Annotated in this window: 49 protein-coding genes (1 of these 49 running past the window's edge); 12 read left to right on the plus strand and 37 right to left on the minus strand. The window is 42.5% G+C overall.

Translation table 11 applies throughout. The features are described from left to right. Positions 1-340: 340 nt before the first annotated feature. The gene (locus MUN53_RS10730; protein ID WP_243325417.1) at positions 341-967 is read right to left on the minus strand and encodes a CatA-like O-acetyltransferase, family 2; all 627 of its coding nucleotides are present in this window, start codon (positions 965-967) and stop codon (positions 341-343) included. Positions 968-1,037: 70 nt separating this feature from the next. Beyond that, the gene (locus MUN53_RS10735) at positions 1,038-1,889 is read right to left on the minus strand and encodes a helix-turn-helix domain-containing protein (RefSeq protein ID WP_243325418.1); all 852 of its coding nucleotides are present in this window, start codon (positions 1,887-1,889) and stop codon (positions 1,038-1,040) included. Between the two features lie 144 nt (positions 1,890-2,033). On the opposite strand from MUN53_RS10735, the gene MUN53_RS10740 reads away from it, so the two are divergent. The 3 genes from MUN53_RS10740 to MUN53_RS10750 all read left to right on the plus strand — a co-directional run bounded on the left by MUN53_RS10740 (position 2,034) and on the right by MUN53_RS10750 (position 5,652). After that, a complete protein-coding gene (locus tag MUN53_RS10740) occupies positions 2,034-2,600 on the plus strand; it encodes a YdeI/OmpD-associated family protein (RefSeq protein ID WP_243325419.1) in 567 nt (188 codons plus the stop codon). Positions 2,601-2,866: 266 nt separating this feature from the next. Further along, complete coding sequence (locus MUN53_RS10745) at positions 2,867-4,156, plus strand: MATE family efflux transporter (RefSeq protein WP_243325420.1); 1,290 nt, start codon at positions 2,867-2,869, stop codon at positions 4,154-4,156. Positions 4,157-4,323: 167 nt separating this feature from the next. Next, positions 4,324-5,652: a sigma-54-dependent transcriptional regulator gene (locus MUN53_RS10750; protein WP_243325421.1), complete on the plus strand. Its 1,329-nt coding sequence runs from the start codon at positions 4,324-4,326 to the stop codon at positions 5,650-5,652. Between the two features lie 80 nt (positions 5,653-5,732). Here MUN53_RS10750 and MUN53_RS10755 read toward each other — a convergent pair whose 3' ends face one another. From MUN53_RS10755 to MUN53_RS10780, 7 genes are all read right to left on the minus strand, one after another. Next, positions 5,733-7,187: a HAMP domain-containing sensor histidine kinase gene (locus MUN53_RS10755; RefSeq protein ID WP_022456287.1), complete on the minus strand. Its 1,455-nt coding sequence runs from the start codon at positions 7,185-7,187 to the stop codon at positions 5,733-5,735. Positions 7,188-7,198: 11 nt separating this feature from the next. Further along, positions 7,199-8,326 (minus strand): sensor protein KdpD, encoded by a 1,128-nt coding sequence (locus tag MUN53_RS10760; RefSeq protein ID WP_243325422.1) that lies wholly within the window; start codon positions 8,324-8,326, stop codon positions 7,199-7,201. Positions 8,327-8,367: 41 nt separating this feature from the next. Continuing rightward, positions 8,368-8,952 carry a K(+)-transporting ATPase subunit C gene (locus tag MUN53_RS10765; RefSeq protein WP_243325423.1) on the minus strand — a complete coding sequence of 195 codons (585 nt, stop codon included), beginning with the start codon at positions 8,950-8,952 and terminating at the stop codon, positions 8,368-8,370. Positions 8,953-8,975: 23 nt separating this feature from the next. Then, the gene (gene kdpB, locus MUN53_RS10770) at positions 8,976-11,012 is read right to left on the minus strand and encodes a potassium-transporting ATPase subunit KdpB (protein ID WP_243325424.1); all 2,037 of its coding nucleotides are present in this window, start codon (positions 11,010-11,012) and stop codon (positions 8,976-8,978) included. 19 nt (positions 11,013-11,031) lie between these two features. Next, positions 11,032-12,738 (minus strand): potassium-transporting ATPase subunit KdpA, encoded by a 1,707-nt coding sequence (gene kdpA, locus MUN53_RS10775; protein WP_243325425.1) that lies wholly within the window; start codon positions 12,736-12,738, stop codon positions 11,032-11,034. 51 nt (positions 12,739-12,789) lie between these two features. Then, positions 12,790-12,870 (minus strand): potassium-transporting ATPase subunit F, encoded by an 81-nt coding sequence (locus MUN53_RS18400; RefSeq protein ID WP_394803071.1) that lies wholly within the window; start codon positions 12,868-12,870, stop codon positions 12,790-12,792. 533 nt (positions 12,871-13,403) lie between these two features. After that, on the minus strand, positions 13,404-14,024 hold the full coding sequence (locus MUN53_RS10780) for a PliI family lysozyme inhibitor of I-type lysozyme (protein WP_243325426.1): 621 nt from the start codon (positions 14,022-14,024) through the stop codon (positions 13,404-13,406). 471 nt (positions 14,025-14,495) lie between these two features. Between MUN53_RS10780 and MUN53_RS10785 the strand changes: the two genes are divergently transcribed. Then, positions 14,496-14,795 (plus strand): glutaredoxin-related protein, encoded by a 300-nt coding sequence (locus MUN53_RS10785; protein WP_243325427.1) that lies wholly within the window; start codon positions 14,496-14,498, stop codon positions 14,793-14,795. Between the two features lie 2 nt (positions 14,796-14,797). Continuing rightward, entirely contained in the window at positions 14,798-15,403 is a 606-nt protein-coding gene (locus MUN53_RS10790; RefSeq protein ID WP_317236346.1) for a YqiA/YcfP family alpha/beta fold hydrolase, read from the plus strand. 40 nt (positions 15,404-15,443) lie between these two features. On the opposite strand, the gene MUN53_RS10795 is transcribed toward MUN53_RS10790, so the two are convergent. Then, a complete protein-coding gene (locus MUN53_RS10795) occupies positions 15,444-16,097 on the minus strand; it encodes a YczE/YyaS/YitT family protein (RefSeq protein ID WP_243325429.1) in 654 nt (217 codons plus the stop codon). Positions 16,098-17,041: 944 nt separating this feature from the next. On the opposite strand from MUN53_RS10795, the gene MUN53_RS10800 reads away from it, so the two are divergent. Then, on the plus strand, positions 17,042-19,495 hold the full coding sequence (locus MUN53_RS10800) for an FAD-dependent oxidoreductase (RefSeq protein WP_243325430.1): 2,454 nt from the start codon (positions 17,042-17,044) through the stop codon (positions 19,493-19,495). Between the two features lie 89 nt (positions 19,496-19,584). Here the strand turns inward: MUN53_RS10800 and glmM are convergent, their stop codons facing one another. The 12 genes from glmM to panC form a co-directional block, all read right to left on the minus strand. Next, positions 19,585-20,976, minus strand: coding sequence for a phosphoglucosamine mutase (gene glmM, locus MUN53_RS10805; RefSeq protein ID WP_243325431.1), 1,392 nt, complete (start codon positions 20,974-20,976; stop codon positions 19,585-19,587). A 25-nt stretch (positions 20,977-21,001) separates the two neighbouring features. After that, positions 21,002-21,589, minus strand: a complete 588-nt coding sequence (locus MUN53_RS10810) for a DUF4827 domain-containing protein (protein ID WP_243325432.1) — start codon at positions 21,587-21,589, stop codon at positions 21,002-21,004. Between the two features lie 53 nt (positions 21,590-21,642). Then, positions 21,643-22,695: a DHH family phosphoesterase gene (locus MUN53_RS10815; protein WP_243325433.1), complete on the minus strand. Its 1,053-nt coding sequence runs from the start codon at positions 22,693-22,695 to the stop codon at positions 21,643-21,645. 50 nt (positions 22,696-22,745) lie between these two features. After that, on the minus strand, positions 22,746-24,005 hold the full coding sequence (locus tag MUN53_RS10820) for a ComEC/Rec2 family competence protein (RefSeq protein ID WP_243325434.1): 1,260 nt from the start codon (positions 24,003-24,005) through the stop codon (positions 22,746-22,748). A gap of 67 nt (positions 24,006-24,072) precedes the next feature. After that, positions 24,073-24,729, minus strand: a complete 657-nt coding sequence (rpe, locus tag MUN53_RS10825; protein WP_022456303.1) for a ribulose-phosphate 3-epimerase — start codon at positions 24,727-24,729, stop codon at positions 24,073-24,075. 341 nt (positions 24,730-25,070) lie between these two features. Next, positions 25,071-25,664, minus strand: a complete 594-nt coding sequence (locus MUN53_RS10830) for an RNA polymerase sigma factor (protein WP_022456305.1) — start codon at positions 25,662-25,664, stop codon at positions 25,071-25,073. A gap of 210 nt (positions 25,665-25,874) precedes the next feature. Further along, a complete protein-coding gene (locus MUN53_RS10835) occupies positions 25,875-27,470 on the minus strand; it encodes an OmpP1/FadL family transporter (protein ID WP_243325435.1) in 1,596 nt (531 codons plus the stop codon). A 26-nt stretch (positions 27,471-27,496) separates the two neighbouring features. Further along, complete coding sequence (locus MUN53_RS10840; protein ID WP_243325436.1) at positions 27,497-28,834, minus strand: hypothetical protein; 1,338 nt, start codon at positions 28,832-28,834, stop codon at positions 27,497-27,499. Between the two features lie 350 nt (positions 28,835-29,184). Next, entirely contained in the window at positions 29,185-31,233 is a 2,049-nt protein-coding gene (locus MUN53_RS10845; protein WP_243325437.1) for a M13 family metallopeptidase, read from the minus strand. Between the two features lie 30 nt (positions 31,234-31,263). Beyond that, on the minus strand, positions 31,264-31,773 hold the full coding sequence (locus tag MUN53_RS10850; RefSeq protein ID WP_243325438.1) for an NUDIX hydrolase: 510 nt from the start codon (positions 31,771-31,773) through the stop codon (positions 31,264-31,266). 376 nt (positions 31,774-32,149) lie between these two features. Beyond that, positions 32,150-32,500 (minus strand): aspartate 1-decarboxylase, encoded by a 351-nt coding sequence (gene panD / locus MUN53_RS10855; protein ID WP_022456309.1) that lies wholly within the window; start codon positions 32,498-32,500, stop codon positions 32,150-32,152. A gap of 15 nt (positions 32,501-32,515) precedes the next feature. Continuing rightward, on the minus strand, positions 32,516-33,355 hold the full coding sequence (gene panC / locus MUN53_RS10860; RefSeq protein WP_243325439.1) for a pantoate--beta-alanine ligase: 840 nt from the start codon (positions 33,353-33,355) through the stop codon (positions 32,516-32,518). 99 nt (positions 33,356-33,454) lie between these two features. Between panC and MUN53_RS10865 the strand changes: the two genes are divergently transcribed. Beyond that, the gene (locus MUN53_RS10865; protein ID WP_243325440.1) at positions 33,455-34,273 is read left to right on the plus strand and encodes a glycogen/starch synthase; all 819 of its coding nucleotides are present in this window, start codon (positions 33,455-33,457) and stop codon (positions 34,271-34,273) included. Positions 34,274-34,282: 9 nt separating this feature from the next. Beyond that, complete coding sequence (locus tag MUN53_RS10870) at positions 34,283-35,671, plus strand: DUF4270 domain-containing protein (RefSeq protein WP_243325441.1); 1,389 nt, start codon at positions 34,283-34,285, stop codon at positions 35,669-35,671. A 43-nt stretch (positions 35,672-35,714) separates the two neighbouring features. Here MUN53_RS10870 and fmt read toward each other — a convergent pair whose 3' ends face one another. Genes fmt through MUN53_RS10890 form a run of 4 tightly spaced genes read right to left on the minus strand, consistent with a single transcriptional unit; the run spans position 35,715 to position 40,459 of the window. Continuing rightward, the gene (fmt, locus tag MUN53_RS10875) at positions 35,715-36,689 is read right to left on the minus strand and encodes a methionyl-tRNA formyltransferase (RefSeq protein ID WP_243325442.1); all 975 of its coding nucleotides are present in this window, start codon (positions 36,687-36,689) and stop codon (positions 35,715-35,717) included. A gap of 6 nt (positions 36,690-36,695) precedes the next feature. Beyond that, positions 36,696-38,486, minus strand: a complete 1,791-nt coding sequence (locus tag MUN53_RS10880; protein WP_243325443.1) for a chloride channel protein — start codon at positions 38,484-38,486, stop codon at positions 36,696-36,698. Between the two features lie 3 nt (positions 38,487-38,489). Then, on the minus strand, positions 38,490-39,893 hold the full coding sequence (locus MUN53_RS10885; protein ID WP_243325444.1) for a sugar transferase: 1,404 nt from the start codon (positions 39,891-39,893) through the stop codon (positions 38,490-38,492). Between the two features lie 5 nt (positions 39,894-39,898). Continuing rightward, positions 39,899-40,459, minus strand: a complete 561-nt coding sequence (locus tag MUN53_RS10890) for an L-threonylcarbamoyladenylate synthase (protein ID WP_243325455.1) — start codon at positions 40,457-40,459, stop codon at positions 39,899-39,901. 310 nt (positions 40,460-40,769) lie between these two features. On the opposite strand from MUN53_RS10890, the gene recJ reads away from it, so the two are divergent. Genes recJ through MUN53_RS18305 form a run of 3 tightly spaced genes read left to right on the plus strand, consistent with a single transcriptional unit; the run spans position 40,770 to position 44,546 of the window. Then, complete coding sequence (gene recJ, locus MUN53_RS10895; RefSeq protein ID WP_243325445.1) at positions 40,770-42,497, plus strand: single-stranded-DNA-specific exonuclease RecJ; 1,728 nt, start codon at positions 40,770-40,772, stop codon at positions 42,495-42,497. Between the two features lie 13 nt (positions 42,498-42,510). Further along, a complete protein-coding gene (locus MUN53_RS10900) occupies positions 42,511-44,421 on the plus strand; it encodes a RecQ family ATP-dependent DNA helicase (protein WP_243325446.1) in 1,911 nt (636 codons plus the stop codon). A gap of 2 nt (positions 44,422-44,423) precedes the next feature. After that, entirely contained in the window at positions 44,424-44,546 is a 123-nt protein-coding gene (locus MUN53_RS18305) for a hypothetical protein (RefSeq protein WP_262918226.1), read from the plus strand. Between the two features lie 63 nt (positions 44,547-44,609). Here the strand turns inward: MUN53_RS18305 and MUN53_RS10905 are convergent, their stop codons facing one another. The 6 genes from MUN53_RS10905 to MUN53_RS10930 form a co-directional block, all read right to left on the minus strand. Continuing rightward, positions 44,610-46,910, minus strand: a complete 2,301-nt coding sequence (locus tag MUN53_RS10905; protein ID WP_243325447.1) for an Ig-like domain-containing protein — start codon at positions 46,908-46,910, stop codon at positions 44,610-44,612. Between the two features lie 60 nt (positions 46,911-46,970). Beyond that, on the minus strand, positions 46,971-47,453 hold the full coding sequence (locus tag MUN53_RS10910) for a DUF6169 family protein (protein ID WP_243325448.1): 483 nt from the start codon (positions 47,451-47,453) through the stop codon (positions 46,971-46,973). Then, a complete protein-coding gene (locus MUN53_RS10915) occupies positions 47,425-47,571 on the minus strand; it encodes a hypothetical protein (RefSeq protein ID WP_243325449.1) in 147 nt (48 codons plus the stop codon). Before MUN53_RS10915 ends, MUN53_RS10910 begins: the two co-directional genes overlap by 29 nt. Positions 47,572-47,767: 196 nt before the next feature. Beyond that, positions 47,768-48,547 carry a DUF6261 family protein gene (locus tag MUN53_RS10920; protein ID WP_243325450.1) on the minus strand — a complete coding sequence of 260 codons (780 nt, stop codon included), beginning with the start codon at positions 48,545-48,547 and terminating at the stop codon, positions 47,768-47,770. Positions 48,548-49,586: 1,039 nt separating this feature from the next. Continuing rightward, on the minus strand, positions 49,587-51,317 hold the full coding sequence (locus MUN53_RS10925; RefSeq protein ID WP_243325451.1) for a S1 family peptidase: 1,731 nt from the start codon (positions 51,315-51,317) through the stop codon (positions 49,587-49,589). Between the two features lie 24 nt (positions 51,318-51,341). After that, a complete protein-coding gene (locus MUN53_RS10930; RefSeq protein ID WP_022455043.1) occupies positions 51,342-51,881 on the minus strand; it encodes an FHA domain-containing protein in 540 nt (179 codons plus the stop codon). Between the two features lie 164 nt (positions 51,882-52,045). Between MUN53_RS10930 and MUN53_RS10935 the strand changes: the two genes are divergently transcribed. Continuing rightward, a complete protein-coding gene (locus tag MUN53_RS10935) occupies positions 52,046-53,242 on the plus strand; it encodes a uracil-xanthine permease family protein (protein WP_243325452.1) in 1,197 nt (398 codons plus the stop codon). A 159-nt stretch (positions 53,243-53,401) separates the two neighbouring features. Here MUN53_RS10935 and MUN53_RS10940 read toward each other — a convergent pair whose 3' ends face one another. From MUN53_RS10940 to MUN53_RS10960, 5 genes are all read right to left on the minus strand, one after another. Then, complete coding sequence (locus tag MUN53_RS10940; protein WP_243325453.1) at positions 53,402-54,580, minus strand: DUF418 domain-containing protein; 1,179 nt, start codon at positions 54,578-54,580, stop codon at positions 53,402-53,404. A 42-nt stretch (positions 54,581-54,622) separates the two neighbouring features. Then, positions 54,623-55,510, minus strand: a complete 888-nt coding sequence (locus MUN53_RS10945; RefSeq protein ID WP_243325454.1) for a beta-propeller domain-containing protein — start codon at positions 55,508-55,510, stop codon at positions 54,623-54,625. A gap of 98 nt (positions 55,511-55,608) precedes the next feature. Next, complete coding sequence (lsrF, locus tag MUN53_RS10950; RefSeq protein ID WP_394803072.1) at positions 55,609-56,472, minus strand: 3-hydroxy-5-phosphonooxypentane-2,4-dione thiolase; 864 nt, start codon at positions 56,470-56,472, stop codon at positions 55,609-55,611. Between the two features lie 101 nt (positions 56,473-56,573). Continuing rightward, positions 56,574-57,188 (minus strand): DAK2 domain-containing protein, encoded by a 615-nt coding sequence (locus MUN53_RS10955; protein ID WP_022455048.1) that lies wholly within the window; start codon positions 57,186-57,188, stop codon positions 56,574-56,576. A 5-nt stretch (positions 57,189-57,193) separates the two neighbouring features. Beyond that, positions 57,194-57,671, minus strand: the end of a protein-coding gene (locus MUN53_RS10960) for a dihydroxyacetone kinase subunit DhaK (protein ID WP_022455049.1). 536 nt of this gene lie beyond the right edge of the window; 478 of the gene's 1,014 nt are visible here — the last part of the coding sequence; its start codon lies beyond the right edge, outside the window; its stop codon occupies positions 57,194-57,196.

Genomic DNA, 57,671 nt, shown 5'->3' on the forward strand with positions numbered 1-57,671 from the left:
ATGGCAGGATGGAATTCTGATTTCCTCGTAGAACTACTTGATGCAGACTGGAATCCTCCTTGTAATAAAATAGATTCCAGTAAAAAATGATTGTAATGCGTCAGCCCTGTTTATATCTTATCTATTAATTGATTCACTAATGTGAATTAATTAATTCACAATTATGATTTAATTAATTTACCAATATGAATTGATTGCATCACACTAGTGAATTAAATAATATATAACTATTTTTTCAAGAGTTATATACGAGGTTAACATTAATTCTAATCTGTTTTTCAATAGATTAGACACTTGTATATTTATTCGCAAACCACAAGTGTATAGGCTTATTTTTGTCTCAAAACAAAAAATTTCCTCCTATCACCCGTTGAAGTTCCTCCAAAAACTGTGCGGCATGAGCTCCGTCCATTTGTGTATGATGGAACTGGAAAGAAACAGTCAGGTATTTTCGGAAAAAACGTTGTTTGAATCTTCCCCATATCAGGAACGGATTATTGAATATACCGCTATACATGCCTACTGCTCCATCTATCTCGTAGTGTACGAGTGCTGAGGTGCCGATCACCATGCTCTCCGTCAAATCATGGTTTCGGCAGGTTTCAGCCACTTGCCTGGTCAGCCGGATATAGTCATGATTGAATTGAATCAGATCTGCCGAAAAAGGAATGTCGCAGGAACTTATTTCCCCTATTCTATTGGCCACAATTGTATTCACGGCAATTGTATCATACTGAATCAGCTTGTCGCCGACCGGGAGCTGATAGAATTCTCTGATGCCAGAAGCAGCCTTGCCGATGCACCAGCACATCAGCATATTCAGTTTCAGCCCTTTTCTTTTACTGGTTCTTACAAGGTTTGTCACATCAAGCGTTCTGAAAAACGTGACCATCGGCATAGGAGCCTGCATCCACATTTCGTAGGCATAGGCACGTGTTGTCGTTGCGGGATTTACTTCTTTCTTCATTTCTGTATCTCTTAAATCAAAGAAGCAAAAATAAAGCGAAGCTGTAACGAAAGATAGAACAAATGAGACATTATACGGGTGAAGTAAACAAATCGGAATACGGTTTGCATACGGTAGCCAGCGACAAAGGAGTATATCCGCTGAGTTTCCTGAATTCCCGGATGAAATGCGACTGGTCCGAATAACCGCACTGATAAGCTATCTGGGCCTGACTGATGTTTCCGGCCGAGCACTGCATAAGTCTAAGTGATTTCTGGAAACGCACAAGTCGCGCATACTCTTTCGGATTCATCCCGACAGCTGCAAGGAACAGGCGTTCAAACTGCTTCTTGCCCAGACAGGCGATGGATGCCAGTTCGGAAACCGGCCTATTGGGAGTAACATACATTTGACGGACAACTGCCGCAATCCGATCCATATCCACCTCACGTTTGGAAGCAAAGTTAATCGCTACCTGTGATAGCAGCCACTGTTCGATAAGACTTATACAAGAATCATTCTCTTCACATGCCAGGACACGGGCGGCAAGATCATTCAGAGTTTTATTCTCCAGCCCATAACCAGACACTTCCGTATTGTAGAACAAAGAGATGGGAACATGAAGGAAGGCACTCATGGCATAAGGATGAAACACGACCACGATCATTTCCACGCTCTCTTCTGCCTTGATATGCGACGAAAAATTCACCTGTCCGCTAATAGTCAACCTGTCCTGCCTCGTACCCAACTCCGGAATCAACAGAGCAGCTCGTTTATGGAATATAATCTGAGGGCAACCGATTGGGAAAGTATAAGTCTCAATCGGCTGATCACTCTTAAACACCCAATAATACCTCACATAATCCCGCAACAGTGGGCTGGGCTTATAAAATCTGAATCCGTCTGTCATCGTTCCACAAGAGTTCGCTTTTCGGAAATTCAAAGATACATAGTTTTAGGAGAATCATGCAGAATATAATTGGAGATATTTCGTTACTTTTGAAATCGAAAACAGAAACAGCATGAATCTGCGAATCCATCTTACGGGGAAGCCAACATTGTAAAATGCAAATTGAAACAACAAACAATGGAAATACATAATTTACTAGATGTCAAATCAAGAACCGAACTACGTGAATGGCTAATGCAGAACCATAAAACGGAGAAAGAATGCTGGGTAGTCGTGAAACGTGGAAGACCTACTGATAACAATACTTTCTGGTACATTGACGCAGTAGAAGAGGCCCTGTGTTTCGGCTGGATAGACAGCACCACAAAGAAAATAGCAGCAGACGTAACAGCCCAGAAACTTTGTCCACGAAAGCCGCGAAGCAACTGGTCCGAACTCAACAAAGAGAGATGCCGTAGAATGGAACGGTTAGGACTGATGACAGATGCAGGAAGAGCCGTTCTGCCGGATATGTCGCCTAATGGTTTTATCATAGACAAGGACATATTACAAAGGCTACAATCCGATCCGGTAGTGTGGAACAACTTCTGCCAATTCCCCGATTTATATAAGCGAATCAGAATTGACACCATTCAAATCAAGAAGAATCAGCCCGAACTTTTTGAAAGTCGCCTGAATAAATTCATAGAAAATACCCGAAAAGGGCTCCTTTACGGAGAATGGAACGATAACGGAAGATTATAAAAATACAGAAAGCTTTCATCTATCTCTATTTTTACTACCTTTGCCGTATACAGATTAAAAAAACAAAGATTGTTCAACCCTATGAAATGGCAAGTGTGCATATAGCTACGCATTATAAATAGCATTCTCAATCAACGCTATTATTAATATACAGGCTTATTGAATAGGTCCGTATCTTTTTATTTTGCCATTAAATCAAATTATCACATTGCAAATAAGTTTACGTCATCGGTTACAGAACTTGTTGCATTTAATCATGTTGAACAATGAATTATACATATAAAAGCATATGGCTCATCAACTTTCCGGTTATGATGAGTATCCTGATCGAACAACTTATTAATATAACTGACGCTATCTTCTTAGGTCATGTAGGCGAAATAGAACTAGGGGCTTCTGCGCTAGCCGGAATCTGGTATCTAACCATTTATATGCTCGGCTTCGGATTCAGTCTGGGCTTGCAGGTTGTCATTGCACGGCGTAATGGCGAACAGCATTATCCGGAAACAGGCAAGACATTCTTCCAGGGATTACTTTTCCTGTCAGGACTGGCCATTCTGTTGTGCACTATTTCGAAAGTATTCTCACCTGTGATTCTCATCAAACTAATTGCATCAGAGAAAGTATATTCTGCTGTCATCGACTATTTGGATTGGCGCATTTGGGGATTGATGTTTTCCTTCCCATTTCTTGCCTTACGTTCTTTTCTGGTTGGTATTACACTTACAAAGCCCTTGAACAAAGCTGCGCTTACTGCCGTATTGGTCAATATACCATGCAATTGGCTTCTCATATTTCATTTCGATCTGGGAATAGCCGGTGCCGCAATAGCGTCATCTTTTTCCGAATTATGCTCATTGATAATATTGTCTATCCATGTTTTACGAAAAATGGACAGACAAGTTTATGGCCTGAATTGGCAATTTGATAAAGGCATATTGTACCATGTCTGCCGTGTATCAATCTGGAGCATGTTCAATCAGTTTATTGGTGTAGCCTCATGGTTTGCCTTCTTCGTAGCCATTGAGCATTTGGGCGAGTTGGAACTGGCAGCGACAAATGTCATACGCAGCATATCCACCTTGTTTTTCGTCATTGTCAATTCATTGGCAGCAACTACCGGCTCATTGGTAAGTAATCTGTTGGGAGCAGGACAACAGAATCAGGTTATCCCGTTATGTAACCGGGTTATCCGTCTGGGATATGCTGTGGGATTCCCACTTATTATCCTTTCTATAATCTGTTTCAATCCGCTTTTCAATATTTATTCGGGTAATGAGAGCCTGCTACAAATAGCACAACTGCCATTTACAGTAGCCCTGTTGAATTATGCATTTGCCTTACCGGGTTATGTATATATGAATGCCGTAACCGGAACAGGTAACACACGTACCACTTTCATGTTCCAGGCAGTAACCATTATTGCCTATCTGATTTATTTATGGACGATAAGCAATTTCAGCACATCTCTGTCTGTATATTGGACAGCTGAATACTTATATGTGATATTGCTTGGAGTGCTCTCTGTTATCTATCTCAAAAACAGGAAATATTAAAAGGTTAAATTCAATATATCCAGTCTGCAACCTGTTGAACACTGTATCTTGAATCTGCATATCCAATAATATTGGACAACATCCGGCTACAGTGGGCAGGCTTTGTTGTATTTAATAAAATCGTATCTTTGTATGTAAGAAAACGATATATAAAGATCAATCAACATATGGTGCAAATTCTAGTAATAGACGATGAAGAACCTATTCGTAAATTATTAGCTCGAATAATAGAATTAGAAGGTTATAAAGTATCAACAGCAAGCTGTTGTAGCGAAGCATTGCAACAACTGCGCAAACAACAATATGACGTTATTCTTTGTGATGTGTTTTTGCCCGATGGTAATGGTATAGATTTCATTTTTGATATAAAAAAATATTCCAATGATTCGGCAATCATATTATTAACGGCACATGGAAATATTCAAGATGGCGTACAGGCAATCAAGAATGGAGCATTTGACTACATTACCAAAGGAGATGATAACCGAAAGATTATTCCTACTATAAATCGCGCTGTTGACGAAACGGAGAAAAAGAAAGGGAAAAAGCCAGCCTCTGTTGCCTATTCCTTTGATTCTATTGTTGGAAAGTCAAAAGAGCTAAAACAGGCCATAACACTGGCACAGAAAGTCTCTACGACGGATGCCGCTGTATTACTAACCGGAGAAACAGGTACAGGGAAAGAAGTTTTTGCCCATGCGATCCATCAAGCCAGTCAAAGAGCTGCGCAACCTATTGTAGATATTAACTGCTCGGCTTTCAGTAAAGACTTGCTGGAAAGTGAGTTGTTCGGCTATAAGGCAGGAGCTTTTACTGGTGCATTAAAGGATAAAAAAGGACTATTTGAAGTAGCCAACCATGGAACTATCTTTTTAGACGAAATCGGAGAAATGGCCTATGATTTGCAGGCCCGGCTTTTGCGTGTCCTGGAAACCGGAGAGTATATAAAAATAGGTGACACCAAACCTACTAAAGTGGATGTCAGGATTATATCAGCCACAAACAGGGATTTAAAGAAAGAAATAGAGAATGGTAACTTTCGTGAAGATTTATATTTCCGTTTATCCGTTTTTCAGATAAACTTGCCTCCGTTACGAGACCGAAAAGAAGATATTGAAAGTCTGTCATATATGTTCCTGGATAAATTTGCTGCTCAACTAAAGAAGAAAATTACTGGAATCACTCCGGATGTGCTCAATATATTAAAAAATGCAGAGTGGAAAGGAAATGTTCGGGAACTTAGGAATGTCATAGAAAGATGTTCGATTGTATGCGAAGATCAAATAACATTCGAAGATTTGCCTTTGGATTTGCAAAGACGAAAATCAGAGGTTGCACCGATGAAAGACAGTTTTGAACTGGCTGAAATCGAGCGAATGCATATTATCAAAGTGCTGCAATACACCAATGGCAATAAAACAGAAACGGCACGTCTATTAAAAATAGGATTGGCAACTCTTTATCGCAAGATTGAAACATATAAAATAAGTATATGATACGAAAATAACCGTTTATAAGCACACCTGTTAATTGCTTATAAACGGTTTCATACAGCGATAAGATCAGATAAAGCTGATTATGATTTCAAACGTAATGTAAAACAACTTCCTTTTCCAACTTCACTTTCTACAGTTAAAGTGCCACCATGAGCCTCAACAAAATCCTTCGAAATGGATAATCCCAATCCGCTTCCTTGAACTTTTGTACCGGGTACCCGGAAATAATGATCAAAAATACTCTGATGATAACGAGGATCTATGCCTTTACCGAAATCACGAACATACATTTCAATATAATTATCATCCGTCTGACGGACACCAATAATAATACGGCCATTTTCAGGAGAATAACGGATTGCGTTCGAGAGTAAATTAGTCAAGACCCAAGCAATTTTCTCACTGTCAACAAATAATTTACCTATTTTATTTTCCGGATACTGTACTTCGATTTGTATGTTGAACTTTTCAGCTTGTACCCGATTGGCTTTGATGGCATATTCAATCAATTCGATGGGTTTTGTAATACGGGGTTTAAGCTGCAGCTTACCAGACTCTACTTGTGTCATATTAAGCAGTTCGCCGGTGATATTCAGCAAACGCTCACTATTATCCTGAATACTTTGCGCCAATTCTTTCTGTTCATCATTCAAGTCTCCAATCCGACTGTCCTCGAGTAACTGTAAACTCATCATGATGGCAGAAATAGGTGTTTTCAACTCGTGTGATATGGTCGAAATGAAAGTGGTCTTGGCAGAATCCAGTTCCTTGAACTCCGTGATATTCTTAAGCATAATAACGTATCCCTCGTTCATAGAACCGGAGTTATTATTCCCGGACTTCTTAATCTGCATATATTTCATCTGGAAATAACTTTCCTTATTGTCAGCATATATTTTTAGAGGTTCCGTTTTACTGACTTTATTGTCTTTTTGTGAGTCCATCAGTTCACGTATGAGCCTTCTCAGCAAATCATTTCTCATAGAAATATCCTGAGCTGGTTTTTGTAAGGCCTCTTCGCGCTTTAAATTAAGGACATTCAAAGCTTCATCATTTATAAACAAAATGGTTAACTCATTATCCAAGCCTATAATAGGTTCTTTCACACTATTGATAATGGTTTCCATATAATTCTTCGCTGCCTTTATTTGTGCCAGTGTACTTGAATGATAATCAGACAACCGCTTAGCCATTCTATTGAAGTTTTCAGAAACTTCTGCAAATTCATGGCTTTCCAGATTTAATCTACAATCATAATTATGATTGGCTATATCTTTTATTCCGTCGATAATCTTTTTGATCGGTTTATTAAAATAAGAAGGAAGGATTGTCAGCATGAAAATACCAATCACAATACAAAAGCCTCCAATAGTAGAGATCCAAAGCAGTGCGCGTTGTAATCCAGGACCTGCAGCAGGACTATTAGGTTCTGTTGCTGTCAGAATCTGTAAGTTTACAATAGAAAGTGAGACCAGAAGTACAATCATAGCCACAAGTACTCCTATTGCCAGGGTCAATTTTGTCTTAATATTCATAACACATTTTTTTATTGCGGAAAGATAATCAATTTTATATCCATTGCTGAAAGATTCTTAAGAAAATATCCATAGCGATGTATTTTAAAAATCTTACTCCAATTTAAAGTCGGTTGCCCAATACAAACGGTTGTAATATGCCGTTCATGACATACATCAATAATAGCCTGTATAATATCAGGTGAAGCAACTTGTATCAATTCACCACCCAGTTCAGTCACCAGTTTAAAATGGTTGAGTAAATGCCTCTGGACAGACAAATTGATCCTATCAGGACTTTCAGAAGGCGTCTGAACATATAGAGCCATAAAATCGGTATTATATCGGGAAGCAAGCCGTGCGGTACGGCGTATGATATGTCTCGGGGTTTTCGCGTTACTGCTTATGCAAGCAAGGTATAATTCCCGGTGAACCGCTTTTTCTTCGGGGATTACTTCCGTCTCAACTTTCTTTTCAACCCTAAATGCCACTTCCTTAAGAGCCAATTCCCGTAATTGAAGTATATTTTCCGTCTTGAAGAAATTACTGAGGGCAGTTTGTATTTTCTCCGTTTTATATATTTTCCCGGCTTTCAAGCGATTGATAAGTTCCTCAGCCGTCAGATCAATATTCACAACCTCATCTGCTTCCTCTAACACCTTATCAGGAATGCGTTCCTTCACTTCAATCCCGGCTATGCCTTTAATATCTTCATTCAGACTTTCAATATGTTGAATATTAACAGCCGATATAACATTAATACCGGCCTCTAAAAGATCCATTACATCTTGCCAGCGCTTTTCATTTCGGCAACCGTCAACGTTGGTATGTGCAAGTTCATCAACGATTACCAGCTCTGGATGCAACTGAAGGATGGCGTCCAAATCCATTTCCTCCAGTTCTTTCCCTTTGTAAAATATCTTCTTACGAGGAATAACAGGTAATCCTTTTAGCTGCGCTTCTGTGCCTGCCCGTCCATGCGTCTCAACATAACCAATCTGTACGTCAATACCGTTGTCCAACATTTCATGTGCTTCTTGCAACATCTTGTATGTCTTACCCACACCGGCAATCATTCCGATATAGATCTTAAAAACACCTCGTTGTGAGCGTTTTATCAGATTTAAGAAATGACGTACACTTTCTTCTCTATTTGCCATTATTTATATACATTTATTTCCAGTACTGTCAAGTTCATGAATCAGTCTATAGTCGGATTCGCTTCTTCCAGAGCCACATTCAGTTTTAATACATTAATTTTTGCAGGGCCGAATAAGCCGAACAAAGGTTTTTCTACCATTTTATCGACAATGGCTTTCACATCAGATTCACTCATTCCTCTGGCCTCTGCAACACGTTTTACCTGTATATACGCACATTCAGGTGTTATGTCAGGATCAAGACCAGAAGCACTTGCTGTAACCATTTCGGCAGGAACATCTTCGCGTTTCAAATACGGATGATGAACCAGAAATGTATCAATTCTTGCTTCTACCTCAGCAAGATATTCCTCATTAGTTACTCCCTTATTGCTACCGGCTGAACTTGTACCGTCATAGCCGGAACCGGCACATGAAGGTCTACTCCAGAAGAATACATCTTTAGTGAAGACTTGTCCGACATTTGCTACACCTACAACTTTACCGTTGAGTTTTACCGTTTCAGCATTTCCTCCTTCACCAGGAGCTGCCAATTGTGCGAAAATCCATAATACCAATATATAACATACCGAAAAGAATACACAAAACACCCATGTAATTCGGATTGATCTCATCAAATTTTTCATAACTGTCTTTTTTGTTTTTATTATTAGAAGAATAGTCCTACGAATAAATCTATAAGTTTGATACCCACGAAAGGTACAATAATACCACCCACGCCATAGATCAGCAGATTTCTGCGAAGCAAAGCACTGGCTCCGATCGGTTTGTATTCAACGCCTTTAAGAGCTAACGGTATCAGAACAGGTATGATTATAGCATTGAATATGATTGCCGAAAGAATAGCACTTTCAGGACTATGCAAACCCATAATGTTAAGAGCCGCAAGCTGTGGAACAGAAACCATAAACAATGCAGGGATTATCGCAAAGTATTTGGCAACATCGTTGGCAATAGAGAATGTGGTCAGCGTACCACGAGTCATAAGCAACTGTTTACCTATTTCTACAATCTCGATAAGTTTTGTCGGATCGTTGTCAAGGTCAACCATGTTGCCGGCTTCCTTTGCGGCCTGAGTACCACTATTCATGGCTACACCCACATTAGCCTGTGCTAGAGCCGGTGCATCATTTGTTCCGTCCCCCATCATAGCAACCAGCTTACCGGCTGCCTGTTCCTTCTTAATGTAATTCATCTTATCTTCCGGTTTGGCTTCCGCAATAAAATCATCTACTCCGGCTTTCTCAGCAATATACTTTGCAGTCAATGGATTATCACCCGTAACCATTACTGTCTTTACACCCATCTTACGCAAACGTTCAAAACGTTCCTCTATGCCCGGCTTGATAATATCTTGTAACTCGATCACTCCGGCTATTTCCTTATTGATGCATACTACCAATGGAGTTCCACCGTTGCTGGTAATTCGCCTGATGATTTCCTCAGTTTCTTTGGGAAACTCATTCCCGGCTTCGCTTACTATATTACGAATTGCGTCAAAAGCTCCTTTCCGGATTTGAGTACCATCCTTTAAGTTTATTCCTGAACATTTCGTCTCAGCCGTAAATTTGATCATGTGAGCTCCTTCCGTGTTTAAGTTATGCATGCGCAATCCTTGTTCACGTCCTAACTCTATAATAGATTTTCCCTCCGGTGTATCATCAGAGACAGAAGACAGCATACACGCTTCTATAAAATTACGTTTGTCGAGGCCTGCTACCGGATAAAAATCCGTTGCCTTGCGATTACCGATTGTTATGGTTCCAGTCTTGTCTAAAAGAAGTGTATCTACATCGCCCGCTGTTTCAACAGCTTTACCAGATTTAGTAATTACATTGGCACGTAATGCCCGATCCATTCCGGCTATACCAATGGCAGAAAGCAAACCACCAATCGTAGTGGGAATCAAACACACGAAAAGAGAAAGAAAGGCAGCAATAGTAATGACGGTATTGGAATAGTCGGCCATCGGTTTAAGCGTGATACAAACCACAAGGAACACCAACGTAAATACGGCCAAAAGAATGGTAAGAGCAATCTCATTCGGTGTTTTCTGACGACTTGCCCCTTCTACCAATGCGATCATCTTATCCAGAAAGCTTTCTCCAGGTTGAGTGGTTACAACTACCTTAATATGATCTGAAAGGACTTTAGTACCGCCTGTCACAGAGCTCTTGTCGCCGCCAGCTTCACGAATTACAGGAGCCGATTCGCCCGTGATGGCACTTTCATCAATGGATGCCAGACCTTCTATGATCTCACCGTCAGCAGGAATGACATCACCTGCTTCACATACAAATACGTCTCCTTTTTTAAGCTGTGAACTGCTCACCGTCTTTACTTTATCGTTTACAATAAGTTTTGCGGGAGTCTCCTCACGGGTCTTACGCAAACTGTCAGCCTGAGCTTTGCCTCTGGCTTCAGCTATTGCTTCTGCAAAGTTGGCGAACAACAACGTAAGGAAAAGGATTATAAATACCCACAGGTTATAAACGAACGAACCTTGCGATGTGCTGAATGCTGAATAAACCGTTACAAACAACATAATCCATGTTGAAACTTCAACTGTAAACATGATAGGATTCTTTATCATGATTTTCGGATTCAGCTTTACCAATGACTGTTTCAAGCTTTCTATAACCTGATCCTTTTGAAACAGTGATGTATCTTGATTTTTTGAATTCATATCTTGATTTTTTTATTTATTACAATGAAAAATGTTCTGCTAGTGTACTTAATGCCTGTGCAGGGAAGAATGACAATGCTGCGACGATAAATATAACAGCAAAGGTCATCACTCCGAATGTTACAGTATCTGTTTGAAGAGTTCCGGCGCTTTCCGGTATATATTTCTTTTGTGCCAAAAGTCCTGCGATCGCAACTTGTCCGATGATAGGTATGAAGCGACTTAATATCAATACAATACCACATGATACATTCCAGAACCAGGTGTTGTCACCAAGTCCTTCGAAACCTGAACCATTGTTGGCAGCACATGAAGTAAACTCATATAACATTTCTCCAAGTCCATGAAAACCTGAATTGTTCAGCCATCCACCTTCACTTTCTACAAATGCAGATACATGAACATAGAGATATGTAGCAAGAGCTGTACCGACAAGTATGACAAACGGATGAAGCAGTGCTACTATTGAAGCGATCTTCATTTCTCTGGCTTCGACTTTGTGACACATAAATTCCGGTGTACGTCCAACCATCAATCCACTGATGAAAACAGTTATAATAATGAATGTAAAGTAATTCATCCAACCGACTCCAACACCGCCAAACCATGTATTAATTTGCATATTAAGCATTTCTATCATACCGGAAAGAGGCATTGTGGAATCGTGCATGCCGTTTACAGAACCATTAGATGTAACGGTCGTGACCACACTCCAAAGACCTGTTGCCCCAGCACCAAGGCGCACTTCCTTTCCTTCCATCGCTCCACCATCCTGAGCTATACCCATTGCGTCAATTCGTGGATTACCACCCATTTCCTGAGATACATTGATACATACCCCTATAAGGAAAGCAGCCTGCATAACACCATATATACTATATCCCAATCTCTTACGGTTTACATAGAAACCAAATGCAAATACCATTGCCATAGGGATCATCAGAATGGAGCAGCATTCAGTCATGTTAGACAAATAGGTAGGATTTTCCAACGGATGGGAAGAGTTCACACCATAATATCCACCACCGTTAGTACCTAACTGTTTGATGGGAACAATAGCTGCAGCAGGTCCTTGTGATATACTCTGAGGATTACCTTCAAGAGTAGTTATTTCCATCTTGCCATCAAATCCCATAGGTATTCCTTGTGTAATAAGTATAAAACCAACCACAAGTGATAACGGAAGAAGGATACGTGTACAACTCAGCACAAGATACTTCCAGAAGTTTCCAATAGTTTGAGTTGTTTTTTCGCCAAGAGCTTTCATGATACCAGCCATAGCAGCCATACCAGTAGCTGCTGTAATAAACTGGAACAACATGATGACAAACAATTGTGTGAAATAAGTAAGACCGGTTTCACCGCTATAATGTTGTTCATTACAGTTTACCATAAAAGAAATACAAGTATTGAAAGCCTGATGTACGGTCTGACCGATATTCCCATCCGGATTCAGAGGTAAGTAACCTTGCATAACAAGCAGAATCATACCCCATACAAACCAGAATGCATTTACAACAAGCAAAGCCCTCAGAAACTGTTTCCAGTTCATTTCTTCTTCCGGATTGATTCCTGAAAGTCGGAAGATTAAATTTTCTAGCGGCTTCATAAAATCACTCCAGACCTTTTTCCCTTTATAAACCTTAGCAATATATTTTCCTAACGGATAGCTTAATACCATCATTAGAACGATTTGTGCTATGACACCTAATAGTTCTGTATTCATACTTTAATTATTTTTTAGCAGATAGCCTTAATACATTGTCAACTCACTTACTTAGAACTTTTCCGGCTTAACCAGGACATACATTAAATAGCCAAACATAATCAGGCCTACAATAAATAATACTGTGTACATCGATATTTCCTCCTTTTCATTTTAAATGTTTTCAAACCAATCAATACATCTCTCGAATAATCCAAAGCAGCTCATGCCTATTAGCAGGCAGACTACAAAACCAATTGTAAATAGTTCCATATTTTTATGTTTTAAAATTCATCTTTACTTATACAATTGGTATGCCAGAAAAGGAATAAAGAATATAATCGATTGAATATAAAAGCAATAGAAGTATCCAGTTTACTTCCAATGCTATTTTAACTTTCTCAATTTGATAAACTGATATTATTATTGTGAGATGATCTATCTGAAAACGGTTAAACTCTATCGGAAGGAAATCATTCCATGAAAACAGTATAAATAATGCTAAAAGCAGGAGTAGATAAATATATAAATTTCAATACGGACGGAAATGGCGGAGCAGAGCCAATCATGTGAATGTCACTACTGGGTAAAAAGAAAGCCGACGGAAAGTGTGGTAAGAACTTTCCGACGGCTGTGAATATTGTTGGGAAGCAATCAATGTCTATCAATAAAGAAAAGATCACACCTTAAAACTCCAGGACTTTATCGATCTTCAATATTCGACCGGTTTCTCCATCCACCAGCTTATACTGTATCTGTCGGGTTCCGCCAGTCGGATTGGCATTACTGTCTCCGTCTTTATAGATGGGAAAACGCTGACAAAATGTATTTTCCACAATGGCCATCTCATCATGGCCCATATAACCTTTGTTTACTTCGTTGTTTTCCGAGATTTCGGGCAAATATACTTGGCTCACTGACTTTCCGTTGTTAACAGAGTATCCGATAAATTTCCCGTAACTTCCGCTACCATCCGAAGTCAGATAGACAAACACTTCCGGATAACTGTCTATATTCAAGTCTCCTATTTCGGCATTGACAACTGTATATCCGGTAATATCATGATACAAGGTCTCGTTGGATATACTCAATCCGGAAGGTTGAATCACAAGACTGTCTCCTTTCACACTCACTTTAAAGGAAATCTTACTTCCGGGATATGTCAATTCCGTGTTGAAACCGGTTTCCTGTCTGGTTACACTGCTTTCTTCTTTTGCTGATACTTCAGAAACATCGCTTTTCTCATTCTTGCTGAATGAACAAGACATCAACAAGGCACATAATACAAAAGAACTTATTTTCTTCATGACTTTCTTGTTTATAATTGTAATCTATTTTTATCAAGCTTCTATGTTATTACATATTTGCTGGATTTCATGAATAAGTCTTGATACATGAAACCCGTCACAAACAAACTACATTTTTAGAGAACAAAATATTTCTCCATCATTCCTTTAAGCTGATCCGACGATAGATTGACTATTCCTATTGATTCTATAAGTGAAAACTCCTCCTTGTTTTTACCTATAACAAACTTGCGTTCCTGACCACTTACTTTCTACAAAACAAAACTATGCAAATCCTTTGAATAAAACTAATTTTTCCGGTAAAACTTTGATCAACCAATGATTAGAACTGATTACCGAAAACTTCTATATGTGGTCGTCTCTTTAATTCTGGACTCACTTATGGAGTAAAACTGACAATAGGCAGATTTGCTTTATCAGGTAAAATAAATTATCTTTGGTGGAGTTTGAATGCATTAATTGACTACGGTTATGATAAAAATATATGGAATGGACACATGTCCGGATTGTACGTATGTGGAAGAACAAGTGAAAGATAATAACCAGTACGAAGTAATTGATATCGGTCGGCACGTAAGAGATCTGAAGGCTTTTCTGAAACTCCGGGACCATCATCCGGCTTTTGATGAAGCCAAACGTATCGGAGCTGCCGGCATTCCTTGTTTTGTACTCGATGACGGCACAGTAACACTGAATCCTGAAGACGCGGGGTTGCATTCACGCCCCATCGGCGAAGGAACGACATGCAGTATTGACGGAAGCGGTTGTTGATGATGGCACAAAAGATTCTTTTTCTTCATGGCTTCTTTGCATCGGGTGCCTGCGTTCCGGCTCTTGCCCTGAAAGACTACTTCAACGGTAAAGCTACAGTTCTGACTCCGGACTTACCTCTGCACCCACAGGAAGCTCTCGACTTTATCCGGAGATTATGCGAACAAGAAAAACCGGATATCTTGGTAGGAAACAGCAACGGTTCGTTTCTGGCGCAGATAGTGGCTGCCCAAAACAAGATTCCTGCCTTGCTAGGAAATCCGTATTTCGAGATGACTCGCTTCCTTATCGAACGTATCGGTTCGCATGAATACAAGTCCCCAAGGGCTAATGGAAACCAACAGCTTGTCATCGACCAGGCATTGATTGACGAATTTGCCGGGCTTCAACAGCATCAGTGGGATTATTGCCAAACAGCCAGTCAGGAAAACATTTGGGGTATATTTGGAGAGAATGATCACCTGGCGCACTTTGAGCCTTTATTCCTGAAGCATTACAAATATGCTTATCATTTCCCGGGTGGTCACACACCAACAGCTGAAGAAGTGCGGACGTATTATGCTCCGCTGGCCGAAAAGTTATTGGCGTATAATGGAATTTCCATCTAATCGTTCATGGAGTTAACTTACACATCCGGCTCATTTTGCTTCATTCCTTATGTACATCCAGCCAATTGGTGACGGGTGTTCCAATCAACAGATCGGTCACACCAACGGTTTTCCCAATCAGATAGGCAGATATAATGGTTCCCAGTCCAATGCCAACGACCTTGTGTACAAGAATAAGTCCCGACAATAGGGTAAACAAGACCAAAGAGATATCGAAGCGGATACGTAAATAAGAAAAGGGCTTACGTAATACATGACACAATGTTTCTACAATGGCATTGCCGGGATCTAAAATCAGATTTGCCTTTGTCATGGCATAAACTCCGACACCTGTAAGGATATTGGACAGGATCAACAGGAAAAGACCCGACAAAAACTTCGGATTCATCACCGGAACAAGCAGGTCGTAGATGTCGATAAAAAGTCCGACAAGAAAAGCCATAGGAATCTGTAGCAGTAACTTATAAGATAAAGACTTCAGGAGAATGGCCTGAGCAGTGATAAAGATTATATATAAGATGAAGTTGGCCGTTCCGAATGAGATGTGCAAAAAGGTGGAGTATGAATAGGCTACCGAACTGATCGCTGCCACACCCAGATTGGTTCGGGTACTCAATAAGATTCCAACTGACATGATATTCATTCCCAACAAATATAATATCGCTTGCCTCTCTCCGATCTTTCCACCTAACATAAATCCTCCTTCACTTAAAAGAAAACCGACTGGTACAACCGAAGCTTTCCTCGTTATAACCAATCAGCACGCAAATATATTCAATTATTCGACAAATTAATTGTGTTCTTTACTTTTATTCAAATTCTCCCTATATTTCTTGTCTGCCGTGCCTTAACTCCATATAAATCCATCTCGATCTCAAACTACAACCCAACAGTTGGTATTGACATTTTGTCAAATTACCCCTTTCATTTTTGCGTTATTTGAACCAGACTGCGAGACTGATTACAAATAAGCGACGCACAGAGAGTTAAGGTTTGACAGATCGATATAGGAAACGTTTTTTCAGTGACATTCTGATCAACGGATAAAGCATTCATGCCGGGAATTAGAGTGGGTAGTTCGTATTGAAAGCATTTTCTCCTTCTTTTTGTCACCCGAAAAAAGACTGAATATGCGTATATTCTGGACTCAAAAATGAGAATTGATGGAGCTCTTTTTCCAAAACAAGCCCTTTTAATACATACATTTTAACAAAAAGGAGCCGTTTTTAAAGATTTTCTCCCTGAAAAGGGTCGTTTTTCGAGTAAAACATACTTATTTTGTTTCGATTCTTCGTTACTTTTATCTCAAAACCCTACCAGAAATGACTGAAAACACGCCGGCTTTTGGAAAAAATAAGCCGGCTTTTGCCAAAAAGGCTTTGGAAATCTGATGGAAAGTCTCGTTTTCTCTCCTATTTTATCCGGTTTTCAGGTTTCTCTCGTCAGCAAATAATCAGAATATAAGTCTTTTTGTCACAAAAACAGAGATTTTACTTACACCCCTATTTTTATCTATCAGCTCATCAATTTCATTGATCGGTATTTAAGGAGATAAAAACAAAACATTGTGTACCTTTGTTCTTATAGTAAACAAACGATTTAGCTTACGAACTCAGAAACTAATAACTTATAAATAATATGAAATACCTGATAGTTGGAGGTGTTGCCGGAGGTGCTACTGTTGCCGCCCGCCTCAGAAGGAACGATGAGAAAGCCCAGATCATTTTATTTGAAAGAGGGGAATACGTATCATACGCCAATTGTGGTCTGCCTTATTACATTGGCGGCACCATCAAAGAACGGAACAAGCTGTTTGTACAGACTGTTAAAGGGTTTGTCAGCCGCTTCCGTATTGACATCCGTACCCGTCAGGAAGTAACCCGTATATTACCTGATACGAAACAGGTGGAAGTCAAGAACCTGCAAAGCGGAGAAGTCTACACAGAGAACTACGACAAGTTGGTACTCTCGCCGGGAGCCGAGCCGTTGCGCCCAAGAATCGAAGGCATTGACAGTCCGAAAATCTTTACCCTGCGGAATGTTCCCGATACAGATGCCATCAAAGGTTTCCTACAACAGACGAATCCGAAGAAAGCGGTTGTCGTAGGTGGTGGATTCATCGGACTGGAAATGGCAGAGAACCTACATGAAGCCGGAGTGCAGGTAACGGTCATTGAAATGGCCGATCAGGTCATGGCTCCTCTTGACTTTTCGATGGCAGCCATGGTGCACCAACATCTCACCAGCAAAGGTGTAACATTGCTCCTAGGCAACGGCGTGAAGAAATTTGAGACTCTGGCGGATCAATCCCTGGCTGTTCATCTTTCAAGCGGGAAAACCGTACAGACCGATCTAGTAATCCTGAGCATTGGTGTGCGTCCGGAAAACCAACTGGCGCGCGAAGCCGGTTTGTCGCTGGGCGAACGAGGCGGAATCCAGGTCAATGCCTATCTGCAAACGTCGGATCCGGATATCTATGCCTTGGGTGATGCTGCCGAAATCCAGCATCTGATTACTCACAAGCCAGCCATGATTCCATTGGCAGGACCAGCCAACAAGCAAGGCCGTATTGCCGCCGATAATATCGTTTACGGCAACAAGGAAGTATATAAAGGAGCGATGGGAACATCAATCGCCAAGATATTCGACCTGACGGTTGCCGCAGCCGGAGCCAATGCCAAACTGCTGAAACGGGAAGGCATTCCGTATATATCTTCTTATACACACGGAAGTTCGCATGCGGGTTATTATCCGGGAGCCGTTCCTTTATCCATCAAGATCTTGTTTGCGCCCGAAACAGGTGTGTTGCTGGGTGCACAGGTAGTAGGATTCGGCGGTGTGGACAAACGTATTGAAATGTTGGCCCAGACCATCCAGCACGAAGGTACGATTTATGACCTGATGGAGCTCGAACATGCGTATGCACCTCCATACGCCGCCGCCAAAGATCCGGTTAACATGGCCGGTTTCGTTGCCGACAACATCCTGAAAGACCGCGTTCGGATCATCACCTGGCGCGATATCGACAAGCTCGAAGCCGATGTAGTCAAGATTGATGTCCGTACTAAAGATGAATACAGCTTAGGAACAATTCCGGGCTTTATCAATATCCCGGTGGACGAACTACGCGAACATCTGGACGAACTGCCCAAAGACAAGCCGATTGTGGTTACTTGTGCCGTCGGATTAAGAGGTTATCTTGCCTATCGTATCTTGGTACAGAACGGATTCAAGAATGTACGGAACTTATCGGGTGGATACAAGACCTGGAGTACAGCTACGGCACCCGTCTGCAACGATGCCCATTGCCAAGCCCAAGCCGATACGGAAGAAAAAACAGACGACGGGCAGCCGGCCAATGCATCCAAACCAGTTTTATCGGTCGATGCTTGTGGATTGATGTGCCCTGGTCCTATTCTGCAACTGAAGAAGAACTATGCAGAACTGAAAGAAGGGGAAGCTCTAGTCATCAAAGCTACCGACCAGGCTTTCGGGAAAGACGTAGCATCGTGGTGTAAAATGACCGGAGCCCAGCTCACAAGTCTGGAGAACCGAAACGGGATTGTAGCTGCTACCATCCAAAAAGCAGCGCCTGTCTGTTCTGCCGCCACGAGCCAGCCTGCCGATCACAAGACCATCGTTGTTTTCAGTGACGACCTCGACAAGGCATTAGCCAGCTTTGTGATTGCCAATGGAGCAGCGGCAGCAGGGAAAAAAGTCACCCTTTTCTTCACGTTCTGGGGACTGAACATCATCAAGAAGCAGAACAAACCGGCCGTCGAAAAAGACCTCATGGGAAAAATGTTCGGTTGGATGCTTCCATCCAGCAGTGAAAAGCTCAAACTGTCTAAGATGAATATGGGCGGTATGGGTAGCAAGATGATGCGGATGATCATGAAGCAGAAACGAATTGACAGCTTGGAAAGTCTGATACAACAGGCTATCGACAACGGAGTAGAAATGATTGCCTGCACCATGAGTATGGATGTGATGGGAGTCAAGCAGGAAGAACTACTGAATCACGTCAAATTAGGCGGTGTTGCCACCTACCTGGAAAGAGCCGAAGAAGCAAACCTGAATCTCTTCATCTGATGATTCAGGTCACATAAAAAGGAAATCGCCAATCTGAAGACATTTTCAGATTGGCGATTTCCTTTTATAAGAAGATTAACTGTCGCTGCTTATTTACACATCTCATGGATGATCTGAATCAATTCGCCACCCAGTTCTTCAGCTTCCTGCATGGTATGAGCTTCTGAATAGATACGGATAATCGGTTCCGTATTACTCTTGCGCAGATGAACCCATTTGTCAGGGAAATCGATCTTCACACCATCAATATCCGTGATATCATACTGGGCAAACTTTTCTTTCACCTTTGCCAGAATGGCATCCACATCAATCTCAGGAGTCAGCTGAACCTTTTGCTTGGAGATGAAATAAGGAGGATAAGTAGCACGCAATTCACTTACCGTCATTTGTTTCTTAGCCAGATGAGTCAGGAACAAAGCAATGCCCACCAAGGCATCACGACCATAATGGCTGGCCGGATAAATCACACCGCCATTACCTTCACCACCGATCACGGCATTGGTTTCCTTCATCTTCGTAACCACATTCACTTCCCCTACGGCAGCAGCATTGTATGCACAACCGGCATAACGACGAGTTACGTCTCTCAAAGCACGGCTTGAGCTCAGGTTGCTGACTGTATTACCCGGCGTACGGCTTAAAACATAATCAGCTACGGCTACCAAAGTATATTCTTCAACGAACATTTCGCCGTTCTCGCAAACAATGGCCAAACGATCCACATCCGGATCCACTACAAAACCAACATCTGCCTTTTCTGTACGAATCAGATTAGAAATATCCGTCAGGTGTTCTGGCAGCGGTTCCGGGTTATGCGCAAAGTGACCTGTCGGTTCGCAGTTCAGCTTCAATACCTGCTTTACACCCAAAGCTTCCAGCAAAGCCGGAATGGCAATACCACCCACTGAATTCACACAGTCGATTGCCACCTTGAAGTTCGCAGCCTTGATTGCTTCTACATCGACCAAATCCAACTTCAATACAGAATCAATGTGTTTCTGGATATATGTCGTATCAGTAATTACCTTACCCAAATGATCCACATCCGCAAACTGGAAATCTTCTTTTGCTGCCAAAGCCAACACTTCAGCCCCTTCTGCTGCATTCAGGAATTCACCTTTTTCATTCAGCAGCTTCAAAGCATTCCACTGTTTCGGATTGTGACTTGCTGTCAGAATAATACCTCCACATGCTCCTTCCATAGCCACAGCCAGTTCAGTTGTCGGTGTAGTAGCCAGATCAATGTCCACTACATCAAAACCCATGCCCATTAAAGTTCCTAAAACCACCTGTTTTACCATCGGGCCAGAAATACGGGCATCCCGACCAACAACAATCTTATTAGTCGTCACTTTCGTATTCTTGCGAATAAACGTTGCATACGCAGCTACAAACTTGACTATAGCCAACGGATTCAAGCCGTCTTCCGGATCTCCACCAATCGTACCGCGAATACCGGAAATAGATTTAATTAATGTCATAGTATATTATAGATTAAACAATGATTTACTGCTCAAAAGTATATCTTACTTTCGGGAAATAAAGCGGTTCTCCAGATGACTGGAAAGAACTCGGTCCCACTTTAAACGGAACAATCAGTTTTACCACGGCGCTATCGCCCACATGCTGCAGGCCTGAAGCCAAACCTTCGCAGATGAAGCTACTCATCACCGCATCCACATTGGTATCATTCTGATCATATCCCCAAATATAGTAATCTTCTGTGTATTTCTGATAAGAAAAAGTAACAGGCAGGCGCGAGCTGGCAAAACCATCCAGTTCAAGAGTATCCGACTTGAAGAAACGCACCACAAAACGACAATTGACATTCTGACGTTTCGTACCTATTCTATTTCCATTTCCGGAATCAATGACATTAATATAAACATCATTATCCATCTGATAGAACTCATTTTCCTTAAACACGCCATCAGCTGGATATTCTTTCAAAACCACGATGTCTTCTTCGTCCATCAACCTCTCAACCGCCTTTTCTTCGGCTTTCAACATATCGGCATAAGATTGTGTTTTGTCGCATGAAGTAATCAACAAAACAGCAGTCATCATCAACGAACTTCCTAATATTTTATTCATTTGATTCTATTATAAATGTAATTAAAGGCAAATATAGACATTCTCTGAGAATTTTACGGCTGATTCTCTCTGTTTTCTTTCCTTAAGCTCGGGTTAAACTCTTCTAATGCATTCTCAAAACAGGCGATTGCTTCTTCCAATGTCCCGAAAAATTCTCCACCCGAAGCATTTTTATGCCCGCCACCATGAAAGTATTTGGAAGCAAACTCATTGCAAGGGAAATCACCTACCGAGCGCAACGAAACCTTGATATAATCCTTGTCTTCCCGCAAGAAAACACTGAAACAAACATCCTCGATACTCAATGGCATATTGACAAAGCCTTCCGAGTCGCCCGACACATAATGGAAACGTTCCAGTTCTTCAGCCGACAAAGACATCATTGCCGTATGCTTGCCCGGATAAACTTTCATCTTCTCATACAATACATATCCCTGCAAACGCAAACGGCTCTCTGAATAGACCTGAAATACCTTCCGGTAGATTTCATCCTTATCAATGCCTTTCTTGATCAACTCACCGATGATAGTATAAATTTCCGGCTTGTTCGAATTGTAAGTAAATGATCCGGTATCGGTCATCATTCCGGTATAAATACAAACAGCCGATTCACGAGGTAACAAATCAAACATACCCATCCGACAAATAAATCGGAATACCATTTCGCTGGTTGACGACATCTGCGGATAAGACATGGTAACCCGACAAAAATCAGCCGGATTCAAATGATGATCAATCATGACTTTTCTGCCTTCGGCTGCCAACAAGGCATCAGCTACCTTTTCAACTCGTTTGGGTTCATTAAAGTCCAAACAGAAAATAACATCGGCATCGCGCAATAACTGGTCGGCAAATTCCTGGTACTTGTCATACACAACAACATCTTTGGCTCCAGGCATCCAGCGATAGAACGGCGGAAAATCGTTAGGTACAATAACTGTTACCTGATCTTTACCATAAGTATTCAAGAAATGATATAATCCTAAGGAAGCACCTAAAGCGTCTCCGTCGGGAGAAACATGTGTGACAATAACAAACTTATCACCTTTTTCAACATACTTTTTAGCTTTCTGGATCAGCTCTTCAGCAATGATTTTAGTAATCATGAAATCTACATTTTAATCGGCACAAAGGTACATCTTTTTCTGAATATTCCTCAACTTATTCGTTCAATAAGCATAGACGCTGAAAAGAGAAAAAAGAAAAAAAGTGCAGTCACTAAGTACCTGGGATATTTTTCCCGGATATAAAAACATAAAAACAAAAGAGATAGATATACTTCAAACAGCATAAAGACAGAAAGAGGCTCGGCCGGAGTAACCGGATCTACACGTCCTATCCGGTCGACAAAAGAACAAAATGTATCGGTCAGCCAACTGGTCATTTCATGTAAAGGCATACAAACCCAACCCTGTTTGACAAGAACAATCCATACTAATGCCAACGGAATGATCAAGATAGAAAAAAAGGAAACCGGCAATGCAGCCAGCAACGAAACGGAAGACATTTCTCCAAAATAATACAAACATAAAGGAAACGTTCCGATCTGGGCAGCCAGGCTAATAGCAAACCAGTCCCAAGGAATCCGGATAAACGGATTTCTCAACTGAAACAAAGAAGCAATACGGCGATAGAAAAAGAAGATAGAAAGGACAGCCAGAAAACTCAACTGGAATCCGATATCAAACAGGTAGAACGGGTTATACACCAACATGCAAAAGGCCGTTGCACACCAGGTATTATATGAATCACGTTTCTTCCGAATAGTTACTCCAATCAAATAGAGAGAAAGCATCCAAGCTGCCCGAACAGCCGATGCGGCCAAACCAGTAATGGCTGCAAACAACCAGATAGAAACCAGCAGTAATACGGCCTTTAAATACCGGAGTCTGGACTTATCCGACAAAGGGAATAAACACAACCGGAGGAATGAATACACCACACCCACATGAAAACCACTGACCGCCAGAATATGCGCAGCACCAGCCAGAGAGAATCGCTCTCTCACACTTCCTTCTAACTCCTGACGATAACCGAGAGTCAGTGTTGCCAAAACATTTTTCTTCCATTCAGATAAATCAAGTAAATCGATGGGTTCCAACAGTTCTCTCTGCCATAGCTGACACCATTCCAACCAGTCTGCATAATAAAAAGAATGGTTTGTCTTCAAGCGATAGTAAACATAGCCACAAGATAATGCCAATAAAAGCAACAGATACCAAGTGCCCCATTGCCATCTTTCGCCATACAGAGATTTTTCTCTCTGTACATTACGAGAAAAGAACATAAGAGAAAGACAGATACAGCCTAATCCAATAGCTGCACATTCGAAAGGAACGTACACCGATATACATATTCCACATAACCAAACAAAAAGCGGCCTGGCAAAGGGCCGCTTTCTTAATTCCTTTGTCATAGTTTCAGTTTTGAGAAGATATAGATTATTTTAATGCCACTTCGTTATGTGACTCAACATCTACACATCAACTATTCAGCATCTTCAATTCCTTAATGATCGCATTTGGATCAGGAGCCTTAAATACAAAACTACCGGCCACCAATACATCGGCCCCAGCTTCCAACAAGCGCTTACCAGTTTCCAAGTTTACGCCTCCGTCTATTTCTATCAGCGTATTCAAACCTTTCCGATCAATCATTTCACGTAATTGGCGTGTCTTCTCGACCGTATGTTCAATAAAAGTCTGACCACCATAACCCGGATTAACCGACATCAACATGACGACATCCACATCCTGAACAATATCTTCCAGTAAACTAACCGGCGAATGAGGATTTAATGTAACGCCCGCTTTCATCCCTGCTTCATGAATTCCGGCAATCGTCCGATGTAAATGTGTACATGCTTCATAATGTACATTCATCAAATACGCACCGGTTTCAGCAACCTCACGAATAAACTTATGCGGTTCAACAATCATCAGATGTACGTCCATCGGTTTCCGGCAAATCTTTTTCAATCCTTTCAGAACAGGAAAGCCAAAAGAAATATTAGGGACAAACACGCCGTCCATAATATCTAAATGTAACCAATCTGCCTCACTCTGATTAATCATCTCAACGTCTCGCTGCAAATTCATAAAATCGGCAGCCAATAAGGAAGGAGCAATCAATTGTTTCATAAAGAATCCTTAAATTTTAAGCAAAGGTAAAAAAAAAGAGAATACAAGTCAATGTATCCTCTTTTCTCCTATTCCATGATCAGTTCATCACAAAGCCGCATAAGTCTGAATCTAAAGAAGATTCCACATGATAGGAACGAGCAAACTGATGTAAAAAATCCAGTGTTTGCCGACGAGGCTTAACCTCTGATCCTGCATGTTGCGCTTTAAATGAATGATCAAACTTTGAAAAACATGACGTAGATATTTTCTTCATAGGCATTCTATTTTTTATCATTCTATATAAAAAACGAATCATCTATGAAAATATTGTGTCTATCCAGTATATTTATAGTTTTTTCTTATGCCAATGATAATTCAATATGATGTTCTTCGGCCAAGCGGCGAAGATTTAATATAGCATAACGCATCCGTCCTAAAGCCGTGTTAATACTAACCCCCGTCAAATCGGCGATTTCTTTAAAACTCAAATCGCGATAATAACGCATTTCCAGAACTTCCCGTTGATTATCAGGCAAGGATTTCAACAGTTTCCGAACGTCGGCCAGTATCTGATGCTTCACCAGTTTATCTTCAATAGTACCATCACACAACTTGATATTATTCAGCAAATCTACTTCGACTTCATCATTTGAAACCGTATTCTCATTACGCTCCTGGCGATAATTATCTATAATCAGGTTATGAGCTATCCGTGTGATCCATGCTTTAAACTTACCATTATCAGTATAACGGCCTTGCTTAATAGTCATAATCACTTTAACAAAAGTTTCCTGAAAGATATCTTCAGCCAACTCTTTGTTACGAACGATAAAGAAAATATAGGAATGAATACTACTTTGATATCGGCTTAACAAAACATCAAAAGCAGCGTTATTACCTTTTGCATAAAGGACGACAAGATCTTCGTCTGTCATCATCTCTAATCTATTCATTACTACTATTTTTATGATTTCTACGAGTAATGTTATGCTATAGGCGATAGGATTTTAAGAGTTAAACATATTTTATTTCTATGCAAAGAAACATAAATCATTTTACACAACCAAACTTTTCATAAATAAAAATTCCCTTATTTGTATTATTGTACAAACAAGGGAATATTCAGGACAAAACCCGTATCTCTAACGAACAAAAGAATAAGATCAGAACTTATATCCTAATGTTAACGCAACACGTGTCGAACTGGTATTCAAAGACGCCGGAGAAGATTTCACCATAGTTTCTCCAGAATCGGAATACAGCGTAGAGAAGGTATAGGCATCTTCCTTTACGGTTTTAAGCACACAAGCAAGGTCTACATAAAACTGAGGCGTAAAACGATAACCTAATCCCACCGTATAGTTCGTAATATTATTAGTCAATGTATAATGAGGTAATGTACCCACCGTAATGACTTCCGTATTTCCATCTCTCAAGGTTGAACTCATTCCGCTACCAGACCAAGAAGCTCCAGCACGGACTGCAAACTGAGGTGTAACTTTCACTTCCGCTCCTACTCGAAGCGTATTGGATATACCCAGTTTCTGATCTACCTCGTTATTTGTTTCGATATTGGCATTACCATAATCATCCGACAAATACATCCGGCGATAATTCATAACCTCATAATCTACACTCAATAATGCTGTCTGTCCAAAGATAGCCGCTGCACTGAAGATCCATTTATCAGGTGTGCGGAATTTATATTTACTATAAGCTCCTTGAGGTGAATTAGCCTCATATTTCTTTGGCAAAGATTCTATATCCGATGCTCCATTTGCATCATAATAATCAGTCATTTTATACCACGTAGGAGAGTTATATGCAACACCTACACGCAAGAAATCAATCGGACGACAAATTGCACCGATGTTAATGCCATATCCCGTTCCTTTGGTAGTCAGGCCATTTTCCAGTTCAATATAGCTATTCTTGTTGGAAGCATAGTCTTCAGCATAATATGAATACAAATCATAACGAAGATCCGTTATCGATACGGTTGCTCCTAACAGCAAAAAGTCTGATATATTCGTTCCAAAAGCCAAAGCGTACTGATCAACTGCTCCTGATTCCTGTACATGCATTTCTGTATTCGACCGCGTATAGGGAATTCCGGCTGTACTACGCAAAGATGATTCGTACTGTTTTCCATTATAATTTAAGAAACCGGCATCATTCGACAAGACAGACAACCAGTCACCTACTGACTCATACGGATCATAGGTAATATTACCATTTCCATCTTTACGAAAATCAATATCACTGGGTGTCAATCCTCCTTTATTGGCCCGGGCAGCCACATAATCTGCCAAAGAAGCTCCCATGTCACCACTTCCACGCAATGAATAATTACGAGAATAATTCTTCAACCGGTTATATGAAAAGCCAACATTCCAACTTAATAATCCGGAATCGTTCCCCGTTGGGAAATAGCCTACATAAGCGATATTATCAAAATTGAACTTCGTTTTATCAGCAGTCGTTCCATTGCCTAACCAGTTACTCTTTGCTGAAACCATAGAGACATCTGCAGTAGCTACCACTTCAGAACTACGATAAACAGCCAGACCTGCCGGATTGCTATTCAAAACAGAGATATCACCACCTAAAGCACCAAAAGCACCACCCATACTCATACTACGAGCTGTACCGTTTAAATCACCATTAGGTACATATTTATAGGCATCTGCAAGGCCTTGAGAAAAAGCAGCACCAGTACTTAGTACCAGTGCTGATGCTATTGTTAATACTTTTTTCATCGTTTCTAATTCAAAATCAACCTTAATTATCTTCCTCTACCGCTGGAGCGACCGCCACCACCACCGATACTACCGCCACTCGAACGGCCACCGCCCATGCTTCCACTACTAAACGAACCACTGGAACGACCGCTTCCATAATTGGAAGGTGAACTGAAGCTTCTTGTTGAACGGCTTGACTGTGTATTCATTTGACTATTAAATACGCCACTGCTACGACCTGTAGAATAACTGCTACGACCCGTTGAATAGCTACTGCGACCTGAAGCTGAACTATTACTGATTCGTGTACGAGAAGACGAAGAAGTAATACCACTGCTACGACCACTACCCCGTGTAATGGATGAAGAACTTATTGCACTGGAAGAAGATCCACGACCGATACTGCTACCGGAAGAGCGACCACTTGAACGGCCACTTGTTGCATAACTCTTCAATGAAGTAGAGTTTCCAGAAGAATAACGTCCTGAGCCACGTCCTGAAGAAGCAGAAGTGATATGACCTGCATCACGGCCTGATGAATAACGGCCGGAACTTCTCAAGCTATTGCTACTTGCATATCCACTGGAACGACCATTCCGTCCGTAAGAAGAACGGCCATTGTCATACCGATGATAATAGGAAGGAGCATAAGCATAATGATGATAATGCGGATAAAAGCCACCATAATAACCATAGTAACCCCAGCCCCATGAAGGACCCCACCATGGATCGTACCAAGGACTATAATAGCCGGCATACCAACCGCCCCAGCCCCAATAATACGGGCGATACCACCAAGATGAATAGTAACCCCACGGATTATAGAACCAAGGATCATACCATCCCCAAGAATACCAGGGTGAACCAAAGTTTAAATTCACCGACACATTCGTTGTCCCATTAGAATAATCCGTATCATAATCATAGGCATAATAACCGTCTTCCAAATATAAATCAACCTGGTCAGCTCCCACAATTGATATTTTACTTGGCGAATGATAACGAATAATACGTTCACTGTATTCCAAATCAGAACGACGATCGGATTCAACCTTTACCTGTGTTTTCTCAGGCTCTTGTGCTACCTCTTCCTCTTCTGCATACGCTTCATCATCATACCCAGAATAACGACGATTATACTCGTCTACATCCCGTTCTTCTTCAATATCAGAACGTGTATAACTACTTGGCAAAACCGTTTCTGTCGGCTCAGCATCCAAATCATCGTTCTTCTCTTCTTCTTTTATGTTTTTTTCTACCGAAGCCTCTTCTTTCGACTGGTTCGAAGAATAATAAACATCATCGAAGAATTGCTCCTGCCCTGTTGCATTCAATGCCAACAGAAGCATCACCATCAAGGATGTTAATTTTTTAGGTTTCATATTTTTTCCTCCTAATTTATTGCCTGTTATCTTTTTGACTATGCCAGAAAAGTTTCGTTTAACCCAGTAAGGCGTTTTGAATTTATTTCACACTTACCTTCTTTATTCCGAAACATACCAGACATTCTAGTTACAAATATAACTATTTGTCTATTAGTACATATCAAAAACAATCGACTTTAACATTCATTTTAGAGCATTTTCTCTGTTCTATATAAGAATAGATGCATTTAAAGGATGATTTGCTGCAAAAGCCTTATTCTTTTTTATATACAAAAAAAACTCGACTTCCTAACTAAGGTTAGAAAATCAAGCTTTCTTATTTTTTACTGCATCACAAACCGATGTTATTACCAGATATTAACACGATCTGCCGGCTGCATGTACATAGCATCTCCTTCTTTAACATCAAATGCTTTATAGAAAGTATCAATATTCTTCAACGCTGCATTTACACGCCATTTACCAAGAGAATGCGGGTCCATTTTGGTCCGACGAACAATTTCCTCATCCCGGATATTCTGTGCCCACAAAGTTGCATAACCTAAATAAAAGCGCTGATCACCAGTAAATCCATCAATCACAGCAGGTGTTTCTCCCTGAAGGCTATTCAAGTATGCCTGATGTGAAATCAGCAAACCTCCTTGGTCGGCGATATTTTCACCCAATGTAAAACTACCGTTAGCATGCATCGTATCCAATACAATAATATTGTCATATTGGGCAACTAACTTATTAGCACGTTCCGTAAAACGAGCCGCATCTTCTGATGTCCACCAGTCTGCCAAATTACCTTCCTTATCATAATTACGACCTTGATCATCAAATCCGTGTGTCATTTCATGACCAATCACAACGCCGATCGCTCCATAATTGATCGCATCATCAGCCTCCGGATCAAAGAACGGTGGCTGAAGAATAGCAGCCGGGAAACAGATTTCGTTAGTTGTCGGATTGTAGTAAGCGTTGATAGTCTGCGGTGTCATATACCAACGTGATTTATCTACAGGCTTTCCGGCATCAGCCAACATATATTCCATTTCAAAGATAGATGACCGTCTTACATTAGCCCAATAAGAATCCGGTTTGATTTCCAAAGCCGAATAATCTCTCCATTTATCCGGGTAACCAATTTTCACCGTAAAGGCAGCCAATTTTTCCTGAGCCTTCAGCTTGGTTGAATCGCCCATCCATTCCAATGTATTGATGCGTTCACCCAACGCTTTCTGCAAATTGCCAACCAAAGTCAACATCTTTTCCTTGGAACTTGCAGGGAAGTATTTGGAAACATACATCTGACCGACAGCTTCGCCCAATGATCCGTTTACAGTAGACAATGCCCGTTTCCAGCGTTCTTCCAGCATTTGTTTACCCGACATGGTCTTGCCGTAAAAATCAAAGCTTGCATTTACAAAATTGTCACTCAGATAAGGAGCAGCAGCACTCAGCAGATTAAATGCCAAATAATATTTCTGATCATCCAAAGAAACCTTTTTCAAGAAATCGCCCAGTTTCTTATAATAAGCAAACTGCTTGGCATCCAATTCAGGTATGCTGTCTAAGCCCATAGCGGCAAAGTAAGCATTCCAATCAAGAGCATCGTTTGATTTTATAAAGTCAGCACAAGACATCTTGTTGTAATTCTTTTGCGAATCGCGCAACTCTTCACGAGAGAATGAAATCTTAGCAATTCCATTTTCAACATTCATGACTGCGGCTACTGCTGCTTCTGCCTGTTCAGGAGAATGACCAGCCAATGCAAACAAACGAGAGATATATGCTTTATAAGCTTCCCGGATCTTGCTGAAAGTCTCATCATTCTGCAGGTAATAATCACGATCACCCATTCCCAAACCTGCCTGATATAACTGAACAATATTCATTGAACTGTTCTTCTCATCAGCACCTACATAAATAGCAAAGAAAGGAGTAATACCTTCTTTATGCAGATTGGCAACCATTTTTGAGAACTCGGCTTTTGTACCCAAATTACGAATGGCAAGCAATTCTTCCTTTACCGGCTCGAATCCCTCTTCATTCGTTTTCACGCTATCCAGAGCCAATTCATACAACATTCCGATTTTCTGAGCTACACTACCTTCCTGTTGTGGAGCAGCCTTCAATTCTTCTACCAAAGCGCGAAGCTGTTCACGGTTCATTTCCATCAACTGTTCAAACACGCCATAACGGGAAAATTCCGGCTTCAACGGATGTTCTTTCATCCAGCCACCGCAGGCATACTGATAAAAGTCTTCACCAGCCGTTACTGTTGTATCCAAATTTGCCAAATTAACAGATTTACAAGTAGATTGCGTGTCCGTTTCTTGAGCTTTGTTACCGCATCCCGCCAGCACCATGAATCCTGCAGCTACAAGCGGGAACATAATCTTCACTTTCATCTTGCTATATTCTTTTTGTTTAAACGATTATCATTCCATTTGCAAGTTTTGCTTGCCTAACTTCTCATACTCACTCTCAAAATTAGGAGTAAAAACGCCTTTTCCCAGGTGAGCCTTTATTTCCTCGGCAGACCAAAAACGTCCTTCCTCTATTTCTTCAGGATCTAGAGAAAACGGACCCTCATAAATAGTCCGATAAGTATTCACCAGTTCTTTTTCCACCTTCGACTCAAAGACATAACGCATCAGAAAAACCGGATTAAAATCGGTGATTCCTAACTCCTCACGAACCTCCCGACGTAATGCTTCTTCAATCGTCTCGCCATAATCGACATGGCCTCCAACTGCAGTATCCCATTTTCCCGGCTGGATATCTTTTGTCATCGAACGCTTCTGCAAATACAAATCACCGGCTTTATTAAAAATATGCAAATGCACAACCGGATGCAACCATTTACATCCATTATGGCATTCCCGGCGAGTTGCCTTACCTATTGTCTGACCTTCCTCGTTCACCAACGGGAACCATTCTTCCTTCATATTTATATATTCATCATTAAACGCGCAAAGATAAAGAATAAATGGAATTTATCAAGCTAGGAATCCTCAATTTAAGTATGCAATCTATTAAAAATTCCCCTTACTTGATCAACTTCGCAGAACGGCAAAGGAATCCCATCCGAGACCAAACAAACTTTCAGAAGAGGTGGAATCTACTTGAAGAATAAATGAATTTTATTTTGTTCGCCCACGCTGATTATATATTCATCCACGCCGAACATATATTCGGCATGGGCGATTATATGTTCGCCCTGGGCGAACAAAGAATAGACAACGTATATAAACAAAAAGCACAACGTATTTTGGATAAAATACGTTGTGCCTTTCAAGTTACTCTCCAGCAAAATTATCTTTGTTAAATCAAACGATTCGTTGCAGTATCCGGGAATATGACAGCCGGCTTAAAAGTCTTAGCCTCTTCAAAATCCATCAATGCATACGACATAATAATGACAACATCACCCGGTTGTACTTTGCGAGCTGCAGCACCATTTAAACAAATAACGCCAGAGCCCGGTTCACCTTTAATGACATACGTTTCAAAACGCTCTCCATTATTATTATTGACAATCGAAACCTTCTCATTCGGTATCAAATTGGCAGCCTCCATCAAAGCACCATCTATCGTAATACTTCCAATATAATTCAAGTTGGCTTCGGTAACTGTCACCCGATGAATCTTTGATTTAACAACTTCTATATACATCTTTCTTCTTTATGATTAATATTTAATATTGTCAATCAGACGTACTTCGCCACAATAGACAGTAATACAACCTACCGGATACGTCGTATCAGACCAGTTTTGAATAGGCTGCATGGTATTTCCATCTACGATTTCGAAATACTCTACTTCCATCTCCGGAACCTGATTGATTGTATTCACAACATAATCAATCACCTCCTGAACACTCTTTGCGGGTACAAAGGTAGTGCTTTCTTTTAATGTACGGGCAATTACCGGTGCTTTTTGACGTTGTTCGGGAGTCAAACGGGTATTCCGGCTACTCAACGCCAAACCATCCGCTTCACGTTGAATCGGACAATCAACGATATGAACTGGCAGATTCAGCTGCCGTACCATTTCGCGGATAACAGCAATCTGCTGGAAATCTTTTTCTCCGAAATAAGCATTATCCGGTTCTACTATATAAAACAACTTACTCACGACCTGAGCAACGCCGTTAAAATGTCCCGGACGACGAGGACCTTCCATAACCTCAGCAACCGGACCCAAATTAAATACGCGTGTATCTGGTTCTGGATACATTTCCGCTACCGAAGGAGCGAAAACATAATCACAACCTACAGGTTCAAGCAAAGCACAGTCTGCATCCAACGTACGTGGATACGTTTCCAAGTCATGCTTATCATTAAACTGCGTCGGATTAACGAAATCACTGACCACACAAATATCATTTTCGGCAACACAACGCTTCACTAAACTAATATGTCCGGCATGCAAAGCTCCCATTGTAGGAACAAGACCGACTTTCTTCCCTTTTTCTCGCTCAAGAGCCAAGAAATTCTTTAAATCTTTGATAGAACTTACTATTTTCATCTTATAGATGCTTAAAAACGGTGCAAAGCAACAAAATAATTATCAGAAATAAAAGATTTTTACTATCTTTGTACCGTCTAAATAAAAGAAAAATACAGAATGGATGCAAAAAAAATCTTGTTTATAGCTCAGGAAATCACCCCTTATTTACCGGAATCTGAAATTGCAACAATCTGCCGGAATCTTCCGCAAGGAATTCAGGAACGCGGTCGCGAAATCAGAACTTTCATGCCTAAATTTGGTAACATTAATGAACGTCGCAACCAATTACATGAAGTAATCCGCCTTTCGGGAATGAATCTGATTATCGACGATACGGATCATCCGTTGATTATTAAGGTTGCATCTATACAAGCTGCCCGTATGCAGGTATATTTCATCGACAATGATGATTATTTCCAACGTAAATCGACAGTTGTCGATGAAAACGGAAATGAATATGAAGACAACGACGAACGTTCAATATTCTATGTACGAGGTGTCATAGAAACGGTTAAAAAGCTTCGTTGGATTCCCGATGTTATTCATTGTCATGGTTGGATGTCAGCTTTCACGGGGTTGTATATTAAACGTATGTATGCAGATGATCCATGCGTACGAAATGCTAAAATCGTTTATTCAATTTATAACGACGACTTCAAACAGCCGCTGGATCCAAACATTGCCAACAAATTGATTATGGATCAAGCAGAAGAAGCTGATGTAGAAAACTTACGTAAAGATACAAGTTTCGTAGGTTTGTCTAAATTAGCAATTGATTTTGCAGACGGCGTTATACAAGGTAGCGAAACAATCCATCCAGACATTTTACAATATATCGCTACGAAACCTAATACTCCATTTTTACCGTATCAATCACCCGAAACGTACATTGACGAATTTAACAAATTCTACGATGTCGTTTTGGAATCTAAATAGTTATTTAACATGGACTTTAAAAGACTTATACTTGGGCTCGCTTTCGGAGGTATTTTACTTAGCGGGTGTAATGATGAATTGAGCCAGGTTGGACCAAGTATTCAGCCAGATGGTGACCGTTCTTTTGTTTATGCGGATACATTTCAGCTTGAGGCATCTACCATTAAATTAGATTCGGTATATGCCCGTACTGTAAACGGACTGTTAGGACAAATCTACGATCCCTTGTATGGAAACCTGAAAACAGATTATATCTGTCAGTTCTATTGCCCTGAAAATTACAAATTCGCCCATGAACCGATTGATGGTAAGGTCGATTCAATGGCATTCTTTATCATGTATGATGAAGGCGGTTACGTAGGCGACTCATTAGCTCCTATGCAGGCTAAGATTTACCAGGTTACTAAACCTTTGGCACGGAATTATTACACAAACATGAATCCCGAAGATTTTTGTGACCTGCAAACACTGATTGGAGAAAAAACTTATACGGCATACGATTTGAGTATCCCTGATTCTATTCGTAACATCACGGATACAAGTGATCCTGATTATTATACACCGAATGTACGTATTCGAATCAGTACGGATATTGCTCAACGTTTTTATGATGAAACAGTCAACAATCCGAGTTCTTTCCAAAATCAGGAAGCCTTTAATAAATTCTTCCCCGGATTTTATGTAACAACTGGGTTTGGAACAGGAAACATCCTGGAAGTGGCTCAATCGTCTTTCTTTATATATTATAAGTATAAATCGACGACAGAAGCAGGAAAAGATACGATTATCCATACAAGAGAGCAGTTCAATGTGACTAAAGAAGTCATCCAGATGAATCAAATAGAGAATGGTAACATTGAACAATTGTTGGAACCGAATGAAGAATTCAGTTATCTGAGAAGTCCAGCCGGTGTTTGTACTAAAATAGTAGTTCCAGCCTCCGCTATCAAAGAAAAGATAGGAGATCGCATCATTAACGGTCTGAACTTCTCCATGAAAGCCATGCCTCAAGAAGAATGGTTATATGCTTTTGAAGCTCCCGACAATGTGTTGCTTTTGCCGGAAGACTCTGTTCAAAGTTTCTTTGAGAACAATAAAATAGAAGACAACGTGACTTCCTATTTGGCAACCTTTGGTGAATATGCCACAAACACATATTCTTTTGGGAACATATCAAGCCTATTACAAGTACATTTGGAAAACAAACCTGACGAAGATTTGAATTTAATACTACTTCCGGTTTTACGAGGAACACAAAATTCAAGTAGTTCTTGGGGGAGTTCAGGTAAACCTTACACGACATCAATTACGAACTATATGAAACCGTCAGGTGTTCGATTGAAGAAAGACAAAGAGGCTATGCAAATTGTAGTATTGACAAGTAAATATAACGATTAAGGATAATGAAATAAAAAAGAGGAACCAATCGGTTCCTCTTTTTTTATTCTACATGGCTTTCTGCTATCTGCTTGAAACCATTCAGGAAATCAGTTACAGACATTCGTTTTTTCCCTGCCAACTGCACTGATTGTAATCGTAAAAATCCTCCATCAACCGCAACGTCAACAAAGCTTTTTCCATCCGATTGAATTGTACCAACAGGAAAACAATGTTGCTCCGGACGTTTCTCCGTCTGATAAATTTTCAGGACTTGCCGTTTACCATCACGGGTAACCAATTCCGTCCAAGCGGCTGGATAAGGAGACAATCCCCGTACAAAGTCATACAAATTCTTCAAAGGTTTATTCCAATCAATCCGACAAGTCTCCTTAAATATTTTAGGAGCCGGCAAAAATTCAGACACACCATCAAACAAGTCTTTCTGAGGGAAAGGTACTACATTCCCTTCACAAATCTGATCAACCGATTTCAGTACAGTCTGTGCTCCTAACGCCATTAAGTTATCATGCAAGATTCCTGCATCATCAGTATCTGCAATAGGACATGTTTCCTGCATAATAATACTTCCGGTATCAATTTCATGATCCAAGAAAAAAGTTGTTACACCTGTCTTGGTATCACCATTGATAATTGCCCAATTAATAGGAGCAGCACCCCGATACCGAGGCAATAAAGAAGCATGCAAATTAAACGTACCCAAACGAGACATGTTCCACACAACTTCAGGAAGCATACGAAAGGCAACAACGATCTGCAAATCGGCATTCCATGCACGAAGAGCTTCCAAAAACGCTTCATCTTTTAACTTCTCGGGCTGAAGAATAGGAAGACCAACTGATTCAGCATACTTTTTAACAGCACTCGACTGAAGTACACTACCATGCCGTCCCATCGGTTTATCAGGCATTGTTACAACGCCCACCACTTGATAACCATGTTCAACCAAAGCTCGCAGGCATTCCACCGCAAATTCGGGTGTGCCCATATATACAATTCTCAAATCTTCTTTCTTCATATCTTATCAATCTCCTGAAAAATTATCTACCAAAACTTCTCTATAGGAATTAAATATTTTCGACTTAGACATAAATCCCATATATCTGCCCGTTTCATCAACTACCGGTAAATTCCAGGCTTTCGTATCATCAAAAATCTGCATAATCTGGTCCATAGGCGTATTCACCACAATCTTAGCCGGTGCTGATACCATGAATTTGGAAACATGGAACCGATTATACAACTCTGGACGGAACATGATATTCCGAATATTATCCAGCAGAACTATTCCCAGCAAAATACCTCGATCATCCACTACCGGAAACGTATTACGACTACTCCGTGCAATCACTTTTACCATGTCTCCTAACGTCATTTCTGGAGAAACCACCTGGAAGTCGCGCTCAATCACATTGTCTGCACTCAACAAAGTCAATACGGCTTTATCTTTATGGTGCGTCAACAATTCCCCTTTCTGAGCCAAGCGCATCGAATAAATACTATGCGGTTCAAACATCAGAATTGTAATATACGAACCTATAGAAACAATCATCAGAGGAAGGAACAAATCATATCCACCAGTCAATTCTGCAATCAGGAAAACGCCCGTTAAAGGAGCATGCATCACACCCGACATAATTCCAGCCATACCTAACAAAGCAAAATTCTTTTCCGACAGATACATCGTAAAAGGAAAATAATTACATATATGAGCGAAAATGAACCCCGCAATACATCCCAGATATAGACTAGGAGCAAAAATACCACCACAACCTCCACCACCATTGGTAGCACTTGAAGCAAATACTTTAGTCAGCAAAATCAGTCCCAAAAAGATAACTATTCCAAAGTAGGAATCATTCAGAGGGTAGAACATACTATTGTCCATCAACCCAGCGAACTGACCGTTCAGCAACAGACCGATCGTATCATATCCCTCCCCATAAAGCGGAGGGAAAATAAAGATCAACAAGCTCAGCATAATTCCTCCCATCATAAACTTACGCCAATATGTCGTTCCATACCGACGATATTCGCCTTCAATCCAGTTCATCACACGGGTAAAATACAGGGAAATCAAGCCACAGAATATTCCTAATAAGATGACATAGGGAATACGTTCTATTACGAATGCTTCGGTCTGAGAAAATTTAAACATAGCCTCTGTACCGGTAAATATATATGATACGGTAGCAGCCGTTACTGAAGTGATCAACAAAGGCAACACGGACGTCATGGTCAGATCCAGCATCAATACCTCGATCACAAAAACAAGTCCCGCAATAGGCGCTTTAAAGATACCAGCGATGGCTCCAGCAGCGCCACATCCCACTAACAACATCAAAGTCTTTTGTTCCATCTTGAACAAACGGCCCAGATTGGAACCAATAGCGGCACCGGTCAATACAATCGGAGCCTCGGCTCCGACAGATCCACCGAAACCAATGGTTACCGAACTAGCCACAATGGATGTCCACATATTATGAGGTTTAATCCGGCTCTTCCGCTGGGAAATGGCATATAAAATTTTCGTCACACCGTGGCTGATATCGTCACGCACGATATATTTTACAAACAACCCAGCCAGTAAGATACCCAATACCGGATACAATAAATACAAATAATTGACTTGATCAGCAGCGAAGTTCACTGACAATACATGCTGAATGAAGTGAATTAAATTTTTCAAGATGATGGCCGATGCAGCAGTGCAAATACCTACCAAAAAACTAACAATCAATACAAAGTGTTTTTCCTTTATATTGTTTGCCCGCCAAACAAGAAATTTATAAAACCATCCATTTTCTGTTGTCATATTTCAAATACCCTTTCCTGTCACAACCGTCTTTATCGTATACACCAAAATGGTTATATCCAAAGCCAGCGACATATTTTCATAATAAATGATATCATACTCCAAACGTTCCAGCATCTGGTCGACAGTACTGGCATACCCGTACTTGACCATTCCCAAAGAGGTAATTCCCGGCTTCACATTATGTAATAAATAATAATACGGAGCCCGCTGGACAATCTGATCAATAAAATATTTCCGTTCCGGTCTAGGACCAACCAACGACATATCCCCTTTCAATACATTCCAAAACTGAGGCAACTCATCCAAACGATACTTCCGCATAATAGCACCAAAAGGTGTAATGCGGGAATCTTCTTCATGCGATAACTTGGGACCACTGTCTTCAGCATCCACATACATCGTCCGAAATTTATAAATCATAAATGGACGGCCGTGAAAACCAATTCGCTCCTGCCGGTAAATAATCGGACCCGGCGAATCTTTCTTCACACGCCAGGCTATATATGCGAACAAAGGAGATAACACAATCAATACTATACAAGAAACAAACCGATCAGAGAACGCCTTGATATTTTTCTCTGCTTCCGAAAAGTTATTCTCAGTAATTTCGGCTAATGGAACTGCACTAATCGTCTTCAACCGTACCTTCGAAAACAAAATAGTCTTCTTATCTATCCATACTTTGATAGGCTTTTTATATTGATACAAGGAATAAAGGAACTTGGACAAAGCCGTTTCATCCAATGCATCTGTTGCCACTACCAGTTCTTCTATTGGATACAGCTTCATCAAATCAGGAAGATCAGCCGAATTTCCCAATATCTGTTCTGAATTTACATGAAGATCCTCTTTGGATGAAATACGGACAAAGCCCGTGACTTTAGTACCAACCTTCTCTAAATATTGAGAAAGCAACAAGGCCTTCTCTCCTATTCCCAAGACTAAAACGTGAATGGCAAAATCCCCTTGCTGAATCCTTTTCAACAAATGCATCGTCAAACGTAAACGGAATAGATAGGTAAGGGTAAAATGCAATCCCAACAATTCAAAGAAAAAATAGTAATATATCTGATACCTGATAGGAAGTTCATTCAGAATCAAGAACATAAAGATTCCAAATACACCTATCACCGAAGATATAAGCGTCACCCAAAATTCGGAAAGCCTTGACTTGGCCAATGATTTATTATAATAACCCGAAAAATAATAGATCACCAACCAATAAAATGGGATGAACACCTGACCCAACCAAACAGACGGATATAGCAAAAATTCATCTAATGTATTTGCGTCTCGAAAAACAACCTGCTGATAATAACGCAATACATTGAAGGCAAACCATACCAAGGCTGCTGTCAGGAAGTCGGTAATGATATATTTCCAAGTCTCTTTACTATAACTCATACGAATTATCGGATAATCTGAAACACACCACCGCTTCCCAATTTAATAATACTTGATGGAGAAGCCTTAGTCATATCATCCTGACGATAAGTTACAATATAATCAACTCCCTGTTTGATTTCTTCTGAAATTTCACTGAAATTAGCAGGCGAAGGTTCTCCGCTAACATTGGCCGAAGTTGAAACCAACGGTTTGCGAAACTGAAAACAAAGCTTGTTTGAGAACGTTTCCTGTGAAATACGGATACCGATACTTCCATCTTCACCCAGTAAGTTGGGCGCTAAATTTTTACCTTTCGAATAAATAAGTGTCAAAGGTTTGTCTGCTACCTCTATCAAACTCCACGCAACCTCAGGCACATCTTCTACATACGTTTCCAGTTTGGCCGGATTATCCATCAAAACCAACATGGCTTTATTATCGGCCCGCTTTTTCAGATCATAGACTTTACGGACAGCCTCTTCGTTTGTCGCATCGCAACCTATTCCCCAAATCGTATCTGTCGGATAAAGGATCAATCCTCCTTGCTGCATGATCCGACAAGCATTTTTTATATCTTCTTCTATTGATATCATTGTTCGCTCTTTTTTAGTCAGACAAAAATACAAATCATTCTGCGTACTTAGAAAAAATAACAAGAAAAAAACTATTTTTGTAACAGAACTGAAAGAAACCCGATTATAATTTCTAACTTTACGGATTAATTCAAGCACGCTGCTTGAACTTTCATATTGTGGTCTTGATTTGCGACAGAAAACAGACTCCTAGGCAGACAGCTACAACGAAGAAATCTTGTACGATGAAGCACATGCATCATGCCTTTCGACTTTCGCAATATGAAAGATGAGATTAGATAAAAAGAAAAAGAATATATAAATGACTAACAAATGGAATTATCAACCTCCAACACAGACAGAAATTCAAGAAAGAGACCATCTGGCTGCCGAACTGGGACTCAGTCCGGTAATCAGCTTGTTATTGGTTCGGCGTGGATTAAAAACTGCCAAAGAGGTAAAGAAGTTTTTCAGACCTAGTCTGAACGACTTGGAAGATCCTTTTCTGATGCCCGATATGCAGAAGGCTGTCAGCCGGCTTAATCAGGCTTTAGGCGAAAAGGAGAAAATCCTCATCTACGGGGATTATGATGTGGACGGCACAACTGCCGTATCGCTCGTGTATAAGTATTTAAGAGCTTATACTTCGAATTTATTCTATTATATTCCCGATCGTTATGACGAAGGATCCGGAATATCCATTAAAGGAATTGATTATGCGTATAGCCAAGGTGTTACCTTGATTATTTCGCTGGATTGTGGTATCAAAGCGATCGACAAGATTGAGTATGCCAAGGGAAAAGGGATTGATTTCATCATCTGTGATCACCACATGCCGGACGAAGTACTGCCGGATGCCGTAGCTGTGCTCGATGCCAAACGGAAAGATTCGATCTACCCCTATGAACATCTGTCGGGTTGTGGAGTCGGATTCAAGTTTATGCAGGCTTTTGCCATCAGCAATAAACGTCCCTTTTCAGAATTGGAAAAATTGCTGGAGTTTACAGCTGTCAGTATCGCTTCAGACATTGTGCCTATTACGGGTGAGAACAGAATCCTGGCTTACTACGGACTTCGGCAAATCAACAGTAATCCCAGTATAGGATTAAAAGGGATTATTGATGTGTGTGGATTGTCGGGGAAGGAAATTACGATCAGCGACATCGTATTTAAAATCGGCCCGCGTATCAATGCTTCCGGGCGTATGATGAAAGGCGAAGAAGCCGTCGAGCTGTTGTTGGCTAAAGATAGTACGATTGCCCGCAAGATGAGTGAGAATATCAATCAATATAACGAAGAAAGGCGGGAGCTCGACAAAAAGATTACCGACGAGGCCAATGCCATCATCAATGAGTTTAACGATATCGACAACCAGAAGGCTGTCATCGTTTACAATCCGAAATGGCATAAGGGGATTATCGGGATTGTGGCTTCCCGGCTTACCGAAAAGTATTATCGCCCGGCTGTTGTCTTGACCAAATCATCGGATCTGATTACGGGTTCGGCCCGTTCTGTGACAGGCTTCGATATCTATAGGGCTATCGAAGGATGCCGGGATTTGCTGGAAAGCTTTGGTGGACATACGTATGCAGTGGGCTTCTCTTTAAAGGAAGAGAATCTGGAAGCCTTCAGGCAGCGGTTTTTCCAATTGGCAGCCGAACATATCATTCCGGAACAAATGATTCCTCAGTTGGATATTGACGCGATTCTGGATTTGAAAGAGATCACGCCCAAGTTCCTGAGTGACCTGAAGAAGATGAGTCCGTTTGGTCCTAACAACCAGAAACCGATCTTCTGTACATACGGTGTGCAAGACTATGGAACCAGCAAGCTTGTCGGACGGGATCAGGAACATATCAAACTGGAGATTATTGACAGTAAAGCAGCCAGTGTGCCTATTCATGGAATTGCTTTCGGCATGAGCCAGTATAACGCACACATCAAACTGATGAAGCCTTTCAACATCTGCTATACCATCGAAGAGAGCATTTACAACGGGAATGCTTCCTTCCAGCTGATGATTAAGGATATTAAGACCGAAACAAACTAAAGAAAAATTTCGTATGACATCGTTTCAAGAAGTACTGAAGAAGTACTGGGGATACGATTCCTTCAGACCGCTTCAGGAAGAGATTATTCAGTCCGTCTATGAGGGAAACGATACACTGGGATTGATGCCAACAGGTGGTGGCAAATCTATTACGTTCCAGGTGCCGGCTTTGCTCATGGACGGTATTTGTATTGTTGTAACTCCACTGATCGCCTTGATGAAAGACCAGGTGGACAGCCTGAAACGCATCGGGATCAAGGCGACTTCCGTTCATTCCGGGATGAGCCGGCAGGAGATTATCACCCAGCTTGAAAACTGCATCTTTGGTGAATACAAATTCCTGTATGTTTCTCCCGAACGGTTGGGTACAGAAATCTTCCTGGCCAAACTCCAGGCGATGAAGGTTAGTCTGCTGGTGATCGACGAGAGTCACTGTATTTCCCAGTGGGGATATGATTTCCGTCCTTCGTATCTGAAGATTGCAGAGATCCGGAAGCAGTTGCCCGATGTCCCGGTACTGGCTCTTACGGCTACTGCCACGCCGGAAGTAGTGGATGATATCCAAAACCGGTTGCTCTTCCAGAAGAAGTGTGTCTTTTCCAAAAGTTTCGCACGGAAAAACCTGGCTTATATCGTCCGGCAGACGGAAGATAAACTGCAGATGCTGGTGCACATCCTCAGCCGTGTGCCGGGAACGGCTATTGTTTATGTCCGCAACCGGAAAAAGACCAAAGAGGTGGCCGAGTATTTGCGTAAAGAAGGTTTCACAGCTGATTTCTTCCATGCCGGACTGAATCACGACGAGAAAGAAAGGAGACAGAATTTATGGAAGAACAACGAAATCCGTGTCATTGTCGCTACGAATGCCTTTGGTATGGGAATCGACAAGCCGGATGTACGTGTCGTGGTGCATCTGGATATGCCGGGGTCGCTCGAAGAATATTATCAGGAAGCCGGACGGGCCGGGCGTGACGAGCGTAAGGCTTATGCGGTTGCTCTCTGCTCGCCTACTGATACGGCCCAGCTGAAGAAGCGTATCAGTGATGAATTTCCTCCCAAGGAATTTATTTACCGGGTATACGAGGCGCTGGGCAATTATTTCCAGATCGCTGTCGGATATGGACTGGATACGGTACACGACTTCATGCTGACCGATTTCTGTTCGGCTTTCAAGTTGCCCATCACACAGACGCACAGTGCCATCAAGTTGCTGGAGCTGGCAGGTTACCTGGAATATGTGGAAGAAGTGGATAACGCCTCCCGACTGATCTTTACCGCTACACGCAAAGAGTTGTACAGTTATCTGCGGCAGGACGAACTGACGGATGCTGTCATCAAGACGATTCTCCGGTCATATACGGGGTTGTTTGCCGATTATGTTTACATCAATGAGAGTCTGATTGCTACCCGTGCCGGTTGTACGCCCGACGAGGTGTATCATCTGCTGGTGGGACTTTCTAAATACCGCATTGTGAATTATGTCCCGCAGAAGAAGACACCGCTGATCATCTACCGGCAAGTCCGTGAAGAGCAGAAGTACCTGTCGATCCCCCGGTCGGCCTACGAAGAAAGAAAGGCGCGCAACGAGGCGCGTATCAGTAAGGTGTTGGAATACATTCACAACGCGCATATTTGTCGGACCCGTATCTTACTGGGGTATTTCGGAGAGAAACAGGACAAGGATTGCGGCACGTGTGATGTTTGTCTGCAACGGCATAGCAGCGGATTGACAAACGCTGAGTTCCACACAATTCAGGGGGCTTTGGAAGAGTTGCTCCGGCAAGGTCCGCTACCGGTTTCTGCTCTTTTGCAGGCAGTGGATTTCCCGCAAGAGAAGGTGTTGCTGGTGTTGCGTTTCCTGGCAGACAACAACGCGCATTTTCATTTGGAGGAAGGAGTTTGTCAATTGATAATTGATAATTGACAATGGACAATTCAATCCCAAAGTGTGTAGAGGCGCAGCGTGTTGCGCCTCCGGCAGGCGGTATTGCATATACGGCGGTTGAAGATAAAGAAATCTATTCTCTCCGTTTCCGCATAGGCTCTTGATACCGTCCGTTGGAGGCGCAGCACGCTGCGCCTCTACAGTTGTCAATTGTCAATTATCAATTGTCAATTCAAACAAAGTTTGTACGCCTTGTCTCCTACCCGGACGATGTAGATGCCGGGGTGCAGGCCGTGGTATTGCTTCAGGCCTATCTGCTCTTCGTTCTTCACGACTGCACCGCTCATGCTGACGATGATGACTTGCTCACGCTGCGGTGTTTGAACATAGAGGCTGCCATCCTTCGTATAGACTTTCACGCCCTCGATAGATTCGATACCAGTCGGGTCTTCTTTTTCTTCCGCACCTTCGGCTTTGATGTAGATGTGGGTCCAGATGTTTTTAATCGGGTATTCGCCGGGCTGCGTGCCTTCCTTCAATTCTTCCCAACCTCCGTAGTAGCTGCGCTTGTAATAGACCTTGAAGTTATCGAAGGTGTAATTCGCTGTGTCTTTCTTGACATAGACGGAGATGCTGTTGCCTTCGCGTACCACGTTGTTGCTGAGGGTAACTTCCACCCCGTCGCACACGTCTTCTATATAGATGTTGTAGTAGCTGATGGGATCGGGACGGTAATCCGGGTCGCGGTGACCACACTTGGTGCAATAGCCGTTCACATAGTGGTGGCCGGTGGCAGGGATGACCACATCTGAGAGTTCTTCTGTCGCATTTTCATCGCTAAAATACTTATCGCAGTTTTTACAGTACCAATACTCGATATTTCCATCCTCGGTACAGGTAGCATCTTTCTTTGGAGTATGTACCATACTATGCGTCACTGTCACGGAGCAAGAGGCGCTGACCCCACTTCCGTCCTGAGCGGTGGCGGTAATCGTGGCGGTGCCTGCGCTTATGGCAGTCACTGTTCCATTTGCATCAACTGTAGCGATGCTGGTGTCGCTGCTTTTCCAAGTTATATCTTGATTGCTGGCATTGGCAGGCTCTACCGTAGCAGTCAGGGTTGCGCTGCCATTTTCCTGTAAGGTTAGGCTTTCTTGATCCAGCTTCACGCCGGTGACAGAAACGGACTTGACCGTCAGCGAAAGTTCCTTGCTGTCGCTGCCGGCGCTGTTGGTGGCGGTGACGGTAAAGGTCGAAGTGCCCGCCGTGGTGGGGGCGCCGGTGATTTCGCCGGTGCTGGTGTCCAGTGTCAACCCCGCAGGCAGGGTGCCGCTGGTGATGCTCCAATTCGTAGGATTATTGTCAGATGCAAGGGTCTGACTGTAAGAAGTGCCCACCGTGCCGTTTAGCAGGCTTGCGGTGGTGATCTTCGGCGGTGCGGAGCCTTGAATATTGTCTGGCAGGGTGCCGCTGTTGTAGATTTTGCCGTTGTTGGTCAAGGTGCCACCTCCTTCGGTGGTCACGGTACCGTTGTTGGTCAAGGTTGTGCCAAATGGCACGGTGAGATTGGCGTCCTGGCCGATGGTCAGGCTCTCGCCCTCGCCAATGGTGATGTCCTCCTGCAAGGTCACATTGCCGTACACGGTGCCGCTCTTGCCATCCCAAATGATGCCTCCGGTGCCATCAGACCCGCTGGCTGCAGGCTTCAATTCAGGAGCCGAGCCTGTTCCGTCCTTCGTTGTTATGATGTTCGAAGCCTTGACCATAGCGTTGCCGCTGACCTTCATATTAGCTACTGCAGTGGCATCATTTACATTCGAAAGAAAATGGATTCCATTTGTTTCACCACTAGCCTGCAAACTGCCGCCCTTGACCTCAATGGTGAGGCTCGGACTACCGGTCTGACTTGTGATCAACCGGACACCAGAACCGCCGTCCTGACTCCCCAACGCTGTAACACTTGCTTCTTCAATCGTCAAATTAGCACTGTTTTGGGAGGACATAAATATTCCTATTCCATTACCACTGAGGCCAGACACAGTCAAACTGCCGGAGCCACTGATGTTCAGTGAAGCATCTCCCCCACTACTACTAACATTGATTCCATGCATTCCGGAAACCTTGTTTTCTTCCTCTAAAACGATATTCAGTGATACGGGGCCTGAACTACTCGCTGCGTAGATCCCGGAGCCAGATGTGTTTACATTATTATACACTCCTTTAATGGTCGCATTCTTTAGGGTCAATGTGACGGTGCTTGGGTCGTATTTGACATTCCAATTGTCATCGTTACCCTCGTATTCTGTCAGTCCCCCTGTTGATTTATCCGTGGTCCAGAAGGTGGTATTATTGCCATTGATAACCTGCTGATCTCCAACATAAAGACTATTAGGCGCACCTTCCACCGCCAGCGCCGTGACGGGCAGCAGCAGAAGCCAGATAAATAAAGTAAAGATTTTCTTTATAAGCGGACACAGCCATAAGGGCCGCACCCGCTTGTTAGTTGTTTGTAAAATGTTTTTTCCCATATTTGTTTCCCCATTAGATTACGTTCGTTTTTGGGAAACAAGGGGTATTGGGAAGAAATTTTAATCGATCGGATAGAAATCGTTTTTTACCAAATCATAGAAGGCATCCAGCAAAACATGAGACCGAGGATTCGCCCGGTGCAAATAGATTGACACATATATAGTATAATCTTCCGTTACTGCCGACGCATCATATTTTCGGATATTCCCGTCGTTATACTTCTTGAACCAGCGGTCAAACAAGTTTTTCCGCTTTTCTTCTTTACCATCCAAACTGTCACACACCATCAACATTGCCCTTTGTTTATCACGGAAAAAAGATTGCAAAATAGAAACGACTGTTACTGAAATTCTGACATCCAAGGGATGTGGCTTGTCCGTTTCCGGTTCGATATTGAATGTGTAAACATCGGAAAAAGCTGGATGATAGTTGGAAAATTCTATAAAATAAGCATGGTAAATAATGCCATGCTTTGTTTGAAATGAATAGTCCCAATCTTTATTCTTTACCACTTCATACGGGCGTTGCAAACTTGATTCCACGATCTTTGGCTACTTGTTTGATGTCTTCTCCTTTTTGAATACACTCCCGTATGGCTTGTTTGTCGTCCAACACTCGACGGAAAACGGATTGGACTTTTTGTTCTGTCTTTTTTTTCATAAGGCTTCGTCTTTTATTTACACGACAAAGGTAACTTATTTTCTGACACAGAACTATCTATTTCGATTAAAATTCTTTCAAAGACCGCTTGTTTCCCAATAGTTTGTTTTTTAATGATGATACGCTGTCCTTTCAGCATCAAGCCGGAAAGGACGGAGCACGTCCGGGCGGAGGTACAAATCCACCCGGACAATTGTTACTTCTCAACGGTTTCGCCTTCTTCCGGCTTGTTGGACTTCTTTTGCGCCTGGCTCTGGGTGTAGCTTGTCTTGTGATTGGCAATCACGCGGTTCATCTCGTTGATGACCGAAACGACAAACTCCAGATCTTCGGGCGTAGCAGCCATAAGGGCAGCCGCCGAGATGAGGGTACACATGTTCTGATACACCGTGTCGGTCTTGCTCCGTGCATCCTTCAGGTTATCGCCCTCGGTCAGGGCGCGTTCGCTTGTCCGTTTGTTTTTAGCGGCGTCGAAGTTGTTGTTGGCTTCTTCCAGCTCGTCTACCGTAGCATCCAACCCCAGCGTCGTGACCGCCGCCGTGTTTTCTTCCTTTCGTAAATCCAGGATCAAACCCTTAATCAGAGAAGTTTCGGCATCGTCTGCCACACCTTGCGCCCCTTTGTAGGGACGAATCACCACGTCGAGCTGCTGGGCAGCAGCCTTGACCGCCGCCTTCGAAGCCTTCAGGCCATTCGATACCATGTAGAACATGACCGACAGCAGGCGGTCGCGCTCGGCATCTTCCTCGTCCATCTTGATGGTATTAGTATTGGCGGAACTCTTTCTGTTGAGGTCTTGTTCGACCTCCACATCGTCCCCATACTCATCTACTATGGCCTGCGTCAAATTGAGTTTCTTCAGGTAGTCCTCCAAATAGCCGGCAAACACCTGGTGCATGTGGTCGTGGAAACTCATATGCAAGGCGTTGTTGTAGCGATAGCATGAACTACCTTCGATTGCAGGAAATACATTCATAGTCATTCCTTTTTTGTGTTAAACAATTCCGTTTTAGTCGTAGATCACCTGTGATTTTGAGTGCGAAATCTTTCGCAGTGGTCGCTCACATATGATCGGAGACCGAAAAAATATTTTCAGTGCAAGATCACATGTGATCTGCCACCGAAAATCCATTTGCAGAAGAAAATCACTAGTGATCAAGGACCGAAAATCTAAAAACAGACGAAATCACCAGTGATCTGGGACCAAAAATTCATTGACAAGGCCAGATCACACCTGATCTGATACCAAAAATCTATTCTCAATGGGAAATCACATGTGATCCGGTACTGAAAATCTGCCAACGGTGGTAGATCACATGTACACTCCGATTCGTGATTTTTACCTTGTTTCACCTCAGAACAGAAAGAGTTCCGCCAAGACAACAGTTCTCTTTTCCTATTGAGAAGTATGGCAAATTAAATAAAAATAATTGAAAGTGCAGGTATAGGAAGAGTTGATTTTGGTATTGGATTTGGTGTTCGTATCTGTTCTTTTGGCTTGTCGCAGACTGTGTACGTTCTTTTGCCTTGATGCAAAAGAACCAAAAGATCAAGTTCGTATTCGTACTTTTGGCTTGACCCAAAAGTACCAAAAGGTCAAGGCTGCGTCTGCTGAGCTACTCCGTCACTGCGTTTCGCTGTGCGCGCCGCAAACTCGCCTTCGGCTCAGACAGCGACGCTCCGGCCGCTCCACTTCGTTCCTCCGCTTAACGCTCACCAGAACGAGGCCGAAACAATTGATAATTGAGAATTGACAATGGAGAATTATCTTTTTCTCCCACATTTATTCATGGAACTTGCCTGGCGACTGTAGAGGCGCAGCGCTGCTGCGCCTCATAACGACGCTCTACACATCCAAATAACAATCAATATAATAACGAATGAATTTATTGTGTTATTTGTTGTTTTATCCTTTCACGCTGGATGGAGGCGCAGCACGCTGCGCCTCTACTCGCATTCCCTATATCCGATGAGGGATTAATATTCTCGTAAAACCCGTACCGAATGGAAGCCTATTATTGGCAATTCTCCTTGATCAGCTTATCGGCTACCGGATCACCCAGCTCTTTGGCTTTGTTGAAAGCCTCGCAGGCAGCATCCTTCTTTTCGGTGCGGAGGAAGCAAACCCCACGCAGACGGTAGCAGGCTGCAAAGTCGGGAGCCAGCGCCAAGGCCTTGTCGATACTCTGCAAAGCCTCGGCATACTTCTTCTGGCGAATAAAGATCGAAGCCTCTTCGGCCAGATACATCGGGCTTTTGGCGTTGATGGCCATCGCTTGACGGATATCCTGCAAGGCTCCTTCCAGATCTCCCTGGCGGAACTTGGCCTGTTCGCGCAGGTAATAGAACGAATCGTCCACCCGTCCGCCTACTACCTTATAATATAAGTCATAGTCGGCCACCGCCTGTTCATACTGCATCAGCTTCAGCCGCCAGTCGATACGCTCGAGGATATAAGGCGCCATTTCCGGATTCATCGACTCGCCATAACAAGCGATCGTACTATCGAGCAGCTGGATGACCTCGCCGATATTCACGCCACCCTGCTTAGACGACTTCGATTTGGCAGCCATATACCACGAGCTGGCATTGGCCGCATCGCTCCGGTTGACAATCATGTATTCCTGATAGGCCTCGTCATATTTTCCCTGATTGAAATACATTTCCCCCTGAAGCTGGTGATACACCGGATTATTCTCGGCCGTCATGGCCTCCGTCAGTCGGTTCTGTGCATGCTCGACCGTCCAGTCCGTATCCTTCAAGGTAGAATCAGAGAGGGCCACACTGTAAATCAGCTGCGCCTCGCTATAAAGCACGTCACTTTTCTTTTCGGCCAGATCGAGCGCCTGCTTCATATCTGCCTGGGCTTTCTCGAGATACTGCAACTGTCCGGCCCGGTCGTTGGCCAAATCGGTCCGGTGATAGGCATAATGCGAAGCCCGGCGGATATAACTCTCCGACCAGTCGGGGAAAGCTGCCACAAAATCATTCAGTGTATTCAGATACGTTTGGGCATCCTGCGAATTGCCCATCAAGAACAAAGCAATCTGTGCCTGCTCCCGATCGGCAGGCCATGCCTTCTTGATCCCGATAGCCGTGTAGGTAGAACTCAGCATATCCATCGTCGAGATCTGCAGGCTCTCGGCATAAGCTGCCGATACCGCATACGATACCTCTTTCTTGCCCGAAGCATCCTCTTGCGCCAAACCGAATACCTCGCCCTCTTCGTTCAGCACAGGCGCATTCACCCAGCTTACCTCGAGCGGGAAAGACAATTTATAGTAATGATAAACATCTTTCAGTTTGGTCACCTCTTCCACCTTACCCGTAGCGAAGGTCTTCACCTTGGCATCCGTATAAGGCTGCAGATAAACCGGCGCACCCACAGCCAGGGGAGCGGCTGCCATCTTCAGGAAGCTCACCTTCTTGGGCACTTCCACCTGTAGCTTGATCACGTCATACAATTCGTCGGCCGCCAATACCGTCGATACCTCGTAGGTCTTTCCGCCTCCGTCAGTAACCGTCGCCTTGTAAGCCCCGTTGAAGAGCGAATAAGCCGAGAGCAACTTTCCGTCTTCCGAAATAAAGAAGCCGGTACCTGTATGCAAGGTCGTACCATCTTCCTTGTATGTAGTAATCTTCGCGATCGCCTTTTTCTGTTTTTCCATCCATTTAGGCGCCTTCTGCTGGGCAAAGAGTGAAAGACACATACATGCCAGCCATCCTAACAATAGTAATCTTTTCATGATATTTCCATTATATTTAGTCGTTTAATCTTCTAATTCTTCTCCGTCGGGCGTATGCAGGATAAACGTAGTTGCCCCGATCGTCACGACAGCCCCATCGCCGATACGGACCACCTCCCGGTCGCCCAGCAATTCACTCCGCAGGAACGTACCCGTCAAGCTGGGGAAATCGCGCAAGGTATAGCAGAACTTGCCTGCGGCATCCTGCTTGACATGAATCACACAATGCTTGCGTCCCATACTCGGATCGCTGGTAATGATCGGGACATCCACACCATCGGTATCTTTGTTGCGGCGGCCGATCACATTATCGCCCAACACCAAGGGCAAATCCTGCTTAAAGGCAAAGGCATTCTCGATAACCGTAATAAAGCCACACGAGAAATCGGGCTCCTTTACTTCCTTCTCCAAACCAGACTTCGAGCGGACCACCTTCCGCCCAATCTTAATCTTGAACTGTGATGCACATTGCGGACAGACAAATGCCACCACTTTTCCTTCTTCGTATTTAGTTTCATCAAAAGCGATCTGATGATCACACTTCGGGCAAAAAACTCTTTTCATATCTGTATCTATTTTCCAGCTGCAAAGATAAACCAAGCCACCCATAGAACAAAACAAACACCCGACAGAAAGCCATTCCCGGCAACAATCCTTCAGAAAATTTGGAGAAAGAAACAGGTTATCGTAATTTTACGGAGTTTGAATCTTTTATACTTACATAACCTATGAATCTAACGGATACAACACTTTCGCCCATCCGAAAAGGGATTGTCGGCGTACAATTCCTCTTCGTGGCTTTCGGAGCCACTGTACTGGTACCTTTGTTGGTCGGCCTCGACCCATCGACAGCCCTATTTACCGCCGGAATCGGGACATTGATCTTCCACCTGGTAAGTAAAGGGAGAGTGCCCATCTTTCTGGGCAGCAGCTTTGCCTTCATCGCCCCCATCATCAAGGCCACCGAATTATATGGTCTTTCAGGAACCCTTTTCGGACTGACCGGAGTAGGATTGGTCTATTTCGCCATGAGTGCCCTGGTCAAATGGCAGGGACTATCGGTCATCAACCGCATCTTCCCGCCGGTTGTAATCGGTCCCGTCATCATCCTCATAGGTATAACCCTGGCAGGCACAGGCGTCCAGATGGCCGAAGAGAATTGGGTGCTGGCTCTGATCTCGCTGGCCACAGCCGTCATTGTATCCTTGAAAGCCAAAGGCCTGCTCAAACTGATCCCCATCTTCTGTGGAATCGGAGTCGGCTATCTGGCTGCCCTGTTCTTCTATGAAGTCGATCTGAGCAGCGTACGCGAAGCCGCCTGGTTCAAACTGCCGAAGTTCGTACATCCCACCTTCTCGTGGGAAGCCTTTGTCTTCATGCTTCCCGTAGCCATCGCCCCCGTGATTGAGCACATCGGGAATATCTATGTAGTCAATACGGTAGCCAACAAAGACTTCGTGAAAGATCCCGGCCTTCACCGTACCCTGTTGGGCGACGGAATTGCCTGCATGATAGCCGGAGTTTTGGGAGGACCTCCTGTTACTACTTATGCCGAAGTAACCGGAGCCATGTCTATCACCAAAGTGACCCATCCGCAAGTGATACGCATTGCGGCCGTAACTGCCATTCTATTCTCTTTGGTCGGGAAAATCAGTGCCCTCTTAAAATCCATTCCCAATGCCGTACTGGGAGGCATCATGCTGCTGATCTTCGGCACCATTGCCACAGCCGGTGTAACCAACATGTTGCAGCACAAGGTAGATCTGACGAATACCCGGAACATCATCATCTTCTCCCTGACGCTGACCATCGGTATAGGAGGCGCCACTTTCTCCTGGGGTGAATTATCGCTATCCGGAATCGGGCTTGCCGCCATCGTGGGAGTTGTACTTAATCTGATTTTACCGAAAGATAAGAATGCTTAATTCATAATAGCAGGGAATCGAGATATTACTCCCTCATAATTACATACGGAAAACAAAGGAAGCTATCAATACAAAAATTTCTGGAAAGCCTAGGATTTAGAAACCTGAGACTTTCCAGAAATTTCATTGAAGAGAATACTATAATCAGAATCTATATGCTTATTTCTTTCCGATCCACGTCAACCGGTGCCAAATGGTTTCCAGCGGACCCCGACGGAAATGACGGAACCACCAATGAGCAAATGCCACCTGCAGTACAAGGAAAACAATTCCTATCAGCAGACTATAAGTCGTCCCGCAAACCAAATGCAGTTCCAGTCCGTAACCGAAATACAAGAAACTGCCAATCAGTGATTGCGTGACGTAATCCGTCAGACTCATCTTTCCATACGGAACCAGAATCTTCTGAACCTTGCCTTCATTCACCCAATAGAGCAACAGAAATCCTGAAACAATCAGCAACATTCCCGCCAGATTGTACCACGAATCCCAAATCGTCCGCATCGACGACTTCAGGAACGGATTCTCTATCTGCGAATAAATAAAGTCTTTCAGATAATAAAGGACCACAGCCGAAGGCAAAGCCAAAAAGGCAACGCGTTGCCAGAAAGCAGCTACCCGTTCACGATTCTCACCAGCATATACGAACAACCCTTTTCTTCCCAACAACATACCCAGCATAAACAAAGAGGCTGTTTGGAATACCCTACCATGAGACCACGCCCAGTTCAAGCTAGCCAACTGCCCTGTGACAAAGTTCGCTTTCAGCATTTCCCAAAAGGAATGTCCTCCTAATTGTGGATACACATCACCCAGCGAGAAATAAGTCTGTTGCGGATTCGCATCCGGTACCAGACACGCATAAATCACTTTTATCCACTCCAACGGCTGCAACATCAGAATCAAAGCAATCCATGCCACAGTCCGATCCTTCAAATGCCGCACAGGCACCAAGACAAAACCTATCAGGGCATACAGGACCAATATCTCACCCGGGAAAAAGATGGCATTTACAAAACCGAACAGCAACAGCAATACAAGCCGCCACATATAGCGATTCCGAAAGTCTTCCCCCCTCATCTCACAATTATGATGCTGCAAATAGAAAGTAAAGCCAAAAAGTAAGGCAAAAATCGCATACGACTTTCCTGCAAAAGCAAAGAAAAGCATATCCCACAGATGAGTATCCAAGCTAGACAAAAAAGGCGAAGCAGTTTCAGGGAAAGAATAAAAGTTGAAATGCTCTATGTTATGCAGTAAAATGATCGCCATCACAGCAAATCCACGCAAGGCATCAACAGCCCATACTCTTTCTTTGGAACGAATCGTTTCAGTCATAGTCCTTTCATTTTGAGTTGTCAGACGTCTCTCCTACGAAAATCATTTAACAACCGAGATAGATGAAATCATTCCGAAGTTCTTGTTGTCGTTAACTTCCCAAACGATTTTTCCGTTCTTGTCGATCTCCATTAATTGAGGAATATTCTTGGAAGCAACGCTCGGATCATGACCTTGCCAATTACAGATATATAAACCGCCATCTTTAGTCGGCAACAGCTGAGCTACAAAACAGAACTCAACGCCTTCGATATCTCCTGAATTGACCGTACGCAAGATTTCACCACTTTCCAAATTAAATTCTACATAACGATGTGAATCACCGCAAGCGCCTACATAATTTCCATTAGCCAGTTTGCTGACACAATACATATTACCCGGCATCTTGATGGTACGCAGTAAATTTCCTTCTACATCGATTACCCGTACATCAGCTGTTTCAAACAAAGGAACCAGATAGTTTCCATCTTTATCTACATTCACATGGCGGAACTGAGCATGAGGCACTTCAATACCTGTTTCGTAGGCAGTCTCACGAATAATTTCTCCCTTCGGACTAACTTCGAATATTTTAGCCGGATGACCGCATTCAGCTACCAGATAATTTCCGTTATCCAATACACGGGCTGTCTGAAATTCAGAACCTGCATCAGCCGGAATATTCCATAATTCCTCACCTTGCTTGTTGATCAGCTTAACACCTTTGGCATACGAAAACAGGATATTTCCATCAGGTGTCCAGCTGGCTGAATTACATTCCCAGCCTTTTTCCAATGGATGTTCCCACTCTACTTTCTTGGTTTCTTTATCAATAATGACAATTTTATTCCAACCAGAACCGGCTAACAATAATTTTTCACTCTTCTGCCCGCATGAGAACAATCCCAACATCATACAAACCATACACAGATAAGTAAATATTGATTTCATAATAAATATACAGTTAGTAAAAAAGCTGACAGAATCTGATATTACGTCCGGATAACGGACTGAAACAGATTCTATCAGCTTACTCGATATAAATAAATTTATTTAGACAGATCTTGATACATTTCGTATCCCTGTTCAGCAGTAATACCATCATGTACAACTGCATGAACTGCTTGAATCATAGCCAGCGGATGTTCGCTCTGGAATACGTTACGTCCCATATCTACACCACAAGCACCATCCTGAACGGCTTTATAGCAAAGCTGCAAAGCATCTAATTCGGGCACTTTCTTACCTCCGGCGATTACAATAGGAACCGGACAAGTTGCAGCTACACGTTCAAAGCCATCGCAATAATATGTCTTCACAATAGCAGCACCATTTTCAGCACACATACGTGAAGCCAATGCGAAATAACGCGCATCGCGAGCCATTTGTTTTCCTACAGCAGTTACACCCATTACAGGAATACCATAGCGATTACCCAAATCTACAGCTTTTACCAAATTAGCAGCAGTAACAGCTTCACGTTCTTCGTCACCGGCAGCAAACATAACAGCCATAGCTGAAGCATTCAAGCGGATAGCATCTTCTACGTCGATCAGAACGTTACGGTTCAATTCTGTCAAGATAGAAGAACCTGCATCTGAACGCAAACAAATCGGTTTGTTTGTAGCGGCAGGAATAGAAGATTGCAAAATACCGCGTGTACACATCAAGCAGTCAGCATACTGAGTAAGCGGAACAATGCTCAAGTCGATACGTTCCAAACCAGAAGTCGGTCCCATAATAAAACCATGGTCAAAAGCCAATAAAACAGCTTTACCGGTCTTCGGATTGAAAATACGGCTTAAACGGTCTTTCATACCCCATGAAAGATTAGCTGCACCTTTTACGTGAAAGTTTTCTACAGACTGTGCCTGATCGAACCCAAAATTGCTGGCTTCTCTGAAGCCTTCCATATCTGGCATAATTTTCTCTTTTTTATTCGTTAAACAATTATCTATTTAAGGTCAAAGTAACCAGCAGAAAATCTCTACCAGTTACTTTGACATTTTTCTTATTATCCAATTTCTGCGAAAGAAGCAAACATACAGCTCCAAGAAGCAGCACCACTATCCATATAGCCAACAGAACGTTCGCCATAATTACGGGCACGTCCGAAATTAGCTTTCAACTGAATAGTTGATTCAGCTCCTGCCAAAGCTGCCTTTGCACCAGCCTGAAGCACTTCCTTTATATCGTTAGAAGGACAATTCTGGATGGCTTCGACAGCAGGGATCAAAGCATCCATCATGGTCTTATCTCCCACTTGTGCACTGGTTTGTTGTTTTACATTTGCCAAACCACCGGCAAACATTTTCTTAACACCTTCGGCATCCAATTCTGTACCTTCAGCACAATCGCTCATGCCTAAGAACAAAGCACCCAATAATGTACTGGTTGAACCGCTCACTTCGAGCATCACGTTCATACCCATGTCCATCAGCATAGACTTGAATTCTGTTCCTTGCTGTGCAGAACGGACGATGCAAGACAGAGCTGTTACAATAGCAGTTCCATGATCGCCATCACCAATTACGGCATCCAACTTGGAGAATTCTTCTTCACGTGCTTTAATATTTTCCAAGGCTTTGTTCATCATTGCCTTGAAATCAGCAATTGTCAGTTTATCCATACTATTTATTTACCAATTGTAGTCCAATACGGAGCATTTGACTGTTTATTCAAATAAGCGATGTGATCATCGTCCAGCAAAGCCATGATCATCTGGAATCCAGCCTGTTCCTGTACAGTCAGGATTTCCTGGATACGGCTGCAAGCAACTGTAATGCCACGGCTTTCCAATTCACGATATGCCTTACGGAAAACAATATTCAATTCCATGTGAGTAGTAGCACCTACACCGTTAATGATCAACAAGGCTTTGCTTCCGGCAGCCGGTTTCAACTGCTGGCACAACAAATCAACCATTTCAGCAGCAGTAGCATCTGCAGAAACCAAAGGCTTCTGACCGCCACCACCTTCACCGTGTTGTCCCATTCCGATTTCCATCACACCTGCAGGCAGATCTGTAATAGTAGCACCATTCTGCGGATGTGTACATGCACGCATAGCAACAGCCAATGTAGCACAATGTTTATTATAACGTTCTCCGATT

The organism is Parabacteroides faecalis, from assembly GCF_022809355.1.
GTDB classification, from domain to species: Bacteria; Bacteroidota; Bacteroidia; order Bacteroidales; family Tannerellaceae; genus Parabacteroides; species Parabacteroides faecalis.

What these genes read in the sequence shown, in the direction of transcription:
- MUN53_RS10800 (WP_243325430.1), top strand. Translation starts at nt 17,042, where the DNA reads ATGAAATACCTGATAGTTGGAGGTGTTGCCGGAGGTGCTACTGTTGCC.
- MUN53_RS10945 (WP_243325454.1), bottom strand. Translation starts at nt 55,510, where the DNA reads ATGAAATCAATATTTACTTATCTGTGTATGGTTTGTATGATGTTGGGA.
- MUN53_RS10935 (WP_243325452.1), top strand. Translation starts at nt 52,046, where the DNA reads ATGAATCTAACGGATACAACACTTTCGCCCATCCGAAAAGGGATTGTC.
- panC (WP_243325439.1), bottom strand. Translation starts at nt 33,355, where the DNA reads ATGAAAATAGTAAGTTCTATCAAAGATTTAAAGAATTTCTTGGCTCTT.
- lsrF (WP_394803072.1), bottom strand. Translation starts at nt 56,472, where the DNA reads ATGGAAGGCTTCAGAGAAGCCAGCAATTTTGGGTTCGATCAGGCACAG.
- kdpB (WP_243325424.1), bottom strand. Translation starts at nt 11,012, where the DNA reads ATGAATTCAAAAAATCAAGATACATCACTGTTTCAAAAGGATCAGGTT.
- MUN53_RS10740 (WP_243325419.1), top strand. Translation starts at nt 2,034, where the DNA reads ATGGAAATACATAATTTACTAGATGTCAAATCAAGAACCGAACTACGT.
- MUN53_RS10750 (WP_243325421.1), top strand. Translation starts at nt 4,324, where the DNA reads ATGGTGCAAATTCTAGTAATAGACGATGAAGAACCTATTCGTAAATTA.
- rpe (WP_022456303.1), bottom strand. Translation starts at nt 24,729, where the DNA reads ATGAAACAATTGATTGCTCCTTCCTTATTGGCTGCCGATTTTATGAAT.
- glmM (WP_243325431.1), bottom strand. Translation starts at nt 20,976, where the DNA reads ATGACATTAATTAAATCTATTTCCGGTATTCGCGGTACGATTGGTGGA.
- MUN53_RS10745 (WP_243325420.1), top strand. Translation starts at nt 2,867, where the DNA reads ATGAATTATACATATAAAAGCATATGGCTCATCAACTTTCCGGTTATG.
- MUN53_RS10820 (WP_243325434.1), bottom strand. Translation starts at nt 24,005, where the DNA reads ATGACAAAGGAATTAAGAAAGCGGCCCTTTGCCAGGCCGCTTTTTGTT.
- MUN53_RS10840 (WP_243325436.1), bottom strand. Translation starts at nt 28,834, where the DNA reads ATGAAACCTAAAAAATTAACATCCTTGATGGTGATGCTTCTGTTGGCA.
- MUN53_RS10900 (WP_243325446.1), top strand. Translation starts at nt 42,511, where the DNA reads ATGACATCGTTTCAAGAAGTACTGAAGAAGTACTGGGGATACGATTCC.
- MUN53_RS18400 (WP_394803071.1), bottom strand. Translation starts at nt 12,870, where the DNA reads ATGTACACAGTATTATTTATTGTAGGCCTGATTATGTTTGGCTATTTA.
- MUN53_RS10760 (WP_243325422.1), bottom strand. Translation starts at nt 8,326, where the DNA reads ATGGCAAATAGAGAAGAAAGTGTACGTCATTTCTTAAATCTGATAAAA.
- MUN53_RS18305 (WP_262918226.1), top strand. Translation starts at nt 44,424, where the DNA reads ATGGACAATTCAATCCCAAAGTGTGTAGAGGCGCAGCGTGTTGCGCCT.
- MUN53_RS10755 (WP_022456287.1), bottom strand. Translation starts at nt 7,187, where the DNA reads ATGAATATTAAGACAAAATTGACCCTGGCAATAGGAGTACTTGTGGCT.
- MUN53_RS10845 (WP_243325437.1), bottom strand. Translation starts at nt 31,233, where the DNA reads ATGAAAGTGAAGATTATGTTCCCGCTTGTAGCTGCAGGATTCATGGTG.
- MUN53_RS10940 (WP_243325453.1), bottom strand. Translation starts at nt 54,580, where the DNA reads ATGACTGAAACGATTCGTTCCAAAGAAAGAGTATGGGCTGTTGATGCC.
- MUN53_RS10915 (WP_243325449.1), bottom strand. Translation starts at nt 47,571, where the DNA reads ATGAAAAAAAAGACAGAACAAAAAGTCCAATCCGTTTTCCGTCGAGTG.
- MUN53_RS10865 (WP_243325440.1), top strand. Translation starts at nt 33,455, where the DNA reads ATGGATGCAAAAAAAATCTTGTTTATAGCTCAGGAAATCACCCCTTAT.
- MUN53_RS10850 (WP_243325438.1), bottom strand. Translation starts at nt 31,773, where the DNA reads ATGAAGGAAGAATGGTTCCCGTTGGTGAACGAGGAAGGTCAGACAATA.
- MUN53_RS10870 (WP_243325441.1), top strand. Translation starts at nt 34,283, where the DNA reads ATGGACTTTAAAAGACTTATACTTGGGCTCGCTTTCGGAGGTATTTTA.
- MUN53_RS10810 (WP_243325432.1), bottom strand. Translation starts at nt 21,589, where the DNA reads ATGAATAAAATATTAGGAAGTTCGTTGATGATGACTGCTGTTTTGTTG.
- MUN53_RS10790 (WP_317236346.1), top strand. Translation starts at nt 14,798, where the DNA reads ATGGCACAAAAGATTCTTTTTCTTCATGGCTTCTTTGCATCGGGTGCC.
- MUN53_RS10880 (WP_243325443.1), bottom strand. Translation starts at nt 38,486, where the DNA reads ATGACAACAGAAAATGGATGGTTTTATAAATTTCTTGTTTGGCGGGCA.
- MUN53_RS10830 (WP_022456305.1), bottom strand. Translation starts at nt 25,664, where the DNA reads ATGAATAGATTAGAGATGATGACAGACGAAGATCTTGTCGTCCTTTAT.
- MUN53_RS10905 (WP_243325447.1), bottom strand. Translation starts at nt 46,910, where the DNA reads ATGGGAAAAAACATTTTACAAACAACTAACAAGCGGGTGCGGCCCTTA.
- MUN53_RS10930 (WP_022455043.1), bottom strand. Translation starts at nt 51,881, where the DNA reads ATGAAAAGAGTTTTTTGCCCGAAGTGTGATCATCAGATCGCTTTTGAT.
- kdpA (WP_243325425.1), bottom strand. Translation starts at nt 12,738, where the DNA reads ATGAATACAGAACTATTAGGTGTCATAGCACAAATCGTTCTAATGATG.
- MUN53_RS10920 (WP_243325450.1), bottom strand. Translation starts at nt 48,547, where the DNA reads ATGAATGTATTTCCTGCAATCGAAGGTAGTTCATGCTATCGCTACAAC.
- panD (WP_022456309.1), bottom strand. Translation starts at nt 32,500, where the DNA reads ATGTATATAGAAGTTGTTAAATCAAAGATTCATCGGGTGACAGTTACC.
- MUN53_RS10955 (WP_022455048.1), bottom strand. Translation starts at nt 57,188, where the DNA reads ATGGATAAACTGACAATTGCTGATTTCAAGGCAATGATGAACAAAGCC.
- MUN53_RS10765 (WP_243325423.1), bottom strand. Translation starts at nt 8,952, where the DNA reads ATGAAAAATTTGATGAGATCAATCCGAATTACATGGGTGTTTTGTGTA.
- MUN53_RS10925 (WP_243325451.1), bottom strand. Translation starts at nt 51,317, where the DNA reads ATGAAAAGATTACTATTGTTAGGATGGCTGGCATGTATGTGTCTTTCA.
- MUN53_RS10780 (WP_243325426.1), bottom strand. Translation starts at nt 14,024, where the DNA reads ATGAAGAAAATAAGTTCTTTTGTATTATGTGCCTTGTTGATGTCTTGT.
- MUN53_RS10815 (WP_243325433.1), bottom strand. Translation starts at nt 22,695, where the DNA reads ATGATTACTAAAATCATTGCTGAAGAGCTGATCCAGAAAGCTAAAAAG.
- MUN53_RS10885 (WP_243325444.1), bottom strand. Translation starts at nt 39,893, where the DNA reads ATGAGTTATAGTAAAGAGACTTGGAAATATATCATTACCGACTTCCTG.
- fmt (WP_243325442.1), bottom strand. Translation starts at nt 36,689, where the DNA reads ATGAAGAAAGAAGATTTGAGAATTGTATATATGGGCACACCCGAATTT.
- MUN53_RS10835 (WP_243325435.1), bottom strand. Translation starts at nt 27,470, where the DNA reads ATGAAAAAAGTATTAACAATAGCATCAGCACTGGTACTAAGTACTGGT.
- MUN53_RS10795 (WP_243325429.1), bottom strand. Translation starts at nt 16,097, where the DNA reads ATGTTAGGTGGAAAGATCGGAGAGAGGCAAGCGATATTATATTTGTTG.
- MUN53_RS10730 (WP_243325417.1), bottom strand. Translation starts at nt 967, where the DNA reads ATGAAGAAAGAAGTAAATCCCGCAACGACAACACGTGCCTATGCCTAC.
- recJ (WP_243325445.1), top strand. Translation starts at nt 40,770, where the DNA reads ATGACTAACAAATGGAATTATCAACCTCCAACACAGACAGAAATTCAA.
- MUN53_RS10785 (WP_243325427.1), top strand. Translation starts at nt 14,496, where the DNA reads ATGATAAAAATATATGGAATGGACACATGTCCGGATTGTACGTATGTG.